This is a genomic window from Bradyrhizobium iriomotense (assembly GCF_018130765.1).
Lineage (GTDB): Bacteria > Pseudomonadota > Alphaproteobacteria > Rhizobiales > Xanthobacteraceae > Bradyrhizobium > Bradyrhizobium iriomotense_A.
Window position 1 is genome coordinate 57402 of the sequence record NZ_JAFCJZ010000009.1, and the last position, 55778, is coordinate 113179.

The 55778-nt window shown below is 64.6% G+C and carries 56 protein-coding genes and 1 pseudogene (2 of these 57 cut by a window edge); 26 read left to right on the forward strand and 31 right to left on the reverse strand.

Translation table 11 applies throughout. The annotated features are described in order from the left end of the window. The 5 genes from JQ635_RS17150 to gltX all read right to left on the reverse strand — a co-directional run. A protein-coding gene (locus JQ635_RS17150) for an ROK family transcriptional regulator (RefSeq protein ID WP_211411201.1) crosses the window boundary here: on the reverse strand, positions 1-309 show its beginning. It extends 870 nt beyond the left edge of the window; 309 of the gene's 1179 nt are visible here — the first part of the coding sequence; the start codon lies at positions 307-309; the stop codon falls past the left edge of the window. Between the two features lie 170 nt (positions 310-479). Next, positions 480-1184 (reverse strand): hypothetical protein, encoded by a 705-nt coding sequence (locus tag JQ635_RS17155; protein WP_246583601.1) that lies wholly within the window; start codon positions 1182-1184, stop codon positions 480-482. Positions 1185-1283: 99 nt separating this feature from the next. Next, positions 1284-1691: a GFA family protein gene (locus JQ635_RS17160; RefSeq protein ID WP_211411023.1), complete on the reverse strand. Its 408-nt coding sequence runs from the start codon at positions 1689-1691 to the stop codon at positions 1284-1286. A 206-nt stretch (positions 1692-1897) separates the two neighbouring features. After that, positions 1898-3202 carry a citrate synthase gene (gene gltA / locus JQ635_RS17165; protein WP_211411024.1) on the reverse strand — a complete coding sequence of 435 codons (1305 nt, stop codon included), beginning with the start codon at positions 3200-3202 and terminating at the stop codon, positions 1898-1900. 146 nt (positions 3203-3348) lie between these two features. Next, a complete protein-coding gene (gene gltX / locus JQ635_RS17170) occupies positions 3349-4776 on the reverse strand; it encodes a glutamate--tRNA ligase (protein ID WP_211411025.1) in 1428 nt (475 codons plus the stop codon). Positions 4777-4932: 156 nt separating this feature from the next. On the opposite strand from gltX, the gene JQ635_RS17175 reads away from it, so the two are divergent. Further along, entirely contained in the window at positions 4933-6609 is a 1677-nt protein-coding gene (locus JQ635_RS17175) for a glutamine--tRNA ligase/YqeY domain fusion protein (protein ID WP_211411026.1), read from the forward strand. A 17-nt stretch (positions 6610-6626) separates the two neighbouring features. After that, positions 6627-7013 carry a nuclear transport factor 2 family protein gene (locus tag JQ635_RS17180; RefSeq protein WP_211411027.1) on the forward strand — a complete coding sequence of 129 codons (387 nt, stop codon included), beginning with the start codon at positions 6627-6629 and terminating at the stop codon, positions 7011-7013. 40 nt (positions 7014-7053) lie between these two features. Here JQ635_RS17180 and JQ635_RS17185 read toward each other — a convergent pair. From JQ635_RS17185 to JQ635_RS17195, 3 genes and pseudogenes are all read right to left on the reverse strand, one after another. Beyond that, a pseudogene (locus tag JQ635_RS17185) lies at positions 7054-7305 on the reverse strand (adenosine-specific kinase); the annotation flags it as partial. 33 nt (positions 7306-7338) lie between these two features. Beyond that, complete coding sequence (locus tag JQ635_RS17190) at positions 7339-8019, reverse strand: phosphoribosylanthranilate isomerase (RefSeq protein ID WP_211411028.1); 681 nt, start codon at positions 8017-8019, stop codon at positions 7339-7341. A gap of 21 nt (positions 8020-8040) precedes the next feature. After that, positions 8041-9045: a ribonuclease Z gene (locus tag JQ635_RS17195; protein WP_211411029.1), complete on the reverse strand. Its 1005-nt coding sequence runs from the start codon at positions 9043-9045 to the stop codon at positions 8041-8043. Positions 9046-9163: 118 nt separating this feature from the next. On the opposite strand from JQ635_RS17195, the gene JQ635_RS17200 reads away from it, so the two are divergent. Further along, the gene (locus JQ635_RS17200) at positions 9164-9613 is read left to right on the forward strand and encodes a YbhB/YbcL family Raf kinase inhibitor-like protein (protein ID WP_211411030.1); all 450 of its coding nucleotides are present in this window, start codon (positions 9164-9166) and stop codon (positions 9611-9613) included. Positions 9614-9626: 13 nt separating this feature from the next. Here JQ635_RS17200 and glnA read toward each other — a convergent pair whose 3' ends face one another. After that, positions 9627-11057, reverse strand: a complete 1431-nt coding sequence (glnA, locus tag JQ635_RS17205; protein WP_211411031.1) for a type I glutamate--ammonia ligase — start codon at positions 11055-11057, stop codon at positions 9627-9629. 126 nt (positions 11058-11183) lie between these two features. Next, positions 11184-11366 carry a hypothetical protein gene (locus JQ635_RS17210; RefSeq protein WP_028171775.1) on the reverse strand — a complete coding sequence of 61 codons (183 nt, stop codon included), beginning with the start codon at positions 11364-11366 and terminating at the stop codon, positions 11184-11186. A gap of 246 nt (positions 11367-11612) precedes the next feature. On the opposite strand from JQ635_RS17210, the gene JQ635_RS17215 reads away from it, so the two are divergent. Continuing rightward, positions 11613-11975, forward strand: a complete 363-nt coding sequence (locus tag JQ635_RS17215; protein WP_211411032.1) for an SPW repeat domain-containing protein — start codon at positions 11613-11615, stop codon at positions 11973-11975. 209 nt (positions 11976-12184) lie between these two features. Here the strand turns inward: JQ635_RS17215 and JQ635_RS17220 are convergent, their stop codons facing one another. Then, positions 12185-13513 carry an MFS transporter gene (locus tag JQ635_RS17220; RefSeq protein ID WP_211411033.1) on the reverse strand — a complete coding sequence of 443 codons (1329 nt, stop codon included), beginning with the start codon at positions 13511-13513 and terminating at the stop codon, positions 12185-12187. A gap of 388 nt (positions 13514-13901) precedes the next feature. On the opposite strand from JQ635_RS17220, the gene JQ635_RS17225 reads away from it, so the two are divergent. Next, a complete protein-coding gene (locus JQ635_RS17225) occupies positions 13902-14135 on the forward strand; it encodes a DUF2171 domain-containing protein (protein WP_211411034.1) in 234 nt (77 codons plus the stop codon). 97 nt (positions 14136-14232) lie between these two features. Further along, the gene (locus JQ635_RS17230; RefSeq protein WP_211411035.1) at positions 14233-16509 is read left to right on the forward strand and encodes a ComEC/Rec2 family competence protein; all 2277 of its coding nucleotides are present in this window, start codon (positions 14233-14235) and stop codon (positions 16507-16509) included. Positions 16510-16518: 9 nt separating this feature from the next. Here JQ635_RS17230 and JQ635_RS17235 read toward each other — a convergent pair whose 3' ends face one another. The 5 genes from JQ635_RS17235 to JQ635_RS17255 form a co-directional block, all read right to left on the reverse strand. Continuing rightward, the gene (locus tag JQ635_RS17235; RefSeq protein ID WP_211411036.1) at positions 16519-17460 is read right to left on the reverse strand and encodes a GAF domain-containing protein; all 942 of its coding nucleotides are present in this window, start codon (positions 17458-17460) and stop codon (positions 16519-16521) included. Between the two features lie 224 nt (positions 17461-17684). Beyond that, positions 17685-18116 (reverse strand): hypothetical protein, encoded by a 432-nt coding sequence (locus JQ635_RS17240; protein ID WP_211411037.1) that lies wholly within the window; start codon positions 18114-18116, stop codon positions 17685-17687. A 195-nt stretch (positions 18117-18311) separates the two neighbouring features. Further along, positions 18312-18515 (reverse strand): hypothetical protein, encoded by a 204-nt coding sequence (locus JQ635_RS17245; RefSeq protein WP_211411038.1) that lies wholly within the window; start codon positions 18513-18515, stop codon positions 18312-18314. 173 nt (positions 18516-18688) lie between these two features. Then, positions 18689-19390: a transcriptional repressor LexA gene (gene lexA / locus JQ635_RS17250; RefSeq protein ID WP_211411039.1), complete on the reverse strand. Its 702-nt coding sequence runs from the start codon at positions 19388-19390 to the stop codon at positions 18689-18691. A 175-nt stretch (positions 19391-19565) separates the two neighbouring features. Beyond that, on the reverse strand, positions 19566-20777 hold the full coding sequence (locus JQ635_RS17255) for a molybdopterin molybdotransferase MoeA (protein WP_211411040.1): 1212 nt from the start codon (positions 20775-20777) through the stop codon (positions 19566-19568). Positions 20778-20857: 80 nt separating this feature from the next. Here JQ635_RS17255 and JQ635_RS17260 point away from each other — a divergent pair, with 80 nt between their 5' ends. Further along, positions 20858-21139 carry a hypothetical protein gene (locus tag JQ635_RS17260; RefSeq protein ID WP_246583602.1) on the forward strand — a complete coding sequence of 94 codons (282 nt, stop codon included), beginning with the start codon at positions 20858-20860 and terminating at the stop codon, positions 21137-21139. A 131-nt stretch (positions 21140-21270) separates the two neighbouring features. Here the strand turns inward: JQ635_RS17260 and JQ635_RS17265 are convergent, their stop codons facing one another. From JQ635_RS17265 to JQ635_RS17275, 3 genes are all read right to left on the reverse strand, one after another. Next, positions 21271-21465 carry a hypothetical protein gene (locus JQ635_RS17265; protein WP_080137570.1) on the reverse strand — a complete coding sequence of 65 codons (195 nt, stop codon included), beginning with the start codon at positions 21463-21465 and terminating at the stop codon, positions 21271-21273. Between the two features lie 163 nt (positions 21466-21628). Beyond that, complete coding sequence (locus JQ635_RS17270) at positions 21629-22255, reverse strand: HAD family hydrolase (RefSeq protein WP_211411041.1); 627 nt, start codon at positions 22253-22255, stop codon at positions 21629-21631. A 13-nt stretch (positions 22256-22268) separates the two neighbouring features. Continuing rightward, complete coding sequence (locus JQ635_RS17275) at positions 22269-23402, reverse strand: alpha-hydroxy acid oxidase (protein ID WP_211411042.1); 1134 nt, start codon at positions 23400-23402, stop codon at positions 22269-22271. Between the two features lie 293 nt (positions 23403-23695). Between JQ635_RS17275 and JQ635_RS17280 the strand changes: the two genes are divergently transcribed. Beyond that, positions 23696-25033, forward strand: a complete 1338-nt coding sequence (locus tag JQ635_RS17280; protein WP_211411043.1) for a S41 family peptidase — start codon at positions 23696-23698, stop codon at positions 25031-25033. Positions 25034-25302: 269 nt separating this feature from the next. Here the strand turns inward: JQ635_RS17280 and JQ635_RS17285 are convergent, their stop codons facing one another. Further along, on the reverse strand, positions 25303-25566 hold the full coding sequence (locus JQ635_RS17285; protein WP_211411044.1) for a hypothetical protein: 264 nt from the start codon (positions 25564-25566) through the stop codon (positions 25303-25305). A 58-nt stretch (positions 25567-25624) separates the two neighbouring features. Between JQ635_RS17285 and JQ635_RS17290 the strand changes: the two genes are divergently transcribed. From JQ635_RS17290 to JQ635_RS17330, 9 genes are all read left to right on the forward strand, one after another. Continuing rightward, positions 25625-25873, forward strand: coding sequence for a hypothetical protein (locus JQ635_RS17290; RefSeq protein ID WP_211411045.1), 249 nt, complete (start codon positions 25625-25627; stop codon positions 25871-25873). Positions 25874-26017: 144 nt separating this feature from the next. Then, the gene (locus JQ635_RS17295) at positions 26018-27247 is read left to right on the forward strand and encodes an OpgC domain-containing protein (protein WP_246583603.1); all 1230 of its coding nucleotides are present in this window, start codon (positions 26018-26020) and stop codon (positions 27245-27247) included. Further along, the gene (locus JQ635_RS17300) at positions 27244-27657 is read left to right on the forward strand and encodes a DUF1622 domain-containing protein (RefSeq protein WP_211411047.1); all 414 of its coding nucleotides are present in this window, start codon (positions 27244-27246) and stop codon (positions 27655-27657) included. The genes JQ635_RS17295 and JQ635_RS17300 overlap by 4 nt, the downstream gene beginning before the upstream one ends. Beyond that, positions 27635-28453, forward strand: coding sequence for a Spy/CpxP family protein refolding chaperone (locus JQ635_RS17305; RefSeq protein ID WP_211411048.1), 819 nt, complete (start codon positions 27635-27637; stop codon positions 28451-28453). The genes JQ635_RS17300 and JQ635_RS17305 overlap by 23 nt, the downstream gene beginning before the upstream one ends. Before the next feature lie 22 nt (positions 28454-28475). Further along, the gene (locus tag JQ635_RS17310; RefSeq protein WP_211411049.1) at positions 28476-30419 is read left to right on the forward strand and encodes a 2Fe-2S iron-sulfur cluster-binding protein; all 1944 of its coding nucleotides are present in this window, start codon (positions 28476-28478) and stop codon (positions 30417-30419) included. Between the two features lies 1 nt (position 30420). Continuing rightward, on the forward strand, positions 30421-31128 hold the full coding sequence (locus tag JQ635_RS17315; RefSeq protein ID WP_211411050.1) for an iron reductase: 708 nt from the start codon (positions 30421-30423) through the stop codon (positions 31126-31128). Beyond that, a complete protein-coding gene (locus tag JQ635_RS17320) occupies positions 31125-31904 on the forward strand; it encodes a cytochrome c3 family protein (protein ID WP_211411051.1) in 780 nt (259 codons plus the stop codon). The genes JQ635_RS17315 and JQ635_RS17320 overlap by 4 nt, the downstream gene beginning before the upstream one ends. Positions 31905-32131: 227 nt before the next feature. Further along, on the forward strand, positions 32132-32533 hold the full coding sequence (locus JQ635_RS17325; protein WP_211411052.1) for a hypothetical protein: 402 nt from the start codon (positions 32132-32134) through the stop codon (positions 32531-32533). Between the two features lie 349 nt (positions 32534-32882). Further along, positions 32883-33494: an RNA polymerase sigma factor gene (locus tag JQ635_RS17330; protein WP_211411053.1), complete on the forward strand. Its 612-nt coding sequence runs from the start codon at positions 32883-32885 to the stop codon at positions 33492-33494. Here JQ635_RS17330 and JQ635_RS17335 read toward each other — a convergent pair. From JQ635_RS17335 to JQ635_RS17355, 5 genes are all read right to left on the reverse strand, one after another. Continuing rightward, positions 33491-36211 carry a bifunctional diguanylate cyclase/phosphodiesterase gene (locus JQ635_RS17335; protein WP_211411204.1) on the reverse strand — a complete coding sequence of 907 codons (2721 nt, stop codon included), beginning with the start codon at positions 36209-36211 and terminating at the stop codon, positions 33491-33493. The genes JQ635_RS17330 and JQ635_RS17335 overlap by 4 nt on opposite strands. Before the next feature lie 153 nt (positions 36212-36364). Then, positions 36365-36883 carry a cyclic pyranopterin monophosphate synthase MoaC gene (moaC, locus tag JQ635_RS17340; RefSeq protein WP_211411054.1) on the reverse strand — a complete coding sequence of 173 codons (519 nt, stop codon included), beginning with the start codon at positions 36881-36883 and terminating at the stop codon, positions 36365-36367. 1 nt (position 36884) lies between these two features. Beyond that, on the reverse strand, positions 36885-37706 hold the full coding sequence (trpC, locus tag JQ635_RS17345) for an indole-3-glycerol phosphate synthase TrpC (RefSeq protein ID WP_211411055.1): 822 nt from the start codon (positions 37704-37706) through the stop codon (positions 36885-36887). Positions 37707-37713: 7 nt separating this feature from the next. Continuing rightward, positions 37714-38727: an anthranilate phosphoribosyltransferase gene (gene trpD, locus JQ635_RS17350; RefSeq protein ID WP_211411056.1), complete on the reverse strand. Its 1014-nt coding sequence runs from the start codon at positions 38725-38727 to the stop codon at positions 37714-37716. Between the two features lie 14 nt (positions 38728-38741). Next, on the reverse strand, positions 38742-40640 hold the full coding sequence (locus JQ635_RS17355) for a SurA N-terminal domain-containing protein (RefSeq protein ID WP_211411057.1): 1899 nt from the start codon (positions 40638-40640) through the stop codon (positions 38742-38744). A gap of 223 nt (positions 40641-40863) precedes the next feature. On the opposite strand from JQ635_RS17355, the gene tpiA reads away from it, so the two are divergent. From tpiA to JQ635_RS17370, 3 genes are all read left to right on the forward strand, one after another. Next, on the forward strand, positions 40864-41619 hold the full coding sequence (gene tpiA / locus JQ635_RS17360; RefSeq protein ID WP_211411058.1) for a triose-phosphate isomerase: 756 nt from the start codon (positions 40864-40866) through the stop codon (positions 41617-41619). Between the two features lie 140 nt (positions 41620-41759). Beyond that, positions 41760-42146: a preprotein translocase subunit SecG gene (gene secG, locus JQ635_RS17365; protein ID WP_211411059.1), complete on the forward strand. Its 387-nt coding sequence runs from the start codon at positions 41760-41762 to the stop codon at positions 42144-42146. Positions 42147-42312: 166 nt separating this feature from the next. Next, a complete protein-coding gene (locus tag JQ635_RS17370; RefSeq protein ID WP_211411060.1) occupies positions 42313-43944 on the forward strand; it encodes a CTP synthase in 1632 nt (543 codons plus the stop codon). Between the two features lie 4 nt (positions 43945-43948). Here the strand turns inward: JQ635_RS17370 and JQ635_RS17375 are convergent, their stop codons facing one another. From JQ635_RS17375 to JQ635_RS17385, 3 genes are all read right to left on the reverse strand, one after another. Then, positions 43949-44611 (reverse strand): class I SAM-dependent methyltransferase, encoded by a 663-nt coding sequence (locus JQ635_RS17375; protein WP_211411061.1) that lies wholly within the window; start codon positions 44609-44611, stop codon positions 43949-43951. A 107-nt stretch (positions 44612-44718) separates the two neighbouring features. After that, positions 44719-46095, reverse strand: coding sequence for a sensor histidine kinase (locus JQ635_RS17380; RefSeq protein WP_211411062.1), 1377 nt, complete (start codon positions 46093-46095; stop codon positions 44719-44721). A 10-nt stretch (positions 46096-46105) separates the two neighbouring features. After that, complete coding sequence (locus JQ635_RS17385) at positions 46106-46783, reverse strand: response regulator transcription factor (protein ID WP_211411063.1); 678 nt, start codon at positions 46781-46783, stop codon at positions 46106-46108. Between the two features lie 187 nt (positions 46784-46970). Between JQ635_RS17385 and JQ635_RS17390 the strand changes: the two genes are divergently transcribed. The 4 genes from JQ635_RS17390 to glsA all read left to right on the forward strand — a co-directional run bounded on the left by JQ635_RS17390 (position 46971) and on the right by glsA (position 51479). Continuing rightward, positions 46971-47297 (forward strand): NIPSNAP family protein, encoded by a 327-nt coding sequence (locus JQ635_RS17390; protein WP_211411064.1) that lies wholly within the window; start codon positions 46971-46973, stop codon positions 47295-47297. 126 nt (positions 47298-47423) lie between these two features. Further along, entirely contained in the window at positions 47424-48287 is an 864-nt protein-coding gene (gene kdsA / locus JQ635_RS17395) for a 3-deoxy-8-phosphooctulonate synthase (RefSeq protein ID WP_211411065.1), read from the forward strand. After that, a complete protein-coding gene (locus tag JQ635_RS17400; protein WP_211411066.1) occupies positions 48287-49495 on the forward strand; it encodes an MFS transporter in 1209 nt (402 codons plus the stop codon). Before kdsA ends, JQ635_RS17400 begins: the two co-directional genes overlap by 1 nt. Positions 49496-49604: 109 nt before the next feature. Further along, positions 49605-51479 carry a glutaminase A gene (glsA, locus tag JQ635_RS17405; protein WP_211411067.1) on the forward strand — a complete coding sequence of 625 codons (1875 nt, stop codon included), beginning with the start codon at positions 49605-49607 and terminating at the stop codon, positions 51477-51479. 169 nt (positions 51480-51648) lie between these two features. Here glsA and JQ635_RS17410 read toward each other — a convergent pair whose 3' ends face one another. The 3 genes from JQ635_RS17410 to JQ635_RS17420 form a co-directional block, all read right to left on the reverse strand. Next, complete coding sequence (locus tag JQ635_RS17410) at positions 51649-52458, reverse strand: substrate-binding domain-containing protein (RefSeq protein ID WP_211411068.1); 810 nt, start codon at positions 52456-52458, stop codon at positions 51649-51651. 16 nt (positions 52459-52474) lie between these two features. Further along, a complete protein-coding gene (queF, locus tag JQ635_RS17415) occupies positions 52475-52927 on the reverse strand; it encodes a preQ(1) synthase (protein ID WP_165424973.1) in 453 nt (150 codons plus the stop codon). A gap of 138 nt (positions 52928-53065) precedes the next feature. Then, positions 53066-54043: a Vgb family protein gene (locus JQ635_RS17420; protein WP_211411069.1), complete on the reverse strand. Its 978-nt coding sequence runs from the start codon at positions 54041-54043 to the stop codon at positions 53066-53068. Positions 54044-54217: 174 nt separating this feature from the next. On the opposite strand from JQ635_RS17420, the gene eno reads away from it, so the two are divergent. Both eno and JQ635_RS17430 read left to right on the forward strand, forming a co-directional pair. Continuing rightward, complete coding sequence (gene eno / locus JQ635_RS17425) at positions 54218-55501, forward strand: phosphopyruvate hydratase (protein WP_211411070.1); 1284 nt, start codon at positions 54218-54220, stop codon at positions 55499-55501. Between the two features lie 51 nt (positions 55502-55552). Then, positions 55553-55778: the 5' end (the start) of a zinc-binding dehydrogenase gene (locus tag JQ635_RS17430; protein WP_211411071.1), read on the forward strand. Its footprint extends 908 nt past the window's final position; 226 of the gene's 1134 nt are visible here — the first part of the coding sequence; it begins with the start codon at positions 55553-55555; its stop codon lies off the right edge, out of view.

Below are 55778 nucleotides of genomic sequence, written 5' to 3' on the forward strand. Positions count from 1 at the left end.
GTGCAGCTCGCCCGACAGGCTGCCAACGCCGACGCTGAGCCGCTGGGCGCTCAGCTCGAAGGCGGCGAGCGCCACCGAGCCATCGAGTGCGACCAGCGCCGTGGGGCCTCCGACGTAAGGGGCAGGGCGCCGCACTTCCTCGATCAGGCCTTCCGTTTTCAGGTCAAACAGGATGCGCGACAGGCTCGCTTCCGACAGGCGCACGGCCTTGGCCAGCGGCGGCCGAAACGAGCCGCCCGACTGAAGCAGATGAGTCAAAATGGCAGCGCGCGTCTGCCGCCGACTTCTCGGCTGCTCCGGCATTTCCATCCCTGTCGTCATTCTTACTTAGTGTAAGAATTTGCGCGCGGACCGTTTCGACTGTCAAGCGTTTGCCGGCGTGATGCGCCGACTTGTTGTTGTGCGCGGCAGCAAGGTCGCGCACGCAACTGCACGCGAGATCGCCGATCCCGTCCTCGACTTGTGCGGGACGCGACACTTCACGACAGACGCGCGACGTCGACGATGATCCGTTTGCGGTTGTCCGGATCGACCAGGACAGGCAACACGACGCCCGCGGCGGTGCGGCTCTCGCGGCGGCTCGAGCTGCTGAATGACATGCGCGTGACCGTCTCCCAGGCCGCTCCGCCGTTGGGGTCGTTCACCGTGACGGCGATGTCCCACGTCCCGCCGGGTGCGCTGCTCGGTTTCACCTCATGCGCGGTCAGCACCTTCGCCGTCGTCGGAACCAGGCCGAGCGCGGCGGCGCCGCCAGCCAGCGCAATCTCCGTCTGCTGCGGCGCAAGTCCATTGACCAGCGCCGGCGACGATGCGGCATGCTCCGCCTCGCGCCAGACGCGCGGAAACGGGCGTCGGCCGGACGCGTCGGCCTGGTGCTCGCTACGCAAATCTGCCGCCAGCTTTTCGGCGGCTTCGCGCCCGGCCGGCACCCGATCCCATTCGATCCTGAACCGCGTGGGATCAGCGAGGTCTACGGTGACGGGAAGCACCGCGCCGGGGCGCGGCCATTTCGCCTTGGGCACGTCATAGCCGCTATACCGCACGGCCGCCGCAGCGAGGCGTTCCGCGGTGACCACCCCGTCTATGTCGCATCTCGGATAAAGCACCATCTCGCCAGCCACATCTGGGAACGGCGAGCAGGCCACGACCTGCAGCAATCCGTCGACCGGGTTCGTGATCCGCATCGGCTTGTCCCACGCTTCGCTCGCTCTGTCGGACCCTGCCAAACAAAAACGGCGCCATCGTGAGAGGGCACCGTTTCCGACCGCTCGCTGTCTTGCGGATCATGGGGCGGTCGGCGGCGTGCCTTCCGGCCATTCCGGCAACTCAGCCTTCGGGTCGTACCAGTTGGCGGCGTCCGATCGCCAGATGTGGACCTCGGGCCGTTCTGCGATTGGTGTGTCCAGGCAACCCATCCGCAGCAGGACGGTGCTCTTGCCGTCGCGCGCAGCAACGATGTGCGATCCGCATTGCGAGCAGAAATAGCGGGTCTTGCCGGGCGAGGATTCGAAGCCGCGCAGCAGCTCTTCGCCCTTGGTCCAGCGAAAGCGATCGCGAGGGACATTGGTGACGGTGGAGAAGGCGGAGCCGTGCGTCTTGCGGCAGGTCTGGCAATGGCAGTGGACGATCATGCTCGGGGTGGCGTCGACCTCGTAGGCAACGTTTCCGCAGAGACAGCTTCCGGTCAGCATCAGGGTGTCCTTTCCATTGGAGGCCGTAGGGTGGATTAGCCGAAGGCGTAATCCACCAGCTTTGTCGCCGCGCGAAAAGTGGTGGGTTACGCCGAGCGATTGCGCTTCGCGCAATCGCGGGGCTAACCCACCCTACGATGTCAGTCCCAACAAAAACGGCGCCATCGTGAGATGGCGCCGTTTCGAAAGCCGAATTGGCCTGGGACTTACTTGCGATCCTTGATCGGCACGTAATCGCGCTTGGTGACGCCGGTGTAGAGCTGGCGCGGACGACCGATCTTCTGCTGCGGATCTTCGATCATCTCGCTCCACTGGCTGATCCAGCCGACGGTGCGGGCGACCGCGAACAGCACGGTGAACATCGAGACCGGGAAGCCCATCGCCTTCAGCGTGATGCCCGAATAGAAGTCGACGTTCGGGTAGAGCTTGCGGTCGATGAAGTACTGGTCGCTGAGCGCGATCTTCTCGAGCTCCATCGCCACCTTCAGCATCGGATCGTCGCCATGGCCGGTCTCCTTGAGCACGGCGTGACACATCTTCTGCATGATCTTGGCGCGCGGATCATAGTTCTTGTAGACGCGATGGCCGAAGCCCATCAGGCGGACTTCAGAGTTCTTGTCCTTCACCTTGGCGATGAATTCGGGAATCTTGTCGACCGTGCCGATGTCGTAGAGCATGTTGAGCGCGGCTTCATTGGCACCGCCATGCGCCGGGCCCCAGAGGCAGGCGATGCCGGCCGCGATGCAGGCGAACGGGTTTGCGCCCGAGGAGCCGGCGATGCGCACCGTCGAGGTCGAGGCGTTCTGCTCGTGATCGGCGTGCAGGATGAAGATCTTCTCCAGCGCGTCGGCGAGCACCGGGCTGACCTTGTAGTCCTCGCAAGGCACCGCGAAGCACATGTTCAGGAAGTTCTCGGCAAAGCCAAGCGAGTTCTTCGGATACACGAAGGGCTGGCCGACGGTGTACTTGTAGGCCATCGCGGCCAGCGTCGGGATCTTCGCGATCATGCGCATGGAGGCGATCATGCGCTGCTTCGTATCGTTGATGTCGGTGGAGTCGTGATAGAACGCGGCGAGCGCGCCGACCGCCGCCACCATGATCGCCATCGGATGGGCGTCGCGGCGGAAGCCCTGGAAGAACCGGGCCATCTGCTCGTGCACCATCGTGTGATGGGTCACGCGGTAGTCGAAATCCTTCTTCTGCTCAGCGGTCGGCAGGTTCCCATAGAGCAGGAGATAGCAGGTCTCCAGGAAGTCGCCGTGCTCGGCGAGCTGCTCGATCGGATAGCCGCGGTATTCCAGCACGCCGGCATCGCCGTCGATATAGGTGATCTTGGACTGGCAGCTCGCGGTCGAAGTGAAGCCGGGATCGTAAGTGAACAGACCCGACTGGCCGTAGAGCTTACCGATATCGACAACATCGGGCCCGACGCTGCCGCTGAGGATCGGGAGATCGTAGTTCTTGTTTCCGACCGTCAGCGTTGCGGTCTTTGGGCTTTCTTTTGCGTCCATCAGAGGTCCCCGATGTATGGTGAAACGGGCCGGACCCGGAAGGCCCCGATGAGTTGGCGGGGCAGGCCGGATGTTCCAGAAGGTACGGGGGAGATGGGTATATTATTGCTGTGTGCGCTGCAAGATCACCCGCGCGCATGGCCTACTTACGTCGTAGACTGATCCTTAAGCCGCCCCAGGCTTTCCTGGCGTCCCAGCACGTCCAAAACCTCAAATATACCAGGCGATGTGGTCCGCCCGGTGAGCGCCGCCCGCAAGGGCTGGGCAACCGAGCCCAGCTTGAGACTATTTTCCTCGGCAAAGGCGCGCAGTGCGGCTTCCGCGGTGGCCGCACTCCAGGTCTCGACTTTCTCCAGCGCGGAATGAAGCTGGCCGATCAGCTTGCGGTTCTCGGGCGTCAGCAGCGCCTGCGCCTTGGGATCGAGCTGCAGCGGCCGGTCGGCGAAGATGAAATACGCGCCGTCGATCAGCTCGATCAGCGTCTTGGCGCGCTCCTTCAGGGCCGGCATGGCCTTGAGAAGCTGCGCCCGCGTGGTGTCGTTTAACTTCGCCTTAATCTCGTCGCGGCTGGGTACGACATGGTCGAGCACGTCCTCGAACATCCTCACGAGTGATTGATCGTCGGCGTGACGGATGTAATGGCCGTTGAGGTTCTCCAGCTTGGCAAAGTCGAAGCGGGAGGCGGCCCGGCCGACGCTGGCGAGGTCGAACGCTTCGATCATCTCCTCCGTCGAGAAGATCTCCTGGTCGCCATGGCTCCAGCCGAGGCGGACGAGATAGTTGCGGAGCGCGGCCGGGAGGTATCCCATGGCGCGGTAGGCATCGACGCCAAGCGCGCCGTGCCGCTTCGACAGCTTGGAGCCGTCCGGGCCATGGATGAGGGGGATGTGGGACATGCTCGGCAGCGCCCAGCCCATCGCGTCGTAAATCTGCTTCTGGCGGGCGGCGTTGATCAGATGGTCGTCGCCGCGGATGACGTGGGTGACGCCCATGTCGTGGTCGTCCACGACCACCGCGAGCATGTAGGTCGGGTTGCCATCGCCGCGCAGAAGCACGAGGTCGTCGAGGTTCTCGTTCTGCCAGACCACGCGGCCCTGGACCTGGTCCTCGATCACGGTCTCGCCAGTCTGCGGCGCGCGCAGGCGGATGGTGGGCTTGACGTCGCTCGGAGCCGTGGCCGGGTCGCGGTCGCGCCACATGCCGTCATAGAGGCGGGTGCGGCCCTCCGCGCGCGCCTTCTCGCGCATCGCGGCGAGCTCCTCCGCCGTGGCGAAGCAGCGATAGGCCTTGCCGTCGGCGAGCAGCTGCTCGGCGACCTCACGGTGACGGGCGGCGCGGCTGAACTGGTAGATGACCTCGCCGTCCCAGCCGAGCTCGAGCCATTTCAGGCCGTCGAGAATGGCGCCGATCGCGGCTTCCGTGGAGCGCTCCCGGTCGGTGTCCTCGATCCGGAGCAGCATCTTGCCGCCATGCTTCTTGGCGTAGAGCCAGTTGAACAGCGCCGTGCGGGCGCCCCCGATATGGAGGAAGCCGGTCGGAGAGGGGGCGAAGCGGGTGACGACGGAATCGGTCATTCTTGGCAGGGCCTATGCATTGGAGGCGGTGGTGTATAGCAGGACCGGAGCATAACTAAAGCCCGACGGCGGACGGCTTGAGGCCGTACTTAAGCTCTTGGCGCGGTCACGCGAATTTGGCAGAAGGACCGCTGATTTCCCTACAGGATTTTCGTAATGACAGAACCGGTGGCAGCTGAGGTTGGGCGCGATTTCATTCGTGACATCATCCAGGCCGATCTCGATCAGGGCAAGTACAAGGAGATCGTGACCCGGTTCCCGCCGGAGCCGAACGGCTACCTGCATATCGGTCACGCCAAGTCGATCGCCCTCAATTTCGGCATCGCCCAGGAGTTTCCGGGCCGCTGCCACCTGCGCTTCGACGACACCAACCCGGTCAAGGAAGAGCAGGAATATATCGATTCCATCCAGGCCGACGTGCGCTGGCTCGGCTTCGACTGGGGCAAGAACCTGTTCTTCGCCTCGGATTATTTCGAACGCCTGTATGAATGGGCGGAGAAGCTGATCCAGGACGGGCTCGCCTATGTCGACGACCAGACCCAGGAGGAGATCCGCACTTCGCGCGGCACGCTGACCGAGCCGGGCAAGAACTCGCCGTTCCGCGACCGCTCCGTGGAGGAGAATCTCGACCTGTTCCGCCGCATGAAGGCCGGCGAATTCCCCAACGGCGCGCGCGTGCTGCGGGCCAAGATCGACATGGCCGCGGGCAACATCAATCTGCGCGACCCCGTGCTCTACCGCATCCTGCATGCGCACCATCCGCGCACGGGCAACGCATGGTGCATCTATCCGAGCTACGACTATGCCCACGGCCAGTCGGACGCCATCGAAGGCATCACGCACTCGATCTGCACGCTGGAGTTCGAGGATCACCGGCCGCTCTACGACTGGTTCATCGAGAAGCTGCCGGTGCCGTCAGACCCGCACCAGTACGAGTTCGCACGGTTGAACCTGACCTACACGGTGTTGTCCAAGCGCGTGCTGACCCAGCTCGTTCGCGACGGCCATGTCGCCGGCTGGGACGATCCGCGCATGCCGACCATGGCGGGGATGCGCCGCCGCGGCGTACCGCCGGCGGCCTTGCGCGAATTCGTCAAGCGCATCGGCGTCGCGAAAGCCAACAGCGTGGTCGACGTCGGCATGCTGGAATTCTGCATCCGCGAGGAGCTGAACCGCACGTCGCAGCGGCGCATGGCGGTCTTGAGGCCGCTCAAGGTCGTGATCGAGAACTATCCGGAAGGGCAGACCGAGGAGCTCGAGGCGATCAACCATCCGGATGACCCGTCGGCGGGCACGCGGAAAATCACGTTCGGCCGCGAGCTCTATATTGAGCAGGACGACTTCATGGAGAATCCGCCGAAGAAGTTCTTCCGTCTGTCGCCGGGCAATGAGGTGCGGCTGCGCTATGCCTATTTCGTCAAGTGCACCGGCGTGATCAAGAACGACGCAGGCGAGGTGGTGGAGCTGCGTTGCACCTACGATCCCGCGACCAAGGGCGGCAACGCGCCCGACGGCCGCAAGGTCAAGGCGACCATGCACTGGCTGCCGGCGGCGAACTCGGTGCCCGCGGAGATCCGCATCTACAACCAGCTGTTCGCCAACCCGAGCCCGGATGCCTCGAACTTCGCGGCCGATCTCAATCCGAATTCGCTGGAGATCCTCTCCGATGCGCGGATCGAGGCTTCGGTGGCCGAGAGCAATTCCACCGAGCCGATGCAGTTTGAGCGCCAGGGCTATTTCGTGCGCGACAAGGACTCGACGCCGGGCAAGCCGGTGTTCTCGCGTACCATAGGCCTGCGCGACACCTTTGCGAAGGAAGTCGCCAAGGGCTGATAAGGGCTGATGGGCACATGAGCGACGAAGCCGACGCCATCGTTTCCGCCATCATCGCGAAATGGTGCGCCGGCTTCGCGATGCTCGACGTGGCCGCGCTGTCATCGCTGTATTCGAAGAACGCGTTCTTCTTCGGCTCGAACCCAAAGCTCTATCGGGGCAGGGACGGCGTCGCCGACTATTTCAACGGCCTGCCGCGCTGGCGGCAGCCGAGCGCGGTCTTTTCCGAGGTGAACGCAGCGAAGGCCGGTCCGGATCTGATCAACATGGCCGCAACCATCTCGTTCGATCTCGCCGGCGAGCGGGACGACCTCGTCGTCAAGATGAGCTGGGTCATCGTCCGCGAGGATGGCGACTGGAAGATCGTCAATCACCATGCCTCGTCGCGCGCGCCGCTGATCTAGCGCGGGAGGCGTACTTCATCGCAACCGCTTCATCCGGTCGCTACAGCTTGTAGCCGATCTTCCTCAGGAGGTCCTTCCGCCACGCAATGTCGGTGTCGGTCACGATACCCAGCGGTGAGGCGCCATCCACTACGCCGAGCACGCCACGGCCGAGCTCCGTTTGCGCGACGATCACCTGTGTGGCGTTGGCCGTCGCGCAGTAGATGCGGCAGACCTCCGGCACCGAGTGCACGGCAGCTAGGACGTTGACCGGAAAGAAGCCGTCGCCCAGGAAGATCAGAAAAGTGTGGCCGCGCTCCTCCAGGAGAGAGCTACACGATTCATGTTAGGCCGACGGAAAGCGATTGTCAGCCGCTGCCCGAGCCGCTTCGTGGAACCGGCGGACTCGCTCCAGGTCCTTGGCATGCGAACCGTCCTGATCCGTCTTCGTCTTGGAGTCGACGCCGGCTGGACGGACAGTTTGGATCGCTCCTGCGACATTCTCCGGTCCGAGGCCGCCTGCGAGGACGACCGGAACACGGACGACGTCCACGATGCGGCGACTGATATTCCAATCATGCGTCACGCCGAGCGCGCCGATCTGCTTGTCCGTGGACCGATAGCTGTCGTGCAGCAGAAAGTCTGCAATGCCAACGTAGCTCTCGGCAATCGCGACGCTTTCCTCGGAGAACACCGGTATGCTTCTCATCACGACGATCCCGGGCAACATGCGTTTAAGCGAAGCAACATCTTGCGGGGAAAGCAGTTCGGCGCTGGCTCCCAAATGGACGATCGCGGGATTGAGCTCGCGCGCCCACGACGCAATCAAGGAGAGATCGCGGGTCAGAAACAGTGCCGAGAATTTCGATGGCGGTACAATTGCCGCGCCGATCTTGGAAGCCGCCGAGATCGGCAGTTCGCGGGGAAATTGGCCGTCTCCGACGAGTACGCCGATATGGTCGACGCCAATGGCTGAAAGTGCGGACGCTTCTTCGGGGGTGGAGATTTCATAGATTTGAGTCAACATCGGGCGTAACCTCTCCGAGTCTCAGGCGCGAGACGCCTCGAACGCTGCCATCACCTCGGCCAGCATCCGCTCCCGCTCTCCCGCATAGCGCGGAGAGAAGTGAAAAGGCTCGACGCGGCGGACATTGGCTTCCCGTGCGACTTCTCCGGCAGCCGTGGTGGTAAGATGAGCCCGCTCCTTCGCTATTGCGGCGTCCGCGTCCGCAAACGCCGCCTCGATGAAGAGGATGTCTGCATTCTGAATCAGCGCCACGATGGCGGCACGATTGGCCGGCGTGTCGGCAACATCGGTCACATAGGCGATTTTCTGGCCGGCAGTGACCGTCACAAGATCGCGCAGGCTCGAGAGTGGCACGAGGCGATCCGACTTGGCCGCTTCTTCGATACGGATCAAATGATCTTCCGCGCGACGCTCGACGACGGCCTTCTTCAGCGACAGCAACCAGGGACCGACGGGTAGTCCACGCTCCGACAGCCTATTCTTCCATACGTTGACATGGGCCGCCTCCTGCAGCGCAAAGCCGAGGCAGGGCGTGCCATGTTCAAGGATCGCGGCTGACACGCGATGGGTCGGTTCATCGCAGAGTACGCCCGCAATAGTCTTGCGAGGGGCGGATGGCTCTGCCGCGAAGCCTTTCCTCAGCCGGTACCGCGTGGTGGAGATGGAATTTTCCGCTCCAAGTTCGCTGACGTCGAAAACAAGATCGCAGGAATAGTTTTCGACCAGGTTCCAGCGATAGGCCTGAAGCTTGTGAAAGACGTGCTCGGCTAGGCCGGGCGGACCGAACAGCTGTACCGATTTCTCGTGCCCGACGAGCAAACGCAGCAGATGGTCGAAGCCAACGAAATGATCGATATGCGCATGCGAGACAAAGACCTGGTCGACGCGTCGGATCTTCCGTGGCGCCAGTGAAGCAATCTCTCCAATATCGAACAGCAGACTTCGCTTCTCGAACAGCGTTTCGACATAGACCGTCGGATCGCCGTAGCGACCGTTGACAAGGCTAGGATGGAAAAGCGGTCGCATGACAACAATTCTGCTGCAACAGTTCCAAATGCATCTCCCCTCATCTTAGGGGACGGGGATGGATTCCGCACCGGGCAGGATCGAGCTAGAATACATCAATCGGATCGAGGAGAGAGCCATGAAACTCGTTTCAAGCGCCTTCGCCGATGGTGCCGCAATTCCGCGACGGTTTACCTGTGATGGCGAAAATCTTTCGCCACCTCTGCAATGGAGCGACGCGCCGGAGGGGGCGCGGAGTCTTGTCCTGCTCTGCGACGATCCCGATGCGCCCGCCGGCAAATGGCATCATTGGGCAGTCTACGACATTCCGCCGGCGGTCACGGAATTTGCGATCAACGCCGCGCAGAACGCCGGAATGAAGCAAGCCGTCAACGATTTTCGGAAGGTGGGCTATGGCGGCCCGTGTCCGCCGCATGGCCATGGGCCTCATCATTATCATTTCCGACTGCTTGCCCTCTCGATGGAGGGCCTGCCGACAAAGGCCAATGCATCCTGCGGCGACATCGAGCGAGAGGCGCGCAAGCACGTGATCGCGGAGGCGACCCTCGTCGGTTGGTATGAGAGGTAGGCGAAAGAATGCCCTAGATGTCGTAATACAAATGGAACTCGTAAGGATGCGGTCGAAGCCGGATCGGGTCGACCTCCTTCTTGCGCTTGTAGTCGAGCCAGGTTTCGATCACGTCGGCGGTGAAGACGTCCCCGCGTAGCATGAATGCGTGGTCGCGCTCGAGTGCGTCGAGCGCCTGGTCCAGCGATCCCGGCGTGGACTTCACCTCCTTCGCCTCCGCAGGCGGGAGGTCGTAGAGATTCTTGTCGATCGGGCTGCCGGGGTCGATCCGCTTGTCGATACCGTCGAGGCCGGCCATCAGCATTGCAGCGAAGGCCAAATAGGGATTGCAGGACGGATCGGGCGAGCGAAACTCGACGCGCTTGGCGCGCGGATTTGGCGAATACATCGGAATCCGGCAGCAGGCGGAGCGATTGCGCTGAGAGTAGACGAGGTTGATCGGGGCTTCATAACCCGGCACCAGGCGCCGGTAGGAGTTCGTGGTGGGGGCGCAAAGCCCGCACAACGCCCAGGCGTGGCTCAAAAGCCCGCCGATATAGTAGCGCGCGAGCTGGCTCAGCTCGGCGTAGTCGCCCTTGTCGTAGAACAAATTGGTCTCGCCCTTCCAGAGCGACTGGTGAACGTGCATGCCCGAAGCGTTGTCCTCGAACAGCGGCTTCGGCATGAATGTCGCGGTCTTGCCATGCTGATGCGCGGTGTTCTTGACCACGTATTTGTAGATCATCAAATTGTCGGCCATGCGGGTCAGCGTGGTGAAGCGCATGTCGATCTCGTTCTGGCCGCCGGTCGCGACCTCATGGTGGTGGGCTTCGATCTGGATACCCAGAGATTCCATCGTCAGCACCATTTCGGTGCGTAGCGCCTGCATGCTGTCGGTCGGAGGGACGGGAAAGTATCCTTCTTTCGGGCGCGGCTTGTGGCCGAGATTCGGTCCTTCGTCCGTGCTGGTGTTCCAGCTGCCTTCGCTGGAGTCGATTGCGTGCATGGCGAAGTTGATGCCCTGTCCGTAGCGGACCTCGTCGAAGACGAAGAACTCGGCCTCCGGGCCGAAATAGCTCGTATCGGCACGACCGGTACCCTTCAGGTAGGTTTCGGCCTTCTGGGCGATGTAGCGGGCGTCCCGGCTATAGGATTGGCCGGTCACGGGGTCGCGGATGTTGCAGATGAGAACCAGTGTCTTGGCCGGACTATAGGGGTCGACGAAGGCCGTCGTCGGATCCGGGACGACGAGCATGTCGCTTTCCTGGATCTCCTGGAAGCCGCGGATCGATGAGCCATCGAATCCAATGCCCTCATTGAGTGCATCGACGTTCACCGCACTCGGCGGCACGGAAAAATGTTGCCACATCCCCGGCAGGTCGGTGAACCGCAAATCGATCATCTGGACTTTCTCGTCCGTGATCGCCTTCACGAGGTCTTCGGCTGTCGTACATTTCGCAACCATGGCTTCGCTCCCAGGTCAGCGTCCCGAGATCGCGTAGCCGTTCGGCCGCAACCTGGCGGCTCGCGACGGACTGTGGTCCACGTTCGGCGTTGTCGCCGCAGTCAGGCAAGCTTCGCGCGCCGGCAGTCAGCTTTGGTGTGGTCCGCGCATCAGCTTCATCGCATCTTCGATGTGCCGCCAGGTTTTTGCCAATTCGAGCTCGCCCTTCTGCTCGAGGTCGATGGCGTTTTGAGCGGCTTCCGCAATGGCCTTGGGGCCATGGGCTTCCAGCAACTGCCGCGCATAGTCGTGGATTTCCATCTCTCGCATGGCGTCATCTCCCTCTGCTCCGGGCGCGAACTTCCGCGGCACCGGGAACGGTCGACATTGACACCTGTCTAGCGGCGACAGTCTGCATCCGGGTGCGCCGCACTCGCAAGGGCCCTCTGCGGGCATGGTCGGCCGGGCCTGGACGCCGGCTCCCGGACCGGCCCTCGCGGCAACACAACGCAGGCCGGACGGATGGTTGATCATCGGTGCGCCCCCCATATCAATACCAGAAGGGAGGTGAGCATCATGCGCATCCAACATTGGCAAGACGCTGCCAGCCTGTTGGTGGGCGTATGGCTGGTCCTGTCGTCCTTTATCCTCGGCTTATCCGGGGCGGCGGTCTGGATCACCATCGCACTCGGGCTCGGCGTCATGCTGTTTGCCGTGGAGGCCTTTGTCATCCCGTCCTACCTGGAAGAGTGGGGCGAAATGCTGCTGGGCCTGGCGCTGTTGCTGGTGCCTTGGACCATTGGCTATGACCAGGCAGCAGCCACGGCGAGCAGCGTATTGTCGGGCCTGCTGGTGATCTTGCTCGGTGGCTGGGAGCTGACGACCGATCGTGACTTCAGCGCCTGGTGGCACGATCGCTGGCATCACCCGGCCGGCTGACAAGAGCAATCGGCCAAACTCTCCACCGACCGCTATCGGCTGGCGGCCGGAGGCGAGGCTCGACTTGAGCACGCCAAGGACAACGCCTGGGCGTGACGGGGATACGAATGATCGTCGTCGCGCTGAGAGGCCGATGCGGTCATGGTGCAGGCCTTGCGGATCCTGCACCAAGACCTTGCACCCACCAGGACCTGCACAAGACTATTCCGTCACGATGCGGTTCTGGGCTCGATCGGCTGCCAGATACTGATCTTGCGCGTCTCCGGCATCAGGAACAGCGCGAGCAGGAAGCACACCGCGGGGACCGCAATCGGGTAGATCAACGCGTAGCCGATGCTTCCGGTCGCCGCGAAGGCCGCCGACGTGACGAACGGCACCAATCCGCCGCCCCAGCCGTTGCCGATGTGATACGGCACCGATACCGACGTGTACCTGATCCTGCCGGGAAAGAATTCCGCCAGGAACGCGCCGACCGGCCCGTAGACCATCCCAACGTAGCAAACGAGGATGAAGATGATGAAGATCGCGGTCGGATAGTTGATGTTGCCGGGCTGCGTCACCGTTCCCAGCCACAGATACAGCGGATAGTAGGTGATTGCGGCGAGCAGCATGCCGCCCAGGATCACCGGCTTGCGGCCGATTTGATCAGACAGCCATCCGAAGAAAATCAGGCTCGGTGTCGCGATGAGCAGCGCCGCTCCCACGATGTAGGACGAGGTCAGCGCATCGACCTTGGAGACCTGCTGGAGGAAATACAGCGCCCAGAACTGGCCGCTGTACCAGACCACGCCTTGTCCGATCAGGACCACGATTGCTATCCCGATATATTTGACGTTCGAGCTGAGGAAGGCCTCCTTCCACGGATTCGCCGTCATCTGGCCGCGGGCCCTGATCTCCTGGAAGATAGGCGTCTCCTGGAGCTGGAGCCGAATGTAGATTGCGATGGCCACCAGCAGGAAAGACACCAGGAACGGAACGCGCCAAGCCCATTCGTCGAAGGCCTGATTGCCGGCCCAGGTCCGTGTCAGGACGATCACTGCCAGCGACACCACGATGCCGAGAGTCGGGGATGTCTGGAGCCAGCCGGTGTAGTAGCCGCGCCTGTCGTCCGGCACGTGCTCCGCGACATAGGTGATGGCGCCGCCATATTCGCCGCCCAGGCACAGCCCCTGGATCATGCGCAGGCCGAACAGAACGAACGCCGCCGTTAGACCGATGGACTGGTAGGTCGGGATCAACCCGATTGCCCCGGTGCCCAGTCCCATTCCGCTCAGCGTAATGAGGAAGGTGTATTTTCGTCCGACCCTGTCGCCCATCCATCCAAAGAGAAAGGCTCCCAGCGGGCGGATCAGGAAGCCCGCAGTGAACAGCGCGATCGTGCTGAGGAGAGCTGCAACCGGATGGGACTGCTCGAAGAACTTGACCGACAGAACTGCGGCCAGGCTGCCAAAGATATAGAAATCATACCATTCGATGACGTTTCCCACCGACGCAGCAACAATCACGCGACGAAAATCGCTCGGTACTTGAACTGCCATGTGCTGCTCCTATCAAATTCAAACGCTACTCCTGGCGCTCTTCAGCGCCCATTTGCTCGCAGAGTACGCTCGGTGCGCGACGCTACAGGCGAGAATTGCGAGTTGCGTCCGCAACGCCTGGTCTCAGGGACGCTTGAGCCACCTGAGAAAAAGCTCCAGCGGTCTCTTCGGTACCGCGAGCTATCACGGCCTGCCCGTCTGCCGGGGAGGCGTGGAAGCAGTGTAATCCCGCCGGGGCTGGCGTCTTATGAGACTTTCGGCTCAATCGACCTGAACCGAGGCTGATCCGTCCTGAGATGGAACGGTCGCCCATCGTGCCGGGCAGTTTCGTCACGAACGAACGGAAAGGTCTCTCACACGTTGTGTGGGTCCATGAGAGGATCCCATCATGCAGAACATCGCAGAGCACATGGAAGTCATCGGTGCCGACGGCGTCCACATCGGGACGGTCGACAAGGTCGAGGGCCATCGCATCAAGCTGACCAAAAGGGACAGCGGCCAGGGCAGCCACAAGGGCCACCATCACTTCATCGACAAGGGCCTCGTCGCCGATGTCGAAGGCAACAAGGTCCGCCTGTCGGCCAAGGCGGCTGTCGCCGTGACGATGGAAGAGGAAAAGTAGGGCGCACCCTCTTCGTTCCCGATCTGTGCCGCTATTCGGCCCGCTGCACGTTCCGGTAGCCTCTGCGCCAGTCGCGTATCTTGAGGGTTGCTAGGGAATGGCGGAGCCGGGCCGGCCGCAGCGTGTCTCGCAAGGGATCGCAGGAACCTGGCCGGCGGGCCGTCCCGCGTCGGCCGGCGGTTTTGCACCGGCGGGCTTTGGCGCCTGGCCCGCGCTCGTCGAGACGTTGCGCCAATGGGCCAGCGCCGAGGCCGGCGCCGGCCGGCTGTTGCCGTGGGTGCCCGTCGCTTTCGGCAGCGGCATCGCGCTCTACTTTGCGGCCGATCATGAGCCGGTGCTGTGGGTGACCGCCGCGACGGCCATCGCGTTGATGCTCGGCGCCGTCCTGCTGCGACGGAGCCGGCTGTTTGCCCCTGCGATCATGATCGCGGCGGTCGCGGCAGGCTTCGCCGTCGCGACCTGGAAGACGGCGCGCATTGCGCACACCGTCCTGGCAAAACCGCTGTACTCGGTGTCGCTGTCGGGCTTCGTCGAGACGCGCGACATTCGCGAGCGTACCGATCGCTTCGTGCTGCGCGTCACCGCGATGGAGGCGCAGCGCAGCGACGTCTCGCTCGAGCGCGTGCGTCTGTCGGTGCGCAAGGGGACCGCGCCCGAGGTCGGCAGCTTCGTGCAGCTCAAGGCGCGGCTGATGCCGCCGATCTCGCCGGTGCGTCCCGGCAGCTATGATTTCTCGCGCGATATGTTCTTCCAGGGTATCGGTGCCTCCGGCTTCGTGATGGGCGCAATCACGGCTGCAGTGCCGCCGGATGCCGGCGGCTTGCGGCTGCGCTACGCCGCCTTCATGCAGGGCCTGCGCGATGCCATCGATGCGCGCATCCGCTCAACACTCGAAGGCGACAACCGCGCGATCGCGACCGCGCTTCTGACCGGCCGGCGCGATGCGATCACCGCGCCCGTCAATGACGCGATGTTCGTCTCGGGGCTCGGCCACGTGCTTTCGATCTCGGGCTATCACATGGCCATCGTCGCCGGCGTCGTGTTCTTCGCGGTGCGCGCGCTGCTGGCCTTGATCCCGGGACTGGCGGTCGGCTTCCCCATCAAGAAATGGTCGGCGGCCGCGGCGCTGGTTGCTGCCGCGTTTTATCTTCTGCTGTCGGGCGCGGAGGTCGCGACGCAGCGCTCGTTCTTCATGACCGCGGTGGTGCTGATCGCCGTCATGGTCGATCGCCGCGCCATCACGTTCCGCACGCTGGCTGTGGCCGCGCTGATCGTGCTCGCGGTCGCTCCAGAGGCGCTGGTGCATCCGAGCTTCCAAATGTCTTTCGCCGCAACGCTTGGTCTCGTCGCGCTGGTGCAGATCGGCATGCCGAACCTGTTTGCCTCGCCCGACCATTCCGCGACCGCGCGCATCGCGCTATGGGGCGGCCGCGAGATCGCGATGCTGTTCCTGGCCTCGCTGATCGCGGGGCTTGCGACCACGCCCTATGCCGCCTTCCACTTCCACCGCGTCACGCCGTACGGGGTGCTCGCCAATCTCGGCGCGATGCCGGTGGTCTCGGCGCTGGTGATGCCGGCCGGATTGTTGGGCCTGCTCGCTGCTCCCTTCGGGCTCGACGGCGTGTTCTGGTGGCTGATGGGGATCGGCATCGACTGGATGGTCGCGGTGTCGCGCTGGGTGGCGGCACTGCCGGGCGCGGTCGGGCGCATCCCGGCGTTCGGCATCGCACCGCTGATCGCGGCCAGTCTGGGCATCATTGTCATGGGCCTCTTGCGCTCGCCGTTGCGCTGGTCCGGCGGGCTCGTGCTGCTGGCTGCGATCCTCTGGGGCCTGTCGGCGCGGCCGCCTGATATCCTGATCGCCGGGGACGGCCAGAGCGTTGCGGTGCGGGGAAGGGACGGGCATCTCCACATGATCCGCGCGAGCAAGGACAGCTTTCTGCTGAAGGAGTGGCTGGCTGCCGACGCCGATCCGCGCGATGCCGGCAGCCCCTCGCTGGGCGACGGCGTGTCATGCGACGAGGCCGGCTGCGTGACGCCGCTCGCCGACGGGCGGCTGGTCGCGCTGGCCTTGCGCATCGATGCGCTGGCGGACGATTGCAGCCGTGCCGCGCTCGTGGTGACGGCCCGGCCCGCTGCGCCGGATTGCGCGACGATGGTGGTCGACCGGCAGCGTCTCGCCGCGCAGGGCGCACTCGCGCTGACACGGCGGGGCGACGGCTTTGCGGTCCAGGCGGTCAAGGCAAGAGGCGCTGACCGCCCGTGGGCGCCGGCAATCGCAGGCGAGGGCGATTTCGGCGCGAGCCTTGCGCCGCCGGCTCCCCGCAACCGGGATGCGACGCCGTCCGAGGCGGATATGCAGGCTGAGGATTGAGCGGATGGGCTACAGGTACCAGGCCAGCACGGCGTCGAGCCCGGCGCTCCCAATCACCGGCAGGGCCACCATCTGGCTCAGTCCGGACGCGCGGGCCTCGTTAGCCGCGATCGAATTGTCGTGCGCCAGATCATCGGCGAGGGCGGGCATCCCGGTGGCCCAGGCGCCGCCGATGCTGCCGTCACCCCTGGCGATGGATTTGTCCGCATAGAGCGCGGCAAGGTCGGTCTGGGCGCTGCAATCCCCGGCGCGGAAGACCAGCGCCGAGCGGGCCTCGTTCGGCACCCAGATCTCGAAGCGCCGTGCAATTGGCGTCGCCTGCGCGGAGAGGAAGGTTAGCACCCAGGTCTGGTCGGTCCCGGTCCGGTAGGGCACGCCGACGCCGAGATTGATCCCGACCTCGGCGGCGTCTTCCCAGCGCAGAAAGCTCTTGGCGTTGTGCAGGTCCTTGATGATCAGCGGCAGGCCGGCTTTCCAGGTGCGTCCGGGCAGACCGAAGCCGCGCGGAAATCTTGTGTGGCGCGAGTTGAACTCGAACATGTCGGCGGTGCCATAGTAGCCGTCGACGAGTCCCATCTCGTGGGAGGTATCGGGGTCGTTGTGCCAGAGCTCGATCGCGCCGACATGCGCTTCGTCATCGCCGCAGAACAGCACCATCACGGCTTGCAGGAATTCGCCTGAAAACACCGGCACCGCCACGCCGCAGGTCAGGCCCGCCGCGAGCGCCTGATCGGTCCGCCTGAAGTAGGAGTTGGCGAATTTGGTGAGGATGACGGGATGGCCAGAAGCCCAGGCCTTGCCGGGAAGGCCCTCATCCCGACCGAAGCGCAGATCTTCACTCGCTGCCTTGAACGCGGACAGCCCTTCGCCATAGAGGCCGCCGCCGAATTCCAGCCGCATACGCGTCCGGTCGGGCACCCAGAGTTCAACGACGCGAATGAAGGTCTTCATCGAACGTGCCCGCTGCCTCAAGCCTTCTAGCAGCATCGGCCATTTGCCGGCGGAGCGGACGTTCAAAATTCAGGCAGGGCAGCGCAAACTTCGTGCGACGGAGGACAGCGGCAGGTGATCCGGCGAAGGTATTTTCGAAGATGCAAACCGCACCACCTCGCCGGCCATGGCCGGCGATGGCAATTTCAATCCTGGCCCCGACCCGTGAGCCGGGGGCAGCTACGTCAGCCAATCGGCAGGCGCGCGATCGTCGGCCTTTCGGCGATGATCTGCGGCTTGTGCTCGCGCTCGCTAATCGGCTGGGTCACCGGCAATTGCAGCACGGTTGCGCGCTGGCCTTCGACGAGCTGAGTCACCAGCACGTATTTGCCGTCGGGGAATTCGATCGCATCGTGATGGCGATCCGGAATGTGCGGATCGATCTTGCCGAACTTGCCGACGCGGGAGTTGATGGTGCGCGTCCATATCCAGCGATTGTCGTAACGGACGTTGTCGGCGAAGGCGAGCTCCGTTCCCGGCAGCAGGCATACCGCGACGGACATGTCGGCTTCGGAGGCGAAGCCACGTGTCGAGGTGCCGCGGAAGGTTGTCGTGACGATCGTCTCACCGACTTCGGCGGGACGCGTCGCGACGGCGTGCAGGCTGTAGTCACACATCGGGGTGCTCCTCATTCGAAGATAGCAACCCGCACCTCTTGTCGAAGCACAGGCCTCTATCAGAGTGGAAGCATACAACGGTCTGCTTGGTTGTGGGCAAATCTGCGGCTCGGGGTCCGCAGGCTGCCATCACAATATCTTTTTCAGATGCACTGGGAACAAAGCCCGCTCCCGTGCATTCAGCGTGCTTCTTCGTCAGCGACCAGCAGGTGCCGACCAGCCCGAATACGGCCAGGCGGGCTGCGACGGCTGCGCAATGGCGTCGCGTGCGTTGCGGAATTGCTCGCTCGTCGTTGCCGGCTCCGTCTTGCGGACATGATGCGGCCGTGCGGCGACGGCCTGTGGCGCCGACGCTGCGATCAGCGCCAACGTGACGATGCTCAAGACGATCTTGCGCATGGTTGTCTCCTCGGTTTCTCAATCGGCCCGCAAAGCGATGAGTGCTTTGCGCGGCGTGCCGAGGATCTAGCGCGGGAGAGGTGGCCGGATAATCTGTGCAGAACCAGAAAGACTATCCAGCCGGAGCGGACAATCGTCCGCTCCAACGCGTGTCGAACGATCGTAAAGTCAGCTCAGTACTTCCGGTACAGGCCGATCAGCTTGCCCTGAATCTTCACCCGGTTGGGCGGCAGGATGCGGACCTCGTAGGCGGCGTTGGCGGGCTCGAGCGCGATCGAGGCGCCGCGGCGGCGGAAGCGCTTCAGCGTCGCTTCCTCGTCGTCGATCAGCGCCACCACGATGTCGCCGGTGTCGGCGCTCTCGTTGCGCTGGATCAGCGCCATGTCGCCGTCGAGGATACCGGCTTCCACCATCGAATCGCCGCGCACCTCGAGCGCATAGTGCTCGCCGGCGCCGAGCATGTCAGGCGGTACGCTGATGGTGTGGCTGCGGGTCTGCAGCGCCTCGATGGGCGTGCCGGCCGCGATACGGCCCATGACAGGCACGGCGACGGGACGCTCACCCTCGTCAGCGGGCGGGCTGGACGTCGTGCGCACCTTGCCGAGATTGCCCTCGATGACGCTCGGCGTGAAGCCGCGGCGGTTGCCGGCGGCCGCCTGGAGTTCGGGCAGCTTGATGACTTCGATCGCGCGGGCGCGGTTGGGCAGGCGTCGGATGAAGCCGCGCTCCTCGAGCGCTGTGATCAAGCGATGGATGCCCGATTTCGAGCGCAGGTCGAGCGCGTCCTTCATCTCGTCGAAGGAGGGCGGCACGCCGCTTTCCTTCAGACGCTCGCTGATGAATCGCAGAAGCTCGTATTGTTTGCGCGTTAACATCTCGACCAAATCCCCCGGTTGATGTCGTTCGATTCCGAGACGCTGGGTTCAGCAATAAGTCGCTGCATGCTCGAAACAAATCATGAACGGACACTATATGTTCGATACATGTTCCGCAACTGCTTAATTTACCGTGAACAGGGTAAAGTTCGCGGAACGCGTGTGGCCGTGCAGCTCAGACGGGCAGGCGCAGCACCTCGCAAGGCGCGCCGGCTTCGGCCTTGGGTGCGAACGGCGGGCGCACGAGAAGTACCTGTGCCGCAGCGAGATTCGCAAGCAGCGAAGAGTCCTGATGGCTGACGGGAAGGGCGACGAGACTGCCATCGTCGCGTAGCTCCAGGCGCGCGCGAAGATAATCCTCGCGCTGGTCGTTGGCATTGAGGTCGCGGCCCAGCACGGCGTGCTCGCGGCGATGGTGAATCACCTGTTGGCCCGACAGCGCGCGAATCAACGGCACCATGAACAGGAAGGCGCACACATAGGACGATACGGGATTGCCGGGCAGCCCGATCACGCGCATCGGCCCGAGCCGTCCGTGCATCATCGGCTTGCCCGGCCGCATCGCGATCTTCCAGAACGTCATCGCGATCCCCTCGGCCTTGAGCCCCTGCTGCACCAGATCGTGGTCGCCAACCGAGGCGCCGCCGGTCGTGACAAGGACGTCGGCGCCGCTCTCGCGGGCCCGGCGTATCCCGGCAGTTGTGGCCTCCAGGGTATCGGCGGCAACGCCGAGGTCGACGGTATCGGCGCCCTCCTGGCGGGCGAGCGCGTGCAGGGCATAGCCGTTGGAGTAGACGATCTGGCCGGGGCCGGGCGTTGCGCCCGGCATCACCAGTTCGTCGCCGGTGGCGAGGATCGCGACCTTCGGACGGCGTTGGACGGGTAGGTGCGGGTGATTCATCCCGGCAGCGAGCGCCAGGTCGCGGTCGGTGAGCCGGGTTCCTTTCCGCAGCAGCACGTCGCCCTCGGTAAAGTCGACCCCGGCGCGCCGGATGTGCCGCCCGGGAATCGCTGCTTCCTTGATCGTGATGCGCTTGCCGTCCGTGACCGTATCCTCCTGGATCACGACCGCATCCGCTCCGGCGGGAACGACGCCGCCGGTGAAGATCCGGACCGCTTCGCCGGCGCCGACCGATCCCGCAAACGGCCGGCCCGCTGCGACCTCGCCGATGAGCGTGAGCTGGGAATCGATCGTTGCCGCATCGGCCGCGCGCACCGCATAGCCGTCCATCGCCGACATCGCCTGCGGCGGCTGCGTCCGCCGCGCCGCGACGTCGCGTGCGAGCACGCGGTGGTAGGCTTGGTCGAGCGCCACCGTTTCTTCGCCCAGAGGCTCTGCACCCGCGAGCACGGCGGCAAGCGCATCGGATACCGGCATCAGGGCCACGGCGAACTCCCGCAACAGTCGAAGGACTCGGTTGGCAGGGTTCTAGCCGAGCGGAGAGGCTGAAGCAAAAGGGCTCCTCAATGGAGCGAGGAGCCACCTTTCCTTTTGTTGCAGGCTCGGCCTATCTTCCGCCAGTGACAGAACTGCTAGAAAAAGCGCTACAGGCCGTGCGGCAGCTCCCTGCGGATAGCCAGGACGAAATTGCGCGCGCGATGCTGGCCTTGATCGGCAACGTAGGAGAGCCCGAGGAGATCGACCCGGGGCATCTTCCGGCGGTCCTGGAGGGGCTTGCACAAGCCAACCTCCGGCAGTTTTCATTTGATGCCGAGGTGGAAGCCGCATTTCGCCGCTTTGAGCGATGAAGCTCCGGTTTACCCCGCGCGCAACACTGAGGACCTCAAATCCTCCGCGGCATGATCCGGAAGGCGAGACAGACCGGCACGAGGACGGCCATGGCAAGCACGAGAAGAACGAGCGCCACGGCCAGCATGGGTCAACTCCTGGCCGGTTCGTCCGGACTGACGTCCGGCGCTTTGGGACCCTGGTCCTTGTCGGGCAGCGGGTCGGCCTGGGATTTCAGGTCGGCGGCCTTGCTGATCAGCTTGGCGGATAGGTCGGAGTCCGAGGTGGTTCTTGCGAACTCGAGCAGGAGAGAGGCTTGCTTGGTGAGGTAGGATTTGCCCAGCACGTCGATCGGTCCAATGTAAATGTAGGAGTCCCAACGGACTGAAGAGTCCGGAAAGGCGGATTCTGTTCCCGGAACTCTGTACAAAAATGCACAAAGTCACCTGGTTCCTCATTTTGGGCGAAACGAGTTCCGGGGAACCGCACCTGCTAAGAGGCGGATCCGTTCAAATCCCCAGCTTCTTCAGCGCATCGCCGACGTCACGGGGCGTGGTCACATGCACCGCGGTCAATCCGCACGCCCGTGCCCCCTCGATGTTTTCCGCGAGGTCGTCGAAGAAGACGATGCGGCTCGCCGGCACGCCCATTGCCGCCACGACATGATCGAAAGCCTCGGCGTCCGGTTTGCGCAGGCCGATGCTGGACGACAGATAGAGCTCGCGGAAATGGCCGAGCAGGCCGGCATATTCCTTCGAGAAATGGTCGACATGCGGCCGGTTGGTGTTGGAGAAGGCGTAGAGCGGCAACTGCCTGGCCGCACGCGGCAACAGCTCCGCGATGTCAGGCATCTCGCCGGCGAAGATCGCGTTCCAGCCCTCCAGGAACTGCGCATCCGAGATGCCGATTCCGAGCGATGAGCGCAGCGAGGCGAAATAGTCCTCGTCGCTGATCTTGCCGACCTCATGCAGCCGATAGGCTTCACTGTCGCGCACATAGCGCGCGACGATGGCTTCGGGCTGACAGCCGGCATGCCCCGCCCAGCAGGCGATCGCCCTGGAGAAATCGATGTCGAGCACCACGCGCCCGAGATCGAACAGAAGCGCATCTGCGCTGCCGGGAGAGAGCGGCGTCATTGCATCCTTTCACTCAGTATCGATAGGGCTCGTGGTCGAACAGCGGGAACGCGCTGAACACGCTGGGCGCATTCGTTGCGGTGGCCGGATGCAGGCAGGATTTGTTGACTTCGGCGAAGGAGGTTGCGCCGAGCAGGCCGAGGCAGCGCAGCACTTCGTCTTCCAGCAGCTCCAGCATTCGCGTTACGCCGGCTTCTCCGGCCGCCGCCAGCGCCCAGCATTGCAGCCGGCCGATGCCGACGAGGTCGGCGCCTGCCGCAATCGCCTTGACGACGTCGGTGCCGCGGCAAAAGCCGCCATCGACCATGATCTTGGCGCGGCCCTTCACCGCGTCGACGATCTCGGGCAGCACATGCATGGCGCCGCGGCCGTGATCGAGCTGGCGGCCGCCATGGTTGGAGACGTAGATCCACTCGACGCCGTGATCGAGCGCGATCAACGCGTCCTCGGCGGTAGCGATGCCTTTCAGGATCAGAGGGATCTTGAACTTATCCTTGATCATCTTAACCGTTCGCCACTCCAGTCCCTTCTGGTAATCGCCGCCGGTGGCGCGCAGGCGGCTCTCGCGAACATAGCGCTTGGCGATGTCACGTTCGCGACGGCTGTAATGGGCGGTGTCGACGGTCAGGCAGAAGGCGGCGTAGGTGTTCTTCATGGCGCGGCTGACGACATCGGCGACAAAGGCGTCGTCACCACGGACATAGAGCTGGAACAGGCGCAGCGCATCGGGGGCGGCTTCAGCGGTTTTCTCGAGCCCCGGCTCGGTGACCGAGCTCAGCATGTGTGCTGCACCGAAGGTGCCGGCGGCGCGGGCGACGGCCGCCGCGCCGTGCGGATCGAAGACTTCCAGCGCCCCGACCGGGGCCAGCACCACCGGAAGGCGCATCCTGCGGCCGAACTGCTCGACCGAGCCGTCGACCTCATGCACGTCACGCAACACACGCGGGCGAAAGGCGATCTCGTCCAGCGCCATGCGGTTGCGGCGCATCGTGGTCTCGGTCTCGGCGGCGCCGACGATATAATCCCAGGCGTTCTGGTTGAGGTTGGCGCGCGCCTTTTTGATGAATTCGTGCAGGTTCTGGAACGGCTCGTTGCTGGCACCGAGTTCGACGTTCCGTTCCGGCCGGATGCGGGGCGCTTCGTTCATTGTTATCCTCCCGAGAATTTGAAGCCTTGTGTCATCGCCTAACCCGTCCGCCTCTCCAAAACCATCCTAAAATCGCATAGCTGCGAGGCGCGGGCCGGCCAGCCGATTCCGGCCCTTCGTGCGTGACGGTTTCGGAACGTTGCCAAAAGTTTAGCCTGAGACGAAGGGATTTTTGCAGGTGCCCGCCAGCGTGGCAGGGCGGCCTTGAAGAAACCTGAATGGTGTTGTGAGAAGCGGGCTGGATCGCCATTTGCATGGCGTCCCAAGCCCCGAGCAAAAAGGCAAGCCTATCCATGCGGAAAACCCTGCTGTTCCCCCTGGGCGCGCTCACCGGAGCGTGTCTGACCCTTCTGGTAGCCAGCCCGCACGGCGGTGTATGGGCAGCACGGGCGGCAGCGGGCGCGGATGACGCCTATTCCCAACTTAACCTGTTCGGCGAAGTGTTCGAGCGGGTGAAGGCGAGCTATGTCGAGAAGCCGGACAATTCCAAGCTGATCGAAGGTGCGATCACCGGCATGGTGACCTCGCTCGATCCGCATTCACGCTACATGAACGACAAGGCCTGGACCGAGATGCAGGAGACCACCTCCGGCGAGTTCGGCGGGCTCGGCATCGAGGTCACGATGGAGGAGGGCCTCGTCAAGGTCGTCTCGCCGATCGACGACACGCCGGCCTCCAAGGCCGGCATCATGTCCGGCGACCTCATCAGCAAGATCGACGGCGAGGCCGTGCAGGGCATGACGCTGGAGCAGGCCGTCAACAAGATGAAAGGCCCGGTCGACACCAAGACCAAGCTCACCATCGTGCGCAAGGGCGCGGACGCCCCGCTCGACGTCGCGATCACGCGCGAGATCATCCACGTGCGCCCCGTCCGCTTCCATGTCGATAACGGCGATATCGGCTACATCCGCGTCACCTCGTTCAACGAGCAGACCACCGACGGCCTGAAGAAGGCGATTGCCTCGATCTCCAAGCAGGTGCCGCCGGAGAAGCTGGTCGGCTACGTGATGGACCTGCGCAACAATCCGGGCGGATTGCTCGACCAGGCCGTGTCGGTGTCGAGCGCGTTCCTGCCGCGCGGTGAGGTCGTCTCGACCCGCGGCCGCAATCCGGAAGAGACCCAGCGCTTCACCGCGCATGGCGGTGACCTCACCAAGGGCAAGCCGCTCGTGATCCTGGTTAATGGCGGCTCGGCTTCGGCCTCGGAGATCGTGGCCGGTGCGCTGCATGACCACAAGCGTGCCACGATCATCGGCACGCGCTCGTTCGGCAAGGGCTCGGTTCAGACCATCATCCCGCTCGGCACCGGCAACGGCGCGCTGGCGCTGACCACGGCGCGCTACTACACGCCATCGGGCCGCTCGATCCAGGCCCAGGGCATCGCGCCCGACATCGAGATCCTCCAGGACGTGCCGCCCGAGTTGAAGGGCCGGATGGACACCATGGCGGAGTCACAGATGCGCGGCCATCTGCAAGCCGCCGACGGCACCGAGCAGACCGGATCGCAATCCTACGTCCCGCCGGAAGAGAAGGACGATAAGGCCCTGCATGCGGCCTACGACTTCCTCCACGGCGTCACCGCCAACGCGGTCGCCGCGAAGCCCGCGCCGAAGGCTGCGGTGCCGAACTAGACTTTACGACCTCCAGACATCGATCGCCCGGGAGTGGACCACCACTCCCGGGCGAATTCGTTTTGGCGGGTGTCGTGTCAGTCGGCGGGGCGGATCGATCGCGAGCTCAGGACATCGGGCTAATGGTAAGCGGCCGGCTCCGGCGACGAGCGCAATCAGTTTAGGTTCATGACCGCAAAGGTCGTACTGCGACGTTCCTCGCAAGCACCGAGCTGACGTGGGAGGCGGTGATCCCGCAGCTCGCAAGCCGCGGGATCACGGCGCGATAGTCATTGCTCCTTCTTCGGGCCCATGTGATGCGGGACTTCGGTCTTCGGTCCGCCGCCGTAATGGTGGGTGCCGCCCGATCCACTGGTCGAGCCGCCGTCGCTCTCTTTCTTGCCCATGTGGTGCGGGACCTCGGTCTTGGGCCCGCCCGAATAGTGGTGGCCGTTCTTCTCGTCGGTCGTGCCCGTCGTGCTCGTCTGCGCCACGGCGGGCAACGCGACGAACGACATGATCGCGGCAGCGACGATCAGCTTGCGGTGACTCATTCTGGTTTCTCCTATTTGAACTTGCCGAGTTGGTGTCAATCAAGTCCCGGTGGCTTGATTGAGTGGCAACCAAACCCGGAGTGTGGTCGCGCAGGTTGAGCAAGATCAAATCGGAACGCGCGCGCTGGCGTGGGCCGTTGCGTGGATCGTCGAGTTTGCAGCGGGCGACGAGAAGCATCGATCTTCTTACAGAAAAAAATTATCCGTAGCGCGAAGTCGCGAGCGGCGCGCCAAGGCCTCGATCGTGCAGCGACGTGGACGAGAGATTGTCGAGGACGACGGGCGGCTCGATTCATTACGCTTTTGAACCACAAAAAGATTTGGCTGGTGCGTGGATCGAGTTTGATGTCCGTCAATCCGGCATCAATGACGCAACCTAGCGTGCCGGCGCGAATGAGCGGCGACGAGGTCGCGATCCGAAAGGCCGACCGCAAGAATGGAGAACGCGCCGTTGACTGACGAGACTATTCACGACTCCGGCCGGCCTCTGCAAGTTGCGCTTCTCTTGCGCCGCCGTCTCTGGGAGACGATCACGATCAGATCGGTGCTGGCCAAGCCGCGGCGCGATGTCCGGCTGGATCTGTTTCGCGGCTTGGCGAACTGGCTGATCTTCCTCGGACACATTCCGAATTCGGCGCTGGTCTGGTTCACGACGCGCAATTACGGCTTCAGCGACGGCGCCGATCTGTTCGTGCTCATCTCCGGCTACACCGCGACGTTCGTGTTCGGCACCATGATGATGGAGCGTGGCTTCGTCATCGGGGCAACCCGGCTGCTGCGACGGGTATGGCAGCTCTATGTCGCCCACCTGCTGCTGTTCTTCGTCTATCTCACCGCCGTGCATGTCCTCGCGCATAGGTTCGACGACCTTCATTTGATGGATCAGTTCAACGTCGCGCCGCTGATGGACTTTCCCGTCGAGACGCTCTCGCAAGGCCTGGTCCTCAAGTTCAAGCCGCTCAATCTTGACGTCCTGCCGCTCTACATCGTGCTGATGGCCGCGTTTCCTGCCGTGCTCTGGTTCGTGCTGCGATGGCGCAACGCGGTGATGGTCGGCTCGCTTGGCCTTTATCTGGCCGCCCGCCATTACGGCTGGAACTTGCCCGCCTATCCCTCCGGTGTCTGGTATTTCAATCCGTTCGCCTGGCAACTGCTGTTCGTATTCGGAGCCTGGCTCGCCTTGGGAGGGGCGACGGCAAGCCGCTGGCTGCTGTCGTCCCGCACGCTCCTTGTCATGAGCTGTGGCTTTCTGCTCTTCGCGCTCGTGATGACGCTGGCCGAACGAATTCCCGGTCTCAGGGATTACATTCCCGAGGCACTCGCCGCCATCTTCATACCGAACGACAAGACCAATCTCAGCCCCTATCGGGTCATCCATCTGGCGAGCCTGGTGCTCATCGTCGTCTCGCTCGTTCCGATCGACTGGCCGGGACTGGAGTCGCCTTTGCTGCGGCCGTTGATTCGATGCGGCCAGCAATCCCTGCCGGTGTTCTGCGTTGGTCTCTTCCTTTCGTTCATCGCGCACTTCCTGCTTGATTTTGGGTCGGAGGGAATTCCGGCTCAGCTCCTCGTTGGCGCCGCTGGCCTCTGGATCATGACGGGCGTCGCCTACTACCGGACCTGGTCGAAAGGCGTGGACAGAAGCCAATCGTCCGGGCAGGGCAGGGAGGCGGGCGAATGATAACGTCCGAGTTCATCTTCACCGGGGACGTGCAGGGCGTCATCCTGCACGGCCTGCACTGGACCGCATCGACCATCGAGCTGCTTGGCGTGATGGTGATCGTGTGCGGTGTGGTTGCCGCAACGGTCTGGTCGCTGAAGGAGATACAGCACGGTGCGCTCACCGACGCATTTCGTTCCTACCGTGCCAATCTTGGTCGCGGCATTCTGCTTGGCCTCGAATTCCTGATCGCCGCCGACATCATCGGAATGGTCGCGATCGTGCCGTCGTTCGACCGGCTCGGCATCCTGGCATTGATCATCGTGATCCGCACCTTCCTGAGCTTCTCGCTCCAGATCGAGATCGAGGGGCGATGGCCGTGGCGAAGGCATGACGGGGAGGCGAGCGATGCAGCGCGCAGCGGACTTTGACACCTCCGTGCGTAAGAGTTGCCGGCGCTTCGCGTCTATATGGCCTGACCCGCCCCACGCTGTCCTCATCGTCCCTCTCGATGAGCAGATGACCACCCGAATCAAACCCTGGAGACTGACCATGAACTGTTCGAGAAAATTCGCCGTGTACGCAGCCGCCTTTGCCGTCCTCGCCCTGGGGCCGGTTGGGCTGTCGTCCGCAATCGCCGCCGGTCTTACCCGGACCGCGATGATGGATGACGACAAGATGTCGAAGATGCCGCCTCCGTCGGATTCCAGCGACAAGACGAACATGAGCCAGCCGCAGAACATGAGCGGCGGCCGGATGAACGACGACAAGATGAAGATGCCGCAGCAAGGCCAGGACAATTCCGGCATGACGCAGATGATGCCGATGATGCAAATGATGGAGAAGATGATGCGCGGCCAGATGAGTTCGTCCGGCAGCAGCGGCGCGATGAGCGGCCCGGTGGACGTAACGGAGCGGATCGAGGGGCGGATCGCGTTTCTGAAGGCCGAGCTGCAGATCAGCGACAAGCAAGCCGCCGACTGGAACAGTGTCGCAGACGCCTTGCGTTCGAGCCGGCAGCACCTGCTGGAAGCGCGCAAGATGCTCGCAATGGACGACAGGATGGGAAGCGCCGACCGTCTGGAGCACTACGAGCGGCATTTGTCCGAACGTCTGGAGGCCATCAAATCGGCTCGCCTGGCCTTGACCCGGCTCTACGCGTCGCTGAACGAAAGCCAGAAGCAGACCGCGGATACGATCCTGCTGCCGCTGATTGCCTCGTTCTGATCGCCGAGGCGAGAGCGAGATCATGTCAGGTCTGCCCTGTCGACGTCGATCCGGACTGGCTGCGCTGGTCATCCTGGCGAGCCAGCTCGCCGCCAATGCCGCGCTTGCATCGGACTTGGGCCTCGGCAGCGCGCATCCGACAGGGCAGTCCGTTCAACGTTGGGAGCTGGCGCAGGCGGAGGATGACCACGCCGCGCATCATCCCGCAGCGTCCGGCGCCACCGGCGATGCGGTGCCGTCCGGTGGCACCGCGCCGGGAATGATGGGCGGCATGGACGGCATGATGGGCCGGCCGCGCAAGGAGTTCTATCCGGCATTGATGGACATGCCGGCGCTGTCCGCGGAGCAGCGGAGCAAGCTGGCGGTCCAGGCGCGCGAGCGGATCAGTGCGGAGGCCGATGATCTGGCGCGTGCCGAAATGGATCTGCGGCACGCCATCGCCGGAGGCGATATCGCCGCGGCGGATCAGGCGTCGCGACGGCTTCGCGAGTCCCTGAATGCCGTGCAGAGCGGCGTGGTCGCGCTGCTTTCGCTGCACGAGGGCAAGCCGCCGCAGCAGATCGCGCAGGCGTGGTTCAGGTCGCAGATGAACCTGCTGCCTCAGCGAGGCGCGATGGATGCAGACGACGGCACGCCGGGAATCTCCTGGTTTCACGTCACGACCATGGCGCTGCTGGTGCTGTTCTCGCTGGGGATGCTTGCGGTTTACGTCGCGCGCATGCGCCGGGCGAATGCGCTGGTCGACCGGCTGACGCGCGTGGCGGCCGTTCCTGCTGCTGCCGCGCCCGTTCCATCCGCGACGGCCGTCGTCTCGCCGGACGAGAAGGCCGTGGCGAGGCCTGCGCAACAGACAAATCGCGATGCCGCGCGGGTCGAACCGGGTCGCTCCTGGAAGGGCAAACTGAGGATCTGCGCGATCTATCAGGAGACGCCGAACGTAAAGACCTTCCGCCTGCAAGCACCTGGCGGCGGCGCGATTCCGTTTGCGTTCCTGCCCGGTCAGTTCCTGACCTACGCCATCGAGATCGACGGAAAGACCGTCAGGCGCTCCTACACGATCGCCTCGTCCGCCGCCCAGACCGCCTATGTCGAGACCACGATCAAGCGCGAGGACGGCGGACTTCTGTCCGACTACATGCATGGCCACCTGAAGGAGGGAGACCTCGTCGAGGTAGCCGGCCCCTCCGGCGCCTTTACGTTCACGGGCGCGGAAGCCGACAGCGTGGTCCTGATCGGCGGCGGGGTCGGCATCACGCCCCTGATGGCGGCGATCCGCTATCTCTCGGACATCGCATGGCCCGGCCAGATCTACCTCGTCTATGGCGCGCAGACGACCGAACAATTCATCTTCCGGGACGAGCTGGAATATCTCCAGCGCAGGATGAATAATCTGCATGTCGCGGCGACGATGATGCGGGCCGCAGGCACCTCGTGGATGGGAAGCGAGGGGCAGATCACGGCCGAGTTCCTGACTCAGGCCGTACCGGATCTTGCGAAACGGCGCGTGCATCTGTGCGGTCCGCCCGGAATGATGGAGGCGCTCCGGAAGACGCTGGTCGGCCTCGGTGTGCCGCGCGAGCAGATCAAGACGGAGGCCTTCGGACCGGCGCGCGGCGCCGTTCCGCCTCCCAGCAAGGTCGCCGCCGAAGCTCCGATGGCGCAAGGTGAGGCCGGCAATCGAGGAGCCGCGTCAGTCGGTCCGGCAACGGCCACGATCCGCTTTGCGAGATCGGGCAAGGTGGCGGCGCTGCCTCCGGACAAGAGTGTTCTGGAGGTGGCCGAGGGCGCCGGCGTGTCGATCGACTATTCCTGCCGGGCCGGAGTCTGTGGCGTCTGCAAGACGCATCTGCTGCAAGGCAACGTCACGATGGAGGTCCAGGACGCCCTGACCGAAGACGACAAGGCGAACGGTCTCATCCTGGCCTGCCAGGCCAAATCGGTCGGGGACCTGGTCGTCGAGGCCTGACATGATGGACGCAAGAGCGCGCCTGATCGCCGACGTCGTTCTGGCGGCCCTGTTGCTGCTGGTGCCCGCTTTCCTGCTTCACTCCGACAGCCGGTTTGCAGGAAGCCTCGCCGGCTTTGCCCTCGGGGCCGGTGCAGCCGTGCTGATGCTCCTCCTTCTCGTCTATCCCCTGACGAAACACAGCGCGGGGCTGAAGGCCCTGGTCACGCGATGTGTGTCGATGCCGACGCTCCTGTCGTTTCACGCCTATGCCGGCATCGTCGCCGCGTTCTTCGCGCTCCTGCATACCGGGCACAAGTTTCAGAGCCCGCTCGGGATCGCTCTGGTGACGAGCATGCTGATCGTCGTCGTCACCGGATTTGTCGGGCGCTACTACCTGCCGCAAACCGCGTCGGAGCTCCGCCAGCAGCAGTCGCATCTGACGACGTTGAGGTCGGCCTATGAGCACACCGCAGCGGCCATGTCGTCGGCCGATCGGGAGGAGCGTGATGGATCCGGCATGCGCGCATTAGCGTTCCAGAAGGTGCCGCTGCTGCAGCTCGTTGATGGCATTTCCGATCTCGAAGCAGCGATCGGATCAAGTGAGGCGGTCAAGACGATCTTCATGCAGTGGATTGGGCTGCATGTCCTTGCCGCGATCGTCATGTACGCGCTGCTCGCGGTGCATGTGGCGGCCGAGATTTATTACGGATTGCGGTGGCTCGCGTGACGATCAGGGGCGTGCTCTACGTCGTGGTCGCGACGCTGGCGGTCGCAAGCGCTATGGTCGCATCGATCGCCCTGTATCGGGGCAGCCCTGGGATCATCCCGGGCTGGACGAGGCTCGTCAGTCCCGGACCGCTGTCCGCGAAGCACGCATTTCTGTCGGAGACATGCGAGAGCTGTCATACGCCGGTCAAAGGTATCGATGCGGCGGCCTGCGTCTCCTGCCATGCGCCGTCCGCCGCCGATCTCGCCAAGCAGTCGACAGCATTTCATGCCGTGGCGGGCGGTCAATGTTCCGGCTGCCATCGCGAGCACGCGGGCGACTTGCGGCCGATCAGGATGAACCATGCGTCGCTGCGGCAAGTCGCGATGCCTGCTTCCGGCAAGACGGTGTTTGACCAGGCCGCAGTCGATCAAATGACAGCAGACCTGAGGGAGTTTCTCGGCCTGCCAAAGTCGGAGCAGCGGGAGAAGGCGGTGCTCGGCTGCGCAGGCTGCCACAGCAACCGGGAGCCACACCGCGAATTGTTTGGACGAGACTGCGCGGATTGCCATGGACTCGCGTCCTGGAAAATCGCAGGCTTCCTGCATCCCTCGCCAACCTCAAAGGACTGCGCCCAATGTCATCAGGCGCCGCCGAGCCACTATATGGGGCACTTCATCATGATGGACCGGATGATCGCGGGGCAGGAGCACGCATCGGTTGACCAATGCTTTCTGTGCCACAGAACCGACTCGTTCAACGACATCAAAGGCGTCGGCTGGATGAAGCATCATTGACCGAGGCGACGCAGACAGGTTGCTTTCATTACAGGGATAGCGAAAAATATTTCATGAGCCTCGCCGCCGGAACTCGATAGCTTTGCAGGGCGTAGAATTCCGCGGGACGAATGTGGCGCAGCGTCTGTCCTGTCTTGCCGACTCGACATGCGTCGTTTTCTGTTGGCCGTGCCTGCAACCAGAGCTATATGTTCCCGGTCGGGACAGCAGGTGCAGGGATGATTGGCTTGCGAAAGCCGAGGCGAAGATGGTGGGGATGGCTTGTCGCCATCGCTTACCTGCTCGCGTCGATGACGCCGTCCCTCGCGATCTCGATCTCCCTCGACGTAGCCACGCAGTGCGAGCATCAGGGCGATCAGCCCGGAGATGTGCATGAGCACGATGACGCTGCCGGATCGGCAGCGCATTCGCATGACGTTGCGATGGCCGGGGATTGCGACGACGACCAGGACCGGCCCGGCGACCGGCATGCGACCTGCTGCGGCTCGGTGCTTTGCTTCAGTGCCGTGTGGCCGCAAGCTCCCGCCATTGCGGATCACGTCGTGCCGCGCTCGCGCTGCGAGGCGCAGCCTGACGTAATCGGCGACGAAGGCATGTTCCGTCGCCACTACCGCCCCCCCATCGTCTGAGATAGCTCCCGAAAACCGGGCTGCGTCGCTCCAGGTGCGAGCGCGGATCGTCTCGTCTGCGAGGGGCTCTTTGCCATCCGGATGACGGCGATGCGCGCCAGGACCTGATACGCGGCGGAGTGACAGCGCCGGCCTCGGTGTTGCTCGCACGCGCTGCGCGCCGGGCGGAACGACGCCGAAACAGCGATCACCGGTTTGCGGAGAGCGAGGTCGCCACGCGAGCGCCGCTGTCGCGGCGATCGCTCGCGACCCTGTTCGGATGGCTGTTGCACCGGCTGATGGCAGCCGTGCCGTCGCGTTCCCGATCCAACGAAGCGATCTACTGATTGTCATGCAAGGACGATGCGTCATGAAACCGTCGAACGAGAATCTGCCGGTGCTGACGGCCGGCTCCCTGGACGCGCAGGAGGCGGTCGTTCGCGCTGCCCTCGTTGGCAGTTACGGCCGCCTGCGCAATTATCTGCAACGCCGCTTTGGCGGCCAGGCGGAAGCTGAGGAGGTGCTCCAGGCATTCATGTTGCGCGCGCTGGAGCGGTCTGGCGATATTCGCGATTCCGACTCTGTTCGAGGCTGGCTGAGCAGGGTTCTGGCCACGACCATCGCCGACTTTCACCGGCAGGCATCAAAGAGCAGGACGCGGGAGATGCCGTTCCCGCATGAGCTCAATGATCGTCTTGCCGCCGACCAGGATGCCGCAGCGAATGCCGCGGTCTGCGAGTGTCTTCATACCCATCTGTCTCTGCTGAAGCCGGAACACGCCGAAGTCATCAGGAGGGTTGATCTCGCCGGCGAGCCGCGGGAGCAGGTTGCCGCCGCCCTGGGCGTCACCGTGAACAACCTGACCGTTCGGCTTCATCGTGCACGACACGCCCTGAAGGAGCGCCTCGAGCAGACCTGCGTCGTATGTCTCGAGGAAAGCTTCTGGGAATGCCGCTGCGGCGACAACCGGGGTCCGACCTAACCGGCCTCGCGCCGGCGGCTCTCGCTGCCTTCGCGTTGGGCGAGCCGGCTGCGATGCAGCGCGAACAGCTCCAGCATCTTGTCGGCAGGCTTGGCGGCGCTGAACAGATAGCCTTGCATCTCGGAGCAGCCGAGCGCGCGGAGCAGCCGCTGCTGCTCCTCCGTCTCGACGCCCTCGGCCGTGGTGGTCATCCGGCGGGCGGCCGCCAGGTTGACGACGGCCTGGACGATGCTGGCGGAGCCGTCGGGGCCGGCGATGTCGTCGACGAAGCAGCGGTCGATCTTGATCTTGTCGAACGGGAAGCGGTGCAGATAGCTCAGCGAGGAATAGCCGGTGCCGAAATCGTCGAGCGCGATACGCACGCCGATGGCGCGGAGCTGGTGCAGGATCGCGAGCGCCGTGTCATCGTCGCGGATCAGCACCGCCTCGGTGATCTCGAGCTCGAGCCGGCTCGCCGGCAGATTGGAAGCGGCGAGCGCTGCCATGATCTTCAGCGCCAGCGTACTGCTCTTGAACTGCACCGGCGAGACGTTGACGGCGAGGCGGATGTCGTCGGGCCAGCCGGCCGCATCTCGGCAGGCGGTCGCCAGCACCCATTCGCCGATCTCGTTGATGAGGCCGGTGTCTTCGGCGATCGGGATGAATTCGGCCGGTGAAACCATGCCGCGCTCGGGATGGCGCCAGCGCACCAGCGCCTCGCAGCCGGTGATGCGGTCGTCCTTCAGGCCGAGGCACGGCTGGTAGTAGACCTCTAGCCCACCTTGGGCGATGGCGTGGCGCAGGTCGATCTCGAGCTGCCGCCGCTCGCGGACCTTGGCATCCATCTCAGGCTCGAAGAAGCGGTAGGTGCGGCGTCCCGCGGATTTGGCGGCGTACATCGCGAGGTCTGCGTTCTTCAGGATCTGGTCCAGCGCCATGCCGTGTCCCGGCGCCAGCGCAATGCCGATGCTGGCGTCGCTGGTGAGATGATGGCCCATGCAGTCGAAGGGGGTGCGGATGGCCTGGAAGACCCTGGCGACGAGATCGCTGACCTGATCCGGCGACGTCACTGCGCTCTGCACGATGGCGAATTCGTCGCCGCCGAGCCGCGTCACGAAATCCGTCGGGCCGGCGCAGCGGCTGAGGCTCGTTGCGACTGATTTCAGCAGTTCGTCGCCGACGAGATGGCCGAGCGCGTCGTTGACGCTCTTGAACTCGTCGATATCGATATAGTGCACCGCGACCTCTTCGCCATCGGCGATGGCGGCCAGCTCCTGCCGCAGATGCTCGTGGAACATGGCGCGGTTGGGCAGATCGGTCAGCGCGTCGTAATGGGCAAGATGGATGATGCGCTCCTCGATGCGCCGGCGTTCGGTAATGTCCTCATGCGTCGCCACCCAGCCGCCGTCCGCGAGCGGTTCGTTGAGGACCTGGATCGAGCGGCCGTCCGCGGTGTCCACCACCATGGAATTGCGCACATGAATGTCGCGTAGCACGCGCTCGACATATTGATCGACGTCGCCGGTGAACGAGCCGGTCGTCTTGCGATGGGCGATGATGTCGTGGAAGCTGCAGCCCGGCGTCACCACGGCGGCCGACAGGCCGTACATGTCGATGTAGCGCTGGTTGCACACCACGAGCCGCCGGTCCGCGTCGAACAGCAGCAAGCCCTGGGTCATGTTGTTGACGGCGCGGTCGAGACGTTGCTTCTCCAGCGTCAGCCGTTCCCTGGAGAGGCGGTGCTGCTCCAGCAGCTTGCGCACGATCGCGATCAGCACGCCGGCGATGGCGAGCGCGGAAGAGGCGGCGACCGAGATCAGGATTCCGATCTGCTCACGCCAGTCCGTCAGGGCCGCCGCGCGTGTCGTGGTGGCCATCATCAGGATGGGGAAGTGGGGCAGGGCGTGCGAGGCGATCAGGCGGTCCTCGCCGTCGACCGGACTCATGAAGCGTCCGGCGAAGTGATCGAGCCCGAAGACCCGCTGGTACTCGAAGGGGCCAGTCTTGAAATTCCGCCCCATCAGCTCGCTGGAATGGGGATAACGGGCGAGCAGCGTGCCGTCGCGATGCAACATCGAGATCGTCGCACCTTCGCCGAGCACCACGGATTCGAAGAACTTCTCGAAATTGGCCGGTTCGATGCCGCGACCGACCACGCCCATGAACTCGCCGTTCGGGCCCACGATCTTGCGGACGATCAGGATGGTCCAGGCGCCGGAAATGCGACTGTGCAGCGGCTCGATCAGGACATCGGGCGAATAGGGGTCGTATTTGAAGGTGCGGAAATATGCGCGATCGGCAACGTTCACCTTGGGGGCCGGCCACGCCGTCGACGAATTGATCACATTGGCGTCGGCATCGATGATGTTGACGCCGCCGATGTAAGGCAGCGCCTCGATCTTCGAGCGCAGCATCCGGTGGATATCCTGGCCGGAGAGGCGTTTGCGATAGTCATCCGCGCTGGAAATGCCGATCGCGCGGACGTGGTCGACGAAATCCTTCTGGATGACCGCGAAATCCTGCAATTGCTGATCGAAATGATGGGCCAGCATCAGCACGGTGTTTTCCAGCTCGCGGCCGGAATTGCGCAGGGCGCGTTCGCGGAAATTCTGCGCCATCAGCGTCGCGCCGACGGCGATCGCGGCGATCAGCAGCGTGCCGCCCACGACCAGCCAGCGGATCGGTCCGCTGCGCACGAAGACCTGGTCGAATAGGCGACTGCCGTATTTCGTCATCATGTCGATTGTTGCCGCGCACACGCCAGGATCAATTCTTGATCCTCAAGACATCCGTTGGTTTACGGGAACGGTATGGAGGCGAAGTTAGGAAGCGCGGTTAACGCGACATGAATCGTCACACACAAATGCGATCGATGCGCGGCGTATGGGGTTCTAGGCGCGGTAATGGCCCGACTTGCCGCCGAGCTTCTCGACCAGGTGGATGCCCTCGATGCGCACGCCGCGCTCGACCGCCTTGATCATGTCGTAGATGGTGAGGCAGGCGACCGACACCGCCGTGAGCGCTTCCATCTCGACGCCGGTCGGACCTGTCACCTTGACGCTGGCGCGGACGAGGCAGCCCGGCAGCTTGGCATCGGGCTCGATGTCGACGGTGACCTTGGACAGTGCGAGCGGATGGCAGAGCGGGATTAGCTCCGAGGTACGCTTGGCGGCCATGATGCCGGCGATGCGCGCGGTGCCGAGCACGTCGCCCTTCTTGGCGTTGCCCGAGACGATCAGATCGAGCGTCGCCTTGGTCATGACGACACGGCCTTCGGCAACCGCGAGCCGCTCGGTCGCGGGCTTGGCCGAGACGTCCACCATCCGCGCCTCGCCGGAGGCGCCGATATGGGTGAGGGCAGGGCCGGCCTTGGTCTTCGATGGCTTGGTCGTGGAAGCCTTGCGCGCCATGTCAGCGCGTGCCCATCGCGCGCGCGCCGGTCTCGCGCGCGAGCAGCGTGCGCGTGGCGGCGGTGACGTCGGCCTGCCGCATCAGGCTCTCGCCGACCAGGAAGGTCGACATGCCGACGCGCTCGAGCCGGGCGAGATCGGCGGGCGTGAAGATGCCGCTTTCACCGACCATCAGCCGGTCCTTGGGGATCAGCGGCGCCAGCGTTTCGCTGGTCGCGAGCGTGGTCTCGAAGGTGCGCAAATTGCGATTGTTGACGCCGATCATCGGCGAACGCAGCTTCAGCGCCCGGTCGAGCTCGGCGCGGTCGTGGATCTCGATCAGCACGTCCATGCCGTAGGCGAGGGCGGCGTCTTCGAGGTCCTTCGCGGTGGCGTCGTCGAGCGCGGCCATGATGATCAGGATGCAGTCGGCGCCATGCGCGCGCGCTTCCGCCACCTGATAGGTGTCGAACATGAAATCCTTGCGCAGTACCGGCAGCGAGGTTGCCGCGCGCGCGGCCACCATGAAGTCGAGATGGCCCTGGAACGAGGGCGTGTCCGTGAGCACCGAGAGGCAGGCGGCGCCGCCGGCCTCATAGGCCTTGGCAAGAAGCGGCGGGTCGAAATCCGCGCGGATCAACCCCTTGGACGGCGATGCCTTCTTGACCTCGGCGATCAGCGCGTAATCGCCGTTGGCATGCTTGGCCGTGATCGCGCGCACGAATCCTCGCGCGGCGGGTTGCGCCTTGGCTTTCGCCTCCACCGCCGACAGCGGCTGCGCGCGCTTGGCGGCGGCGATCTCCTCGCGCTTGTACGCCTCGATCTTGGTCAGGATGTCCGACATGTCAGGCTCAGCCGTTCGAGACCGCGATCAAATGTTTCAGCCGCGCGTTCGCCGCGCCGCTGTCGAGCGATTTGGCGCCGATCGCGACTCCCTCCTTGAGGTCCTTGGCACGTCCGGCCACGACCAGCGCGGCGGCGGCGTTCATCAACGCCACATCGCGGTAGGGACTCGGCTTGCCGTTGAGCACGCTTTGCAGCGCGATCGCATTGGCATCGGCGTCGCCGCCCTTAAGCGCACCGGTCTCGCAGCGCGAGAGCCCGGCTTCCTCCGGCGTCACCTCGAAATTCCGGATCTCGCCATTGTGGAGCGCGGACACGAAGGTCGGGCCGGTGAGGGTGATCTCGTCGAGACCGTCGGAGCCATGCACGACCCAGGCGGATTCGGAGCCAAGGTTCTTGAGCACCTGCGCCAGCGGCTGCACCCATTGCCTCGAGAACACGCCGACCATCTGCCGCTTCACGCCGGCCGGGTTGGAAAGGGGCCCGAGCAGGTTGAAGATCGTGCGGGTCGCCAGCTCGACCCGGGTCGGGCCGACGTTCTTCATGGCGGGATGGTGGGCGGGAGCGAACATGAAGCCGATGCCGCATTCGCGCACGCAGCGGCCGACCTGCTCCGGCTTGAGGTCGATCTTCACCCCGAGCGAAGCCAGCACGTCGGCAGCCCCCGAGCGCGACGACAGCGCGCGGTTGCCGTGCTTGGCCACCGGCACGCCGGCACCCGCGACGATGAAGGAGGCGCAGGTCGAGACGTTGACCGAGCCGGAGCCGTCACCGCCGGTGCCGACGATGTCGACGGCGTCAGGAGGCGCCGTCACGGTCAGCATCTTGGAGCGCATCGCCGAGACCGCGCCGGTGATCTCGTCCACGGTCTCGCCACGCACCCGCAGCGCCATCAAGAGGCCGCCCATCTGCGATGGCGTGGCTTCGCCCGACATCATGGCGTCGAAGGCGGAAGCAGCTTCCTCACGCGACAGGCTGGCGCCGGTCGCCACTTTTCCAATGATCGATTTCAGGTCGTCCATCGCGTGCTTTCAACTCACTGGTTCGCGCCGGTCACCTGCGCGAAGGCGGCCTGATTAATGGTGGTCCCGATGTCGGTTTCAAGCTTGTTGACGTAGGCGGCGACCTGCTCCTCGGTCTGGGCACGGTCGAGGCTGTCCTTCAGCTTCTTGACTGCGTCGGAGGCGGCATCGACCGCGGGGGCGACGATGTCGGTGACGCGGAACACGATCACCTCGCTGCCGCCGCTCACGGGCGTCTGTCCGACGCCGTCCTTGGCGGCGCGGAACGCGGCCGCCACGACGGTGCCGGGCACGCCGGCGGGCGAGTCGTCGCGCTTGAAGCCGGACGCGGTCTCGACCTTGGCGCCGAGCGCTGCCGCCTCGTCCGCGAGCTTGCCGCCCGCTTCGAGCTTCTGCACCATCTCGGTCGCCTTGGCCTTCAGCTTGGTCGCGATCTGGTCCTGGCGCCAGCGCGCCTCCACCTGGTCGCGGACCTCGTCGAGATTGCGGTCGCGCGACGGCGTGATCGCAATCACGTCGTACCAGACATAACCGCCCTTGAACGAGATCGCGTCGTTGTCGACGCCGACATCGGTGTTGAAGGCCTGCGACACCACGTCGAGGCCCTGCGGGATGTTGGCCACCGGCTGTCCGTTCGGGGCGCGGCCGGAGCGGTCGACGGCGTCGATGGTCACGGCGGTGAGGCCGAGCTTTTGCGCCGCGTCGATCACGCTGGAGCCGCCGCCGCGCTCGTCCTCCATCTTGTCGCGGAGGTCGGCGACCTTGACGCGCGCGCGCTCAGTCGCGATCTCGCGCTTGATGTCGCCGGCGAGCTTCGCGTAGTCGGCCTCATTGCCCGGCTCGATCTTGTCGACCTTGACGATGGAGGTGCCGAGGGCGCCCTGGATCGGCTGGCTGATCTCACCTGCGGGCAGCGCGAAGGCCGCATTCCCGACCGCGGGGTCGAGCGCCGACTTGGTCACCAGTCCAAGGTCAACGTCGGAAGCGCTCAGCCCGCGCTCCTTGCCGAGATCCTCGAACGACATTCCGCCGGCGAGGCGCTCGCGTGCAGTCTTCGCCTCAGCCTCATTGGGAAACACGATCTGGTGGACCTGGCGCTTCTCCGGCGTGCCGAGCCGGTCCTTGCGCTGCTCGAACAGCTTCTTCGCGTCCTCGTCGGACACGTCGCTCCATTTGCCGATCTCTTCCGGCGAGATCACGACGAAGGAGATCTTGCGATATTCGGGCGCGCGGAACTGGACCTTGTGATCCTCGAAATAGGCGGCGAGCGCTTCGGGCGAGGGCGCATCGATGGTGCCTGCCTGCGCGGCGTCGAGCCTGACGAATTCGATGGAGCGCTGCTCGTTCTGGAAGCGCGTCAGCACGTCGATCATGGCCTTCGGCGGCTCGAGGCCGGCCCCGATCGTGCCGGTGATCTGCCGGCGCAGCGACACCTTGCGCTGCTCGGCGACGTAGCGCTGCTCGGTGTAGCCGAAATTGCGGATCACGGCCTGGAAGCGGTTCGCATCGAAGTTGCCGCCGACACCCTTGAAGTTGGGGTCGTTCATGATGACCTGGCGGATCTGCTCGTCGGACTGGCCAAGCCCGAGCCGGCGCGCCTCTTCGTCCAGGGCGGCTTCCGCGATGGTCTGCTGCAGCACCTGGCGGTCGAGGCCGAAGGCACGGGCCTGGTCTGGCGTCAGCGGCCGGCCGAACTGGCGGCTGATCTGCTGCAGGCGGTCGGTGTAGATCTGCCGGAACTCGTTCAGCGAAATCTCGGTGCGGCCGATCTTGGCCACCGTGGACTGGCCAAAGCCCTTGAAGATGTCGGCGATGCCCCAAATGCCGAAACTGACAATCAACACGCCCATCACCACGGCCATAATGGTCTTGCCGAGCCAGTTTGATGAGGCCTTGCGCATTCCTCGAAGCATTTGGTCCAACTTGTTTGGTCAGGAGGGGAACGGGAGCGCGTCTTAATGCAGATTCCGCAAAAGCGCGTCACCAAATTGATAGATCATCATAAAGTGGCGGCTTTCCACCCGCAACCTCAGGTCATGCGACGGCGAGAAGCTGCGGTTAAAAGCCTCTGGTCTCTGGAACTGCGACAGGTCCTCTGCTAGCGCATGAACAAACCTCATATCGCTGGAAATTGACATGACCGACGCCATTCGACCGCTGATCGCCGGGAACTGGAAAATGAACGGCCTGAAGGCCCAATCTGCCGAATTCGACGCCATGCTCAATGGCGCGGCAGATGTGGTCGCCAAGGCCGACCTGTTGGTCTGCCCGCCGGCGACCCTGGTTGCCGCCTTCGCCGAGAAGGCGCGGGGCAAGAAAGTTGCGGTGGGGGCGCAGGACTGCCATCCGAAGACCTCCGGTGCCCATACCGGCGATATCGCCGCCGAAATGCTGGCGGATGCGGGCGCGACCGCCATCATTGTCGGCCATTCCGAGCGCCGCGCCGACCATGGCGAGGGCGATGCCCTGATCCGTCAGAAGGCCGAAGCGGCCTGGCGGGCGGGGCTGACGGCGATCGTCTGCATCGGCGAGACCCAAGGCCAGCGTGACGCCGGCAAGACCCTGGACATCCTGCGCGGCCAGCTCGATGGCTCGCTCCCCGATGGCTCGACCGCCGCCAATCTGATCGTGGCCTATGAGCCGGTCTGGGCGATCGGCACGGGCCTGACCCCCACGGCCCAGGATGTCGAGCAGATTCATGGGTTTATCCGGGAACTCCTGACCTCGCGGTTCAAGGCCGAGGGCGCGAAGATGCGGATCCTCTACGGCGGCTCGGTCAAGCCCTCGAACGCGGCCGAGCTGATGGCGGTGAAAAACGTCAACGGCGCTCTGGTCGGCGGCGCCAGCCTGAAGGCGGCCGATTTCCTTGCGATCGCGAAGGGCTGCCCCTAGCTAATCCAAAGCTTTGGTTCAGGGCCGATCGGGGGTGGCAATACCCCCTCCGATCGTGTAACACCGCGCAACTTCAGGAAAACCCCGCGAAGCGCGATCGGCCGCCGTCAGGCGCCGCCCGCTTGTGACGGAAGGACACTATGCAGACCGTTGTCATCGTCATCCACCTCATGATCGTCGCCGTCATGATCGGCGCCGTCCTGCTTCAGAAGTCGGAAGGCGGCGGCCTCGGCATGGGCGGCGGCGCGGGCTTCATGTCGAGCCGCGGCACCGCGAACCTCCTGACGCGGACCACCGCGATCCTGGCTGCGGGCTTCTTCCTCACCAGCATGTTCCTGTCCTGGCACGCGGGCTACAGCCGCGCGCCGTCGTCGATCATCGGCACGCCGGCATCGCAGGGCCAGCCGGCGGGCGGATCGCCGCTCGCACCCCCGACCTCGGGCGGCATCCTGGATACGCTCAAGAAGGCCGACGAACAGCAGCAGGCGCCGGCTCCGACCGGCCCGCAGGTGCCGCGTTCGCAATAAAGCAGGGGGGCCATGCAGGGCGGTGGCTACCGTCCTGCATCAGAAATCCCCATCAAGGCACTGTCACCACTCTTAGTTTCGGCTCACCCACAGGCCCGCAAAATCTTTGGGGCGGAAGACGAATCGCTTTGGCGAATCGAATTCGAGGGATTAGAGGTTAAGTCCCATGGCGCGGTACATATTCATCACCGGCGGCGTGGTTTCTTCGCTCGGCAAGGGTCTGGCTTCAGCGGCACTGGGTGCCCTGTTGCAAGCCCGGGGCTACAAGGTCCGCCTCCGCAAGCTCGACCCCTATCTCAACCTCGATCCCGGGACGATGTCGCCGTATCAGCACGGCGAAGTGTTCGTGACCGATGACGGCGCGGAGACCGATCTCGATCTCGGTCACTACGAGCGCTTCACCGGCCGGCCGGCGACCAAGGCCGACAACATCACGACGGGGCGCATCTACCAGGACATCATCACCAAGGAGCGCCGCGGCGACTATCTCGGCGCGACCATCCAGGTGGTTCCGCACGTCACCAACGCCATCAAGGAATTCGTCCTCTCCGGCAACGATGACTACGACTTCGTGCTGGTCGAGATCGGCGGCACCGTCGGCGATATCGAGGGCCTGCCGTTCTTCGAGGCGATCCGCCAGCTCAAGAACGAGTTGCCGCGCGATCACGCCGTCTACATCCATCTCACGCTGCTGCCCTACATCCCGAGCGCCGGCGAATTGAAGACCAAGCCGACGCAGCACTCCGTAAAGGAGCTGCGCTCGATCGGCATCCAGCCGGACATCCTGCTCTGCCGTACCGATCGCGAGATCCCGAAGGAGGAGCGGCGCAAGCTGGGGCTGTTCTGCAACGTGCGCGAAAGCGCCGTGATCGAGGCGCGCGACGTCGACAACATCTATGCCGTCCCCGAGGCCTACCACAATGCGGGCCTCGACGACGAAGTGCTCGCCGCCTTCGGCATCGGCTCTCGGATTCCGCCGGTACTGCAGAGCTGGCAGCAGATCAACGAGCGCATCCGCAACCCCGAAGGCAACGTCACCATCGCCATCGTCGGCAAATACACCGGCATGAAGGATGCGTATAAGTCGCTGATCGAGGCGCTCTCGCATGGCGGCATCGCCAACAAGGTGAAGGTCAATCTCGACTGGATCGAGAGCGAGATCTTCGAGAAGGAGGATCCGGCGCCGTTCCTCGAGCACGTCAACGGCATCCTGGTGCCCGGCGGATTCGGCCAGCGCGGCGCGGAGGGCAAGATCAAGGCGGCGCAGTTCGCGCGCGAGCGCGACGTGCCTTATTTCGGCATCTGCTTCGGCATGCAGATGGCGGTGATCGAGGCCGCGCGAAACCTCGTCGGCATCGAGGACGCCAACTCCACCGAATTCGGCCCGACCAAGGAGCCCCTGGTCGGCCTGATGACGGAGTGGCTGCGCGGCAACGAGCTCGAGAAGCGCACGCAGGCCGGCGATCTCGGCGGCACGATGCGGCTCGGCGCCTATCCCGCCGCGCTCAATCGCGGCAGCCGCGTTTCGCAGGTCTATGGCGGCGCGACCGAGATTTCCGAGCGTCACCGCCACCGCTACGAGGTCAACACCGCCTACAAGGACCGCCTCGAGCAGCACGGCCTGAAATTCTCAGGCCTCTCGCCCGACGGCGTGCTGCCTGAAATCGTCGAGTACGAGGATCACCCCTGGTTCATCGGCGTCCAGTTCCACCCCGAGCTGAAGTCACGGCCGTTCGAGCCGCATCCGCTGTTCGCCTCGTTCATTCAGGCGGCGATGGTGCAGAGCCGGCTGGTCTGATGGTTCAGCGCGCGGCGGAGTAGTCGCGCGCGTGATGCATCGGCGCGAGCGCGACCCGCGCCGATGGTTCAGGCGCCAGTGTTCCCGCAATCAGCTTCATCTGCGGCCGCCGCGTCAGCCGGTAGACGGCGGCGGGCGGCACGTTCAGCAAAGCGCGGTCCACGAGCTTCGCGCGCAGGCCCAGCCGGTCGAGCACGGGCCGCGGCACCGGGCAGCTCATGCCATAGGTGAACTGGTAGAAGGCGCCACCTGGGCGCATATAGCTGAACGCGCCGCTGAGGATCGAGATGACCTTGCGCCTCGACATATTGAGCAGCGGCAGGCCGCTCACGACCGCGCCGACGGGTGCGCCGTCGTAAAGGCGCTCGGTCGCAAGCCGCGCTGCGTCCATCCACAGCACGCGCGATCCGGGAAAGCGCATCTGCAGGAGCTTCATGAAGTCGGAGCCGTATTCGATCAGCGTGAGGTCCTGCGGCCGGACGCCGCGCTTGAGCAGCTTGTAGGTGAACGCGCCGGTGCCGGGCCCGAGCTCGAGAATCGGTCCCGTCGTTGCACTGATCTCGCGCGTGATGAGATCGGCGAGCGCGGCACCCGATGGTGCGATCGCGCCGACCCGACGCGGGGACGACATCCAGGACAGGAAGAACGAAAGAAAATCGTTGGGCATGCGCACTCCGGCATCTTGATTTGCACCTCAATGGAGGTGCGGCGCATGCAGTGTCGCGAGAGCGCATTGCGACAGCATTGCGCTGTCGGACGCGAATACCAATTGAATCAGCTCTGCCGCATCGGCGGCAGCGTGATCCGGAAACAGGCGCCGCCGTCGGGCCCGTCCGCCACCGAGACGTGGCCGCCATGGAGCTGCACGATCTCGCGCACCATGTTGAGGCCGAGGCCGGCACCGCGATCAAGCGGCGTCAGCCGGTAGAACGGCTCAAAAATCTGCTCGCGCTGATCAGTGGGGATACCGGCGCCTTCATCGGTGACCTCGATGCTCGCAGGCTTGCTGACGCGAATCCCGATCGTGCCGCGGCGCGGGCCATGCTGGATCGCATTCTGCACGAGGTTGGTGAGCGCGCGCTCCAGCGCCGCCGCATCGCCGATGGTTTCGACCGGTGTCGCCGGCGCATCGAGGGCCAGCTCGTAGCCGGCGGCGATCGCCAGCGGCGCGAGGTCGGCGGCGACGCTTTGCGCAACGGCGGCGAGATTGACGCGCGTGAACGGATGGCCGCAGCGGTCGAGCCGCTGGATATCGAGCAATTGTTCGGCAAGCGTCGCCAGCCGCGCCGCATCCTCCAGCAGGCGGGTCTTGTCCGGCCCCGGGGCCAATGACTCCAGCCGCGTGTTCAGGATCGCGATCGGCGTGCGCAGCTCGTGCGCGGCATCCGCGACGAAGCGCTTGTGGCGGGCATAGCCCTGGTCGAGCCGCGCCAGCGCGTCGTTGATCGCGGTCACCAGCGGCACGACCTCCAGCGGAATCCGCTCCACCGGCAGCCGCGCGCCGCGTTGATGGATGTCGATGCGCCGCGCCTCGTCCGCTGCGGTATCGAGCCCCCTGAAGGCGCGCTGCACGATCATCGGCGTCGCAATGAAAGTCGCCGTTCCCATCAGCAGCAGGCCGGGCAGGGCGATGCCGAGGAATGCAAGCGATGTCGTGAACAGCGCCTTGGCGCCGGTCAGACGTCCTTGTGTCGCCGTGATGACCTGCACATTGCCCGCATCGGTGTCGACCCGCTTCAGCCGCGCCGCCGGCTTGCGCGGATCGTCCTCGAACATCTGCCAGCCGAGCCGCGCCTGGCTGATCTGGTCGAGGCCGTTGCCGATCGCGGCGAATTCGGCCGGCACAGTGCCTTCGCTGAGCGAATGTCCCTGCTTGTCGCGGACCAGGAACCAGAGGTCCGGCGTCTCGCTGCGCAACTGTTGCAGCTCGGCCGTCGGCCGCAAGGCCAGTCCACCTTGCGCCTCGCGCGTGAGCGCGCGCTGGACGACATCGATGACGCGGTCCTCGTCGCGCCCGGCCAGCACGAAGCCGGAGGCGCAAAGCCCCGCGAGGACGACGGCAACCAGCGCGACCAGGATCGCGGCCTGAAGCGAGAGCAGGCGCCAGCTCAGGCGCGAGCGCAGGCAATAGGGATCGTCGTGTTTGCTCATGTTAGCTTCTTCAGGCTGGCAGCTTCTTGAGGAGATAGCCGACGCCGCGAATACCGTGGATCTCGATCCCTGCGTCGGCGTCCGCGAGCTTTCGCCTGAGCCGCGAGACATGCGTGTCGAGTGCGTTGGACTGGATCTCATCGTCGAAATTGTAGACAGCCTCTTCGAGCGCCGAGCGCAGCACGGTCCGGCCCATGCGGCGGATCAACGCCTCGAGCACCAGCAGCTCGCGGCGGGGCAGCTCGAACGGGGCGCCGTCGATGCTGGCTTCGCGATGGCCGAGATCGAAGGCGAGGCGGCCGGCGCGGATGATTTCGGGGGAGAGGCCCGCGGGCCGCCGCAGCACGGCGCGCAGCCGCGCCAGCAGTTCCTCGACTGCAAACGGTTTTGGCAGATAGTCGTCGGCGCCGCCGTCGAGCCCGGCAATGCGGTCGGCGAGTTCGCCCCGCGCAGTCAGGACGATGATCGGCACGCCGTCGGCGCGCGCGCGGAGCTTTGGGATCAAGGCGAGGCCGTCGCCGTCAGGAAGCTGGCGGTCGAGCAGGACCGCGGCATGGACGTCGGCGGAAATGGCCTCCTCCGCCTCGGCGAGCGTTGGCGCGTGGTCCACCACCATGTCGTAGCGCTTCAGCGCCGAGGCCAGCGCGCCGGCCATTTCCGCTTCATCTTCGACGAGCAAAATCCGCATGTAAGGGCACCTAGACCGCAACTGAGCCTTTGTAGCGGCCCGATCATTGCGGCAGCATTGCGGGAGTCTGGAGCAGCGCCGGAAGCTCAAGCCATGCGCAGAACGCTACAGGGGCGGCCGGGCGGGGCTCAAGACACCGTCGGGGCCAGCCGCTATAACCGCCGGACCTGTTCAGGGAGGAACATGAATGATCTACGAAATGCGTCAGTATCGCTGCGTGCCGGGCCGCCTGCCGGCGCTCCTGAAGCGGTTCGAGACGGTGACGCTGAAGCTGTGGGAGAAGCACGGCATCAAGCAGGCCGGGTTTTTCACCACGCTGATCGGCGAATCCAACCAGGAACTGACCTATTTCCTGGCCTGGGAGTCGCTGGCCGAGCGAGAGACGAAGTGGGGCAAGTTCATGACCGATCCGGACTGGATGAAAGCGCGCGCCGAGAGCGAAGCGGACGGCCAGATCGTCGCCAACATCGTCAGCCAGATCCTGGCGCCGACTGCCTTCTCGGCGGTGAAGTAGGAACCTGCCGCTGCAAGGGCGGCGCCGGGAGCCCCGGCGCAACCCAGATATTCGGATGGCCCGGGGCGAATGGGGTTGATCCGACCCTCATGGCGGCTATGGTCGCGCCGAAACGAGGGATTTGCCTTGAGCTCTTCGACATCAGCGGCGCCGGTCGTCACCATTGGCAGGGTCAAATTCGGCAATGATCTGCCGATCTCGATCATTGCTGGACCCTGCCAGCTTGAAAGCCGCCAGCATGCGCTGGAAGTGGCCTCCGCGCTCAAGGAGATCGCGGCGCAGCTGAACATCGGGCTCGTCTACAAGACCTCGTTCGACAAGGCCAACCGCACCAGCGCGTCGGCGGCGCGCGGCCTTGGGCTCGCGCAGTCGCTGCCGATCTTCGCCGAGATCCGGTCTTCGCTCGGGCTGCCTGTTCTGACCGACGTGCACGATGCCGCGCAATGCGCCGAGGTGGCGCAGGCGGTGGACGTCCTGCAGATCCCGGCCTTCCTGTGCCGGCAGACCGATCTCCTTCTTGCTGCTGCTGCGACCGGCAAGGTCGTCAACGTCAAGAAGGGCCAGTTTCTGGCGCCGTGGGACATGGCCAACGTCGTGACCAAGATCACCAGCGCCGGCAATCCCAACGTGCTCGTCACCGAACGGGGCGCCTCCTTCGGCTACAACACGCTGGTCTCCGACATGCGCGCGCTGCCGATCATGGCGCGCACGACCGGCGCGCCCGTGATCTTCGATGCCACCCACTCGGTGCAGCAGCCGGGCGGGAAGGGCACGTCGTCGGGCGGCGAGCGCGAATTCGTACCGGTGCTGGCGCGCGCGGCTGTTGCGGTCGGCGTTGCCGGCGTCTTCATCGAGACCCATCCCGATCCCGATCGTGCGCCCTCTGACGGTCCCAACATGGTGCCGCTGCGGGAGTTCGAGGGGCTGATCGCCAGGTTGATGGCGTTCGACGCGCTGGCCAAGAGTACCCCAAAGGGCACCACGCGCTAATGCACCAGCCTGTGACCAGGCCGTCTCAAGACCAGAAATTTCCGCCCGCGATCAACATCATTGCGCTCGCCGGATTCTCGGCGGCACTGTCGACACGCGCGCTCGATCCCGTCCTGCCGCATGTTGCGGATGATTTCGCGATCAGCATCGCGACGGCCGCGAGCATCGCGGCCGGTTTCGCCCTGATCTACGCGCTAGTTCAGCCGGCGATTGGAGCTGCCGCCGATCTTTTCGGCAAGGCGCGATTGATGACGGCGTGCCTGGCGCTGCTCGGCGTCGCCTGCATCCTGGGCGCGCTCGCCAGCTCCTTCTCGGCCCTGTTCGCAAGCCGCATCCTGGCCGGCATCGCCGCAGGCGGCGTGTTTCCGGTCGCGCTCGGCCTGACGTCCGACCTCGTTGCGCCCGCCAAGCGGCAGGTTGCAATCGGACGCACGATGGCGGGCTCGATGACCGGCAATCTGCTCGGCTCATCCGCCAGCGGAATCATCGGCGATTTCATCGGCTGGCGCGGCGTGCTCGTGATCCTCGGTGTGCTTGGCCTGATCGCGGCCGCAGCGGTGGCGGCAGGCTTTCGCGGTGCCGCGCTGACGACGCCGCCAAAGACGGATTTGAAGACGTTGCGGCAGGGCTACCGCACGATCTTCTCCAATCCCAACACGCGCTTCTGCTACTCGGCCGTGTTCATCGAAGGCTGCTGCGTGCTCGGCCTGTTTCCCTTCATCGCCGCGTTCCTGTTCGATCTCGGTGAAAAATCGCTCTCGATCGCGGGCATCGTGATCGCGGGGTTTGCGGTCGGCGGGTTGCTCTACACCCTCACCGTATCGCGCATGCTGCCGCGGCTCGGCGTCAAGGGCATGATGATCGCGGGGGCGAGCCTCGTGGCGTTGCAGCTCGGTGCGCTCGCCTTCGGTCCCGGCTGGAAGCTGCAATTCGCCAGCATGCTGGCGATGGGCTGGGGCTTCTACATGATCCATGGCTGCTTGCAGGTGTTCGCCAGCGAGCTGTCGATCGGAGCGCGGGCGACCGCGATGTCGCTGCATTCGTTCTTCTTCTTCATGGGGCAGACGGTCGGGCCGCTCGCCTACGGCTTCGGGCTCCAGCATGCCGGCAAGGAGCCGACCCTGCTCGCGAGCGCCGCGATCATGGTGGTGCTGGGCCTCGTCTGCGCCCGGCTGCTCAAGCCGCGGGCCCCCTCCGACGCGCGCTGAAGTCCATTCGGGGACGTAAGCGGTGCGTCGTCCCTCACCATGACACCATCGGCAACGTATACATGGCACACGAATTGCTTTTATTCTGGGCAAATCGAGGTGTGAGATCGTGGACGCCCAGACCAGCCGTTCCGCCAGCGCAGCCGGCACGCCCCGCTTGACCGGGTATCTCACCAAGCCACCGCTGCGGCGTTTCCTGACCGATTGCCATGCCGAATTCCGGACCGACAATTCCGGCGAGCTCGCCGACTATATCCCCGAGCTGAAGCGCGCCAATCCCGATCATTTCGGCATCGCGCTCGTCACCATCGACGGCCATGTCTACGAGGTCGGCGACAGCGACGTGCCGTTCACGATCCAGTCGGTGTCCAAAGCCTTCGTCTTCGCGCTGGCGCTGGAGATGGTCGGTGAGGAGCGCGTCGCGGCCACCATCGGCGTCGAGCCGAGCGGCGAAGCCTTCAACTCGATCCGGCTCACCAACGACAACCGCCCCTTCAACCCCATGGTCAATGCCGGCGCCATCGCCTGCTCGGGCCTGATCTATGAGGTGGACGGGAAGGGCGCGTTCGAGCGGGTCCGCGCCAAGCTCAGCCAGTTCGCGGGACGCGAGCTCGGCGTGGACGAGGCCGTGCATGCCTCGGAGACCGCGACCGGCAACCGCAACCGCGCGATTGCCTGGCTGCTGCGGAACTACGCGGTGCTGCCCGACGATGTCGATGCCGTGCTCGACGTCTATTTCCGCCAATGCGCCATCCTGGTCACCGCGCGCGACCTCGCGGTGATGGCGGCAACGCTCGCCAATCGCGGCATCAATCCGGTCACGGGCGTTCAGGTGATCACGCCGAACATCGTCGCGCGCACGCTGTCGGTGATGACGAGCTCGGGCATGTACGATTATGCCGGCGAGTGGACCTATCGCGTCGGCATTCCCGCCAAGAGCGGCGTCGGCGGCGGCATCGTCGCGGCGCTGCCCTCGCAGCTTGGGCTCGGCACCTTCTCGCCGCTGCTCGACAACCATTTCAACAGCGTGCGCGGCCTGAAGGTCTGCGAGGCGCTGTCGGCGCGGTTCGACCTGCACATGCTCAACCGCAACGCGGACGTGCGCACCAGCGTCATGGCGGACTATGACGTCTACGGCATCTCCTCGCGCCGCAGCCGCCAGCCGCACGAGCAGCAGATCCTCGACGAGCGCCACAGCGACATCCGCGTGCTCGAGCTGGTCGGCGCGATGAATTTCGGCACGATCGACTACGTCACGCGAAGGCTCACCAGCGAGCCGCCGAACGCGCCGCTCCTGATCATCGATTTCCGACGCGTCCCCGACATCACCGCGGCCGGCGCAGAACTGCTCGGCGAGACGCTGACCGCGCTCGGCAATGCCGGCGTCACCGCCATTCTGTCCGGCTTCGAGGAGACCTCCGCGGTGTGGAGGGCGATCGCCGCGCGCACGGCCGAGCCGCGCCGGCTGCGCCATTTCGCGCTGCTCGATGATGCCATCGAGTGGGCCGAGGACCAGGTGATCTACCGTTTCGGCGGCTTCACCGACATCAAGGAGAGCGCGCATCTCGGCGAGCAGGCGCTGCTCGCCGAGCTCGACGCGGAGGAGATCGCCGCGATCGTCCAGCTCTCGACCACGCGGCACTACGCGGCCGGCCAGCGCATCATCGCCGCCGGCGAGCCCGCCAATTCGCTGTTCTTTCTCCAGAGCGGCATGGTCAGCGTGAAGCTGCGCAGCGGCGTGCGGCTCGCATCCCTCGGTCCGGGCATGGAGTTCGGCGAGATGGCGATCCTGGAGCAAAGCCGCAGCGCCGACGTTCTCGCCGATACGCCCGTCACCTGCCTCGAGCTGCCGCTCGACAGTTTTGCCGACTACCGCCGCCTGCACCCGGAGACGTCGCTGAAGATCATGCGCAACCTCGCCGCGATCCTGGCGCGGCGGCTGGTCGCGGCCAATGCGAAGGTCGATCTGCTGAGCGCCTACTGACGATACCGAAACTTGTTGTTCGTTCCCCGGATGCACCGCAGCGCGCCGCACTTGCGGCGTGGTGCGGTGCTGATCCGGGGTCCAGAACTTGTGGTGCTGGGTCCCGGCTCAGCGGCGCAGCGTTTCACGCTGCACCGCGTCCGGGACACGAGCAAGAGTCCGGCTCGTCTCAGTTCGCTGCACCAGCCGGGATCGGCTCCATCCCGCTCGCGACGATCGCTTCGCGTGCGGCGGGAGAGGCGAGGAATTTTATCAAGGCGCGGCCAGCCTCGGGCTCCTTCGAACCGGTCGCGATCCCGGCCGAGAAGATCGTGATCTTCTGCAACTCGTTCGGTAGCGGTCCGACGATGTCGATGCCCTTGACGGGCTTTAATTCGCTGATCTGCTGAAAGCCGAGTTCGGCCTCGCCGTGCGCGACGATCTCGCCGACGGGCGTTGCCGGGATCTTGCGCGCCTTGTCCTTCATGACGTCGGCGATGCCGAGCTTGTCGAACATCTCGGTCGAGACGTAGACGCCGCTGGCGCTGTCGGAATAGGCGATCGTCTTCGCCGCCAGCAGCGCGCGCTTCACGGCGTCCACGGAGCTGATGTCCGGCTTCGGCGCGCCCGATTTCACGGCGATCCCGATCGGCGACTTCGTGAGATCGACCTGGCTGCCGGCAACGACCTTGCCCTTGCTCGCGAGGTCGTTGAGCGCATAGCCGACCATGATCAGGACGTCGGCCGGCTCGCCGCGCTCGAGCCGTACCGGAATCGCGTTGGTGGTGGTCCCCATCGACGGCCCATATTCCGTCAGCACCTTGTTGCCGGTGGTCTTCTCGAATTCCGGCACAAGCGCCTTGTAGGCAGCCGTCAATCCGCCCGAGATCATCACCCGGACCTCGGCAGCGTTGGAGGCGCCGGTGAGCCAAACGACGCTCAGAAGGCCCAGGGAAAGGTTCAGGGCAGCGCTGCGGAATGTTGCAGACATCGATTTCATTGTTGTTCTTCTCCTACTAGCCCCGCCCGCGATAGGGCGCGACGCCTTGCTCCGGCACCCACAGGCCCTTCGGCACGCGGCCGGTCTGCCAGAACACGTCGATCGGGATGCCGCCGCGCGGATACCAGTAGCCGCCGATGCGGAGCCATTTCGGCTTGATCTCCGAGGCAATGCGCTTGCCGATCATGACGGTGCAGTCTTCGTGGAAGGCGCCGTGATTGCGGAAGCTCGCGATATAGAGTTTCAGCGACTTCGACTCCAGCAGCCATTGGCCGGGCGCGTAATCGATCATCAGATGCGCGAAGTCCGGTTGTCCCGTGACCGGGCAGAGCGAGGTGAATTCCGGCACGGTGAAGCGCACCAGATAATCCGTGCCCTTTTGCGGGTTGGGTACGCGGTCGAGCTGGGCTTCTTCCGGTGTGTGCGGCCATTCGACCGCGCGGCCGAGCTGGAGGGATTTTTTCGCCATCGTCGTCACATCCTTTGGAGCATGATCCGGAAAAGTGGGCACCGGTTTTCCGAAAGATCATGCTCAATCAAGAAACGGCTAGAGCGCGATAAGATCGCGCTCTAGTGGATGTCGGGATGGACGCAATCGTGGCCGTCGTCAACCCGAGGCGGTCGTCTGGATCATGACGATCCGGTCGTTGCCGGACTCGCAGCCCCACAGCTCGCCCGGACGGCCGTCGAGCTGGCGGACATTGGCGTTGGCCTTGTCGCTGGCGAAGACGTTGAACTTCTCAGTGGCGGGATCGAAACGCACGATGGCATTGGCCGAAAAATCCGTCAGCCACACCTTGTCCTTGTCGTCGACATAGACCGCATAGGCGCGGGGACGCTCGCCCGGCAGCTTCCATGTCTTCCAGGATCCGTCGGCGGGATCGTGCACGGAGACGTGGCCGCTGTTCCACTCGCTGACCCAGATCCGGCTCTTCGAATCCGACCAGACCCGCCGCGCGCCCTGGTTCGGCGTCGGCGGCTCGACGACATGGGCGCTGCCCGTCGCAAGGTCGATCCTGGCGATATGGCTGCCGGCGAGCGAGGCGTACCAGACATCGCCCTTGGGCGTCACGGTGATGCCGTAGGGCCCGACGCCCCTTGGTGCCTTGAATACGTTCATCTCGCCCGACTTCGGCGCGAGGCGGCCGTAATAGCCGGACTGGCCGGTGAACCAATAGGTACCCGTCTTGTCGAATACGCCGGTGTTGAGATTGGCGGAAGCGAACTTTTCCGGCAGGCGGAACAGCGTGACCTTGAGATCGCCCGGATCGACGCGCGCGATCGCGTTCTGGCCGCCTTCGGTGATCCAGGGGGCGCCGTCGGGGCCGATCGTCACGCCGTGAGGGGCGGCGCCCTGGCCGAGGCTGACCGTCTTGAAACTGCCATCCCGGGGATCGAGCCTGCCGAGCAGGCCCTTGCCCTGGGCGGTGAACCAGACCGTGCCGTCAGGGGCGGGCGTGAGATCGTGCAAGCCAATGCCGGCGCTAACAGGGAAATATTTCGTCCGGAACGGGGCCTCCTGCGCAAGACTTGGGCGGGCGGCAAGGACGGCGGCGCTCGAAGCAAGAAACTGGCGGCGATTCATGGCGTTACCTCGACTCCCTGGGATTGAGGATGGACGCGCAGACCCGATGTTCTCAAGCTTAGTCTCGGGTGCTTCACCCGTCAGCCGATGCCGGGCGCCCAAGCGTTCACATTTGCTTGCGGCCCGTGTAAGACCCGCGGCACCGATCAGCCCTAACGAACGGAAGTGCACATCATGACCGCCATCATCGACATCATCGGCCGCGAAATTCTCGATAGCCGGGGCAATCCCACCGTCGAGGTCGACGTCGTGCTGGAAGATGGCGCGCTTGGCCGCGCTGCCGTGCCCTCCGGCGCCTCGACGGGTGCCCATGAGGCGGTGGAACTGCGCGATGGCGACAAGGCCCGCTATCTCGGCAAGGGCGTCACCAAGGCGGTCGGCGCCGTCAACGGCGAGATCTTCGAGGCCCTGAGCGGCCTCGATGTCGAGCAGCAGGCCCAGATCGACCAGATCATGATCGATCTCGACGGCACGCCGAACAAGAGCCGCCTGGGCGCCAACGCCATCCTCGGCGTCTCGCTGGCCTGCGCCAAGGCGGCCGCGAACTCGCTCGACATGCCGCTCTACCGTTACGTCGGCGGCACCTCGGCGCGGCTCCTGCCGGTGCCGATGATGAACATCATCAATGGCGGCGTGCACGCCGATAACCCGATCGACTTCCAGGAATTCATGATCCTGCCGGTCGGCGCCTCGTCCTTTGCCGAGGGCCTGCGCTACGGCGCGGAGGTGTTCCACACGCTGAAGTCGGAGCTCAAGAAAGCCGGCCACAACACCAATGTCGGCGACGAGGGCGGCTTCGCCCCGAACCTGCCGTCGGCCGACGCCGCGCTCGACTTCGTCATGAACGCGATCGGCAAGGCCGGCTTCAAGGCGGGCACCGACATCGTGCTCGGTCTCGACTGCGCCTCGACCGAGTTCTTCAAGGACGGCAAATACGTCTATGAAGGCGAGGGCAAAACCCGCTCGATCTCCGAGCAGGCCAAGTATCTCGGCGACCTCGTCTCGCGCTATCCGATCGTCACCATCGAGGACGGCATGTCGGAAGACGACATGGACGGCTGGAAGGAGCTTACCGACCTCATCGGCAAGAAGTGCCAGCTCGTCGGCGACGACCTGTTCGTCACCAACGTCAAGCGCCTCGCCGAAGGCATCAAGGCCGGCCGCGCCAACTCGATCCTGATCAAGGTCAACCAGATCGGCACGCTGACCGAGACGCTCGCCGCCGTCGAGATGGCGCACAAGGCCGGCTACACCTCTGTCATGTCGCACCGCTCCGGCGAGACCGAGGATTCCACCATCGCCGACCTCGCGGTCGCCACCAATTGCGGTCAGATCAAGACCGGCTCCCTTGCGCGTTCCGATCGCACTGCCAAATACAACCAGCTCCTGCGTATCGAGCAGCAGCTCGGCAAGCAGGCGCTCTACGGCGGCAAGGCGGCACTGAAGGCGCTGGCATAAGCCAGCGTCACCGCACGAAAGCGCGAAAAGCAGGGACAGGGGAGGATCGACATGAGCGACGGCAAGACCGGACTGCAACTGCGTTCGCTGATCAAGAAGAGCGGTGAGCTGGAAATCTCGCTTGTCGACGTGCCGACCCCCGAGCCTGCAGACGACGAAGTCGTCGTCCGCGTCCAGGCGGCGCCGATCAACCCGTCCGACCTCGGCCTGCTCGTCGGCGCGGCCGACATGAGCACGGCCAAGGCTTCGGGCACGAAGGATGCGCCCGTCATCACCG

Coding starts and splice junctions, on each gene's coding strand:
- JQ635_RS17155 (WP_246583601.1), bottom strand. CDS start 1,184: ATGCGGATCACGAACCCGGTCGACGGATTGCTGCAGGTCGTGGCCTGC.
- JQ635_RS17160 (WP_211411023.1), bottom strand. CDS start 1,691: ATGCTGACCGGAAGCTGTCTCTGCGGAAACGTTGCCTACGAGGTCGAC.
- gltA (WP_211411024.1), bottom strand. CDS start 3,202: ATGGACGCAAAAGAAAGCCCAAAGACCGCAACGCTGACGGTCGGAAAC.
- gltX (WP_211411025.1), bottom strand. CDS start 4,776: ATGACCGATTCCGTCGTCACCCGCTTCGCCCCCTCTCCGACCGGCTTC.
- JQ635_RS17175 (WP_211411026.1), top strand. CDS start 4,933: ATGACAGAACCGGTGGCAGCTGAGGTTGGGCGCGATTTCATTCGTGAC.
- JQ635_RS17180 (WP_211411027.1), top strand. CDS start 6,627: ATGAGCGACGAAGCCGACGCCATCGTTTCCGCCATCATCGCGAAATGG.
- JQ635_RS17190 (WP_211411028.1), bottom strand. CDS start 8,019: ATGTTGACTCAAATCTATGAAATCTCCACCCCCGAAGAAGCGTCCGCA.
- JQ635_RS17195 (WP_211411029.1), bottom strand. CDS start 9,045: ATGCGACCGCTTTTCCATCCTAGCCTTGTCAACGGTCGCTACGGCGAT.
- JQ635_RS17200 (WP_211411030.1), top strand. CDS start 9,164: ATGAAACTCGTTTCAAGCGCCTTCGCCGATGGTGCCGCAATTCCGCGA.
- glnA (WP_211411031.1), bottom strand. CDS start 11,057: ATGGTTGCGAAATGTACGACAGCCGAAGACCTCGTGAAGGCGATCACG.
- JQ635_RS17210 (WP_028171775.1), bottom strand. CDS start 11,366: ATGCGAGAGATGGAAATCCACGACTATGCGCGGCAGTTGCTGGAAGCC.
- JQ635_RS17215 (WP_211411032.1), top strand. CDS start 11,613: ATGCGCATCCAACATTGGCAAGACGCTGCCAGCCTGTTGGTGGGCGTA.
- JQ635_RS17220 (WP_211411033.1), bottom strand. CDS start 13,513: ATGGCAGTTCAAGTACCGAGCGATTTTCGTCGCGTGATTGTTGCTGCG.
- JQ635_RS17225 (WP_211411034.1), top strand. CDS start 13,902: ATGCAGAACATCGCAGAGCACATGGAAGTCATCGGTGCCGACGGCGTC.
- JQ635_RS17230 (WP_211411035.1), top strand. CDS start 14,233: ATGGCGGAGCCGGGCCGGCCGCAGCGTGTCTCGCAAGGGATCGCAGGA.
- JQ635_RS17235 (WP_211411036.1), bottom strand. CDS start 17,460: ATGAAGACCTTCATTCGCGTCGTTGAACTCTGGGTGCCCGACCGGACG.
- JQ635_RS17240 (WP_211411037.1), bottom strand. CDS start 18,116: ATGTGTGACTACAGCCTGCACGCCGTCGCGACGCGTCCCGCCGAAGTC.
- JQ635_RS17245 (WP_211411038.1), bottom strand. CDS start 18,515: ATGCGCAAGATCGTCTTGAGCATCGTCACGTTGGCGCTGATCGCAGCG.
- lexA (WP_211411039.1), bottom strand. CDS start 19,390: ATGTTAACGCGCAAACAATACGAGCTTCTGCGATTCATCAGCGAGCGT.
- JQ635_RS17260 (WP_246583602.1), top strand. CDS start 20,858: ATGGAGCGAGGAGCCACCTTTCCTTTTGTTGCAGGCTCGGCCTATCTT.
- JQ635_RS17270 (WP_211411041.1), bottom strand. CDS start 22,255: ATGACGCCGCTCTCTCCCGGCAGCGCAGATGCGCTTCTGTTCGATCTC.
- JQ635_RS17275 (WP_211411042.1), bottom strand. CDS start 23,402: ATGAACGAAGCGCCCCGCATCCGGCCGGAACGGAACGTCGAACTCGGT.
- JQ635_RS17280 (WP_211411043.1), top strand. CDS start 23,696: ATGCGGAAAACCCTGCTGTTCCCCCTGGGCGCGCTCACCGGAGCGTGT.
- JQ635_RS17285 (WP_211411044.1), bottom strand. CDS start 25,566: ATGAGTCACCGCAAGCTGATCGTCGCTGCCGCGATCATGTCGTTCGTC.
- JQ635_RS17300 (WP_211411047.1), top strand. CDS start 27,244: ATGATAACGTCCGAGTTCATCTTCACCGGGGACGTGCAGGGCGTCATC.
- JQ635_RS17305 (WP_211411048.1), top strand. CDS start 27,635: ATGCAGCGCGCAGCGGACTTTGACACCTCCGTGCGTAAGAGTTGCCGG.
- JQ635_RS17310 (WP_211411049.1), top strand. CDS start 28,476: ATGTCAGGTCTGCCCTGTCGACGTCGATCCGGACTGGCTGCGCTGGTC.
- JQ635_RS17315 (WP_211411050.1), top strand. CDS start 30,421: ATGATGGACGCAAGAGCGCGCCTGATCGCCGACGTCGTTCTGGCGGCC.
- JQ635_RS17330 (WP_211411053.1), top strand. CDS start 32,883: ATGAAACCGTCGAACGAGAATCTGCCGGTGCTGACGGCCGGCTCCCTG.
- JQ635_RS17335 (WP_211411204.1), bottom strand. CDS start 36,211: ATGATGACGAAATACGGCAGTCGCCTATTCGACCAGGTCTTCGTGCGC.
- moaC (WP_211411054.1), bottom strand. CDS start 36,883: ATGGCGCGCAAGGCTTCCACGACCAAGCCATCGAAGACCAAGGCCGGC.
- trpC (WP_211411055.1), bottom strand. CDS start 37,706: ATGTCGGACATCCTGACCAAGATCGAGGCGTACAAGCGCGAGGAGATC.
- trpD (WP_211411056.1), bottom strand. CDS start 38,727: ATGGACGACCTGAAATCGATCATTGGAAAAGTGGCGACCGGCGCCAGC.
- JQ635_RS17355 (WP_211411057.1), bottom strand. CDS start 40,640: ATGCTTCGAGGAATGCGCAAGGCCTCATCAAACTGGCTCGGCAAGACC.
- tpiA (WP_211411058.1), top strand. CDS start 40,864: ATGACCGACGCCATTCGACCGCTGATCGCCGGGAACTGGAAAATGAAC.
- secG (WP_211411059.1), top strand. CDS start 41,760: ATGCAGACCGTTGTCATCGTCATCCACCTCATGATCGTCGCCGTCATG.
- JQ635_RS17370 (WP_211411060.1), top strand. CDS start 42,313: ATGGCGCGGTACATATTCATCACCGGCGGCGTGGTTTCTTCGCTCGGC.
- JQ635_RS17375 (WP_211411061.1), bottom strand. CDS start 44,611: ATGCCCAACGATTTTCTTTCGTTCTTCCTGTCCTGGATGTCGTCCCCG.
- JQ635_RS17380 (WP_211411062.1), bottom strand. CDS start 46,095: ATGAGCAAACACGACGATCCCTATTGCCTGCGCTCGCGCCTGAGCTGG.
- JQ635_RS17385 (WP_211411063.1), bottom strand. CDS start 46,783: ATGCGGATTTTGCTCGTCGAAGATGAAGCGGAAATGGCCGGCGCGCTG.
- JQ635_RS17390 (WP_211411064.1), top strand. CDS start 46,971: ATGATCTACGAAATGCGTCAGTATCGCTGCGTGCCGGGCCGCCTGCCG.
- JQ635_RS17400 (WP_211411066.1), top strand. CDS start 48,287: ATGCACCAGCCTGTGACCAGGCCGTCTCAAGACCAGAAATTTCCGCCC.
- JQ635_RS17410 (WP_211411068.1), bottom strand. CDS start 52,458: ATGAAATCGATGTCTGCAACATTCCGCAGCGCTGCCCTGAACCTTTCC.
- queF (WP_165424973.1), bottom strand. CDS start 52,927: ATGGCGAAAAAATCCCTCCAGCTCGGCCGCGCGGTCGAATGGCCGCAC.
- JQ635_RS17420 (WP_211411069.1), bottom strand. CDS start 54,043: ATGAATCGCCGCCAGTTTCTTGCTTCGAGCGCCGCCGTCCTTGCCGCC.
- eno (WP_211411070.1), top strand. CDS start 54,218: ATGACCGCCATCATCGACATCATCGGCCGCGAAATTCTCGATAGCCGG.